This window comes from Kitasatospora sp. NPDC005748 (assembly GCF_040630735.1).
Classification (GTDB): domain Bacteria; phylum Actinomycetota; class Actinomycetes; order Streptomycetales; family Streptomycetaceae; genus Kitasatospora.
In genome coordinates this window covers 230,687-287,919 of the sequence record NZ_JBEXYD010000001.1, presented here as the reverse complement: position 1 = coordinate 287,919, position 57,233 = coordinate 230,687, and the positions used below count along the sequence as shown (strand labels likewise).

The 57,233-nt window shown below is 75.3% G+C and carries 43 protein-coding genes (1 of these 43 cut by a window edge); 20 read left to right on the top strand and 23 right to left on the bottom strand.

Annotation, left to right across the window (positions count from 1 at the left end; translation table 11 throughout):
- Positions 1 to 393 precede the first annotated feature (393 nt).
- From ABZ495_RS01090 to ABZ495_RS01080, 3 genes are all read left to right on the top strand, one after another.
- On the top strand, positions 394 to 1,608 hold the full coding sequence (locus ABZ495_RS01090) for a 3-deoxy-7-phosphoheptulonate synthase (RefSeq protein ID WP_359833823.1): 1,215 nt from the start codon (positions 394 to 396) through the stop codon (positions 1,606 to 1,608).
- 216 nt (positions 1,609 to 1,824) lie between these two features.
- Positions 1,825 to 2,499: an isochorismatase family protein gene (locus ABZ495_RS01085; protein WP_352288788.1), complete on the top strand. Its 675-nt coding sequence runs from the start codon at positions 1,825 to 1,827 to the stop codon at positions 2,497 to 2,499.
- A complete protein-coding gene (locus tag ABZ495_RS01080) occupies positions 2,496 to 4,475 on the top strand; it encodes an anthranilate synthase family protein (RefSeq protein WP_359833821.1) in 1,980 nt (659 codons plus the stop codon). Before ABZ495_RS01085 ends, ABZ495_RS01080 begins: the two co-directional genes overlap by 4 nt.
- A 15-nt stretch (positions 4,476 to 4,490) precedes the next feature.
- On the opposite strand, the gene ABZ495_RS01075 is transcribed toward ABZ495_RS01080, so the two are convergent.
- Positions 4,491 to 5,306 carry a uracil-DNA glycosylase gene (locus ABZ495_RS01075; protein ID WP_359833819.1) on the bottom strand — a complete coding sequence of 272 codons (816 nt, stop codon included), beginning with the start codon at positions 5,304 to 5,306 and terminating at the stop codon, positions 4,491 to 4,493.
- 159 nt (positions 5,307 to 5,465) lie between these two features.
- Here ABZ495_RS01075 and ABZ495_RS01070 point away from each other — a divergent pair, with 159 nt between their 5' ends.
- Positions 5,466 to 6,464: a slipin family protein gene (locus ABZ495_RS01070; RefSeq protein WP_359833817.1), complete on the top strand. Its 999-nt coding sequence runs from the start codon at positions 5,466 to 5,468 to the stop codon at positions 6,462 to 6,464.
- A complete protein-coding gene (locus ABZ495_RS01065; protein ID WP_329486479.1) occupies positions 6,461 to 6,925 on the top strand; it encodes a CBS domain-containing protein in 465 nt (154 codons plus the stop codon). Before ABZ495_RS01070 ends, ABZ495_RS01065 begins: the two co-directional genes overlap by 4 nt.
- A gap of 26 nt (positions 6,926 to 6,951) precedes the next feature.
- Here the strand turns inward: ABZ495_RS01065 and ABZ495_RS01060 are convergent, their stop codons facing one another.
- The 5 genes from ABZ495_RS01060 to ABZ495_RS01040 form a co-directional block, all read right to left on the bottom strand.
- A complete protein-coding gene (locus ABZ495_RS01060) occupies positions 6,952 to 9,846 on the bottom strand; it encodes an FAD-binding and (Fe-S)-binding domain-containing protein (protein ID WP_359833815.1) in 2,895 nt (964 codons plus the stop codon).
- 165 nt (positions 9,847 to 10,011) lie between these two features.
- Positions 10,012 to 11,046, bottom strand: a complete 1,035-nt coding sequence (locus tag ABZ495_RS01055; protein WP_359833814.1) for a glycosyltransferase — start codon at positions 11,044 to 11,046, stop codon at positions 10,012 to 10,014.
- 282 nt (positions 11,047 to 11,328) lie between these two features.
- Entirely contained in the window at positions 11,329 to 12,024 is a 696-nt protein-coding gene (locus ABZ495_RS01050) for a lytic transglycosylase domain-containing protein (RefSeq protein WP_359833812.1), read from the bottom strand.
- 570 nt (positions 12,025 to 12,594) lie between these two features.
- Positions 12,595 to 13,536 carry an EI24 domain-containing protein gene (locus tag ABZ495_RS01045; protein ID WP_359833810.1) on the bottom strand — a complete coding sequence of 314 codons (942 nt, stop codon included), beginning with the start codon at positions 13,534 to 13,536 and terminating at the stop codon, positions 12,595 to 12,597.
- A gap of 207 nt (positions 13,537 to 13,743) precedes the next feature.
- Complete coding sequence (locus ABZ495_RS01040; protein ID WP_359833808.1) at positions 13,744 to 15,201, bottom strand: amino acid permease; 1,458 nt, start codon at positions 15,199 to 15,201, stop codon at positions 13,744 to 13,746.
- Positions 15,202 to 15,474: 273 nt separating this feature from the next.
- Between ABZ495_RS01040 and ABZ495_RS01035 the strand changes: the two genes are divergently transcribed.
- On the top strand, positions 15,475 to 16,734 hold the full coding sequence (locus ABZ495_RS01035) for a metallophosphoesterase (protein ID WP_359833890.1): 1,260 nt from the start codon (positions 15,475 to 15,477) through the stop codon (positions 16,732 to 16,734).
- Positions 16,735 to 16,777: 43 nt separating this feature from the next.
- On the opposite strand, the gene ABZ495_RS01030 is transcribed toward ABZ495_RS01035, so the two are convergent.
- Together ABZ495_RS01030 and ABZ495_RS01025 are read right to left on the bottom strand one after the other, a co-directional pair.
- Positions 16,778 to 19,027, bottom strand: coding sequence for an MMPL family transporter (locus tag ABZ495_RS01030; RefSeq protein WP_359803875.1), 2,250 nt, complete (start codon positions 19,025 to 19,027; stop codon positions 16,778 to 16,780).
- A 180-nt stretch (positions 19,028 to 19,207) separates the two neighbouring features.
- Positions 19,208 to 19,417, bottom strand: coding sequence for a hypothetical protein (locus ABZ495_RS01025; RefSeq protein ID WP_359803876.1), 210 nt, complete (start codon positions 19,415 to 19,417; stop codon positions 19,208 to 19,210).
- Positions 19,418 to 19,572: 155 nt separating this feature from the next.
- Between ABZ495_RS01025 and ABZ495_RS01020 the strand changes: the two genes are divergently transcribed.
- Positions 19,573 to 20,658: a Ku protein gene (locus ABZ495_RS01020; protein ID WP_359833806.1), complete on the top strand. Its 1,086-nt coding sequence runs from the start codon at positions 19,573 to 19,575 to the stop codon at positions 20,656 to 20,658.
- A gap of 52 nt (positions 20,659 to 20,710) precedes the next feature.
- Positions 20,711 to 20,992 carry a hypothetical protein gene (locus tag ABZ495_RS01015; RefSeq protein ID WP_329486470.1) on the top strand — a complete coding sequence of 94 codons (282 nt, stop codon included), beginning with the start codon at positions 20,711 to 20,713 and terminating at the stop codon, positions 20,990 to 20,992.
- A 43-nt stretch (positions 20,993 to 21,035) separates the two neighbouring features.
- On the opposite strand, the gene ABZ495_RS01010 is transcribed toward ABZ495_RS01015, so the two are convergent.
- Both ABZ495_RS01010 and ABZ495_RS01005 read right to left on the bottom strand, forming a co-directional pair.
- Complete coding sequence (locus ABZ495_RS01010; RefSeq protein ID WP_359803878.1) at positions 21,036 to 22,424, bottom strand: NADP-dependent succinic semialdehyde dehydrogenase; 1,389 nt, start codon at positions 22,422 to 22,424, stop codon at positions 21,036 to 21,038.
- Between the two features lie 124 nt (positions 22,425 to 22,548).
- Entirely contained in the window at positions 22,549 to 22,833 is a 285-nt protein-coding gene (locus tag ABZ495_RS01005) for a DUF6158 family protein (protein ID WP_352288819.1), read from the bottom strand.
- A 241-nt stretch (positions 22,834 to 23,074) separates the two neighbouring features.
- Between ABZ495_RS01005 and ABZ495_RS01000 the strand changes: the two genes are divergently transcribed.
- Positions 23,075 to 24,073, top strand: a complete 999-nt coding sequence (locus tag ABZ495_RS01000; protein WP_359803879.1) for an adenosine deaminase — start codon at positions 23,075 to 23,077, stop codon at positions 24,071 to 24,073.
- A gap of 73 nt (positions 24,074 to 24,146) precedes the next feature.
- On the opposite strand, the gene ABZ495_RS00995 is transcribed toward ABZ495_RS01000, so the two are convergent.
- The 4 genes from ABZ495_RS00995 to ABZ495_RS00980 form a co-directional block, all read right to left on the bottom strand.
- The gene (locus ABZ495_RS00995) at positions 24,147 to 24,773 is read right to left on the bottom strand and encodes a vitamin K epoxide reductase family protein (RefSeq protein ID WP_359833805.1); all 627 of its coding nucleotides are present in this window, start codon (positions 24,771 to 24,773) and stop codon (positions 24,147 to 24,149) included.
- Complete coding sequence (locus ABZ495_RS00990) at positions 24,770 to 25,600, bottom strand: thioredoxin domain-containing protein (protein WP_359803881.1); 831 nt, start codon at positions 25,598 to 25,600, stop codon at positions 24,770 to 24,772. Before ABZ495_RS00990 ends, ABZ495_RS00995 begins: the two co-directional genes overlap by 4 nt.
- Positions 25,601 to 25,695: 95 nt before the next feature.
- Positions 25,696 to 26,355 (bottom strand): hypothetical protein, encoded by a 660-nt coding sequence (locus ABZ495_RS00985; RefSeq protein ID WP_359833804.1) that lies wholly within the window; start codon positions 26,353 to 26,355, stop codon positions 25,696 to 25,698.
- Positions 26,356 to 26,453: 98 nt separating this feature from the next.
- The gene (locus tag ABZ495_RS00980; RefSeq protein WP_359833802.1) at positions 26,454 to 26,924 is read right to left on the bottom strand and encodes an SRPBCC family protein; all 471 of its coding nucleotides are present in this window, start codon (positions 26,922 to 26,924) and stop codon (positions 26,454 to 26,456) included.
- A 201-nt stretch (positions 26,925 to 27,125) separates the two neighbouring features.
- Here ABZ495_RS00980 and ABZ495_RS00975 point away from each other — a divergent pair, with 201 nt between their 5' ends.
- Positions 27,126 to 27,995 (top strand): DNA-formamidopyrimidine glycosylase family protein, encoded by an 870-nt coding sequence (locus tag ABZ495_RS00975; protein WP_329486455.1) that lies wholly within the window; start codon positions 27,126 to 27,128, stop codon positions 27,993 to 27,995.
- A gap of 47 nt (positions 27,996 to 28,042) precedes the next feature.
- On the opposite strand, the gene ABZ495_RS00970 is transcribed toward ABZ495_RS00975, so the two are convergent.
- On the bottom strand, positions 28,043 to 28,897 hold the full coding sequence (locus ABZ495_RS00970; protein ID WP_359803885.1) for an SAM-dependent methyltransferase: 855 nt from the start codon (positions 28,895 to 28,897) through the stop codon (positions 28,043 to 28,045).
- 174 nt (positions 28,898 to 29,071) lie between these two features.
- Here ABZ495_RS00970 and ABZ495_RS00965 point away from each other — a divergent pair, with 174 nt between their 5' ends.
- The 5 genes from ABZ495_RS00965 (at position 29,072) to ABZ495_RS00945 (ending at position 34,442) form a co-directional block, all read left to right on the top strand.
- Complete coding sequence (locus ABZ495_RS00965; RefSeq protein ID WP_359803886.1) at positions 29,072 to 30,010, top strand: polysaccharide deacetylase family protein; 939 nt, start codon at positions 29,072 to 29,074, stop codon at positions 30,008 to 30,010.
- A gap of 162 nt (positions 30,011 to 30,172) precedes the next feature.
- A complete protein-coding gene (locus tag ABZ495_RS00960) occupies positions 30,173 to 30,499 on the top strand; it encodes a hypothetical protein (protein ID WP_359833800.1) in 327 nt (108 codons plus the stop codon).
- Positions 30,500 to 30,714: 215 nt separating this feature from the next.
- The gene (locus ABZ495_RS00955; RefSeq protein WP_359833798.1) at positions 30,715 to 31,794 is read left to right on the top strand and encodes a class I SAM-dependent methyltransferase; all 1,080 of its coding nucleotides are present in this window, start codon (positions 30,715 to 30,717) and stop codon (positions 31,792 to 31,794) included.
- Positions 31,795 to 31,870: 76 nt separating this feature from the next.
- Positions 31,871 to 32,743, top strand: coding sequence for a sulfurtransferase (locus ABZ495_RS00950; RefSeq protein ID WP_359803889.1), 873 nt, complete (start codon positions 31,871 to 31,873; stop codon positions 32,741 to 32,743).
- Between the two features lie 163 nt (positions 32,744 to 32,906).
- Positions 32,907 to 34,442 carry a M1 family metallopeptidase gene (locus tag ABZ495_RS00945; protein WP_359833796.1) on the top strand — a complete coding sequence of 512 codons (1,536 nt, stop codon included), beginning with the start codon at positions 32,907 to 32,909 and terminating at the stop codon, positions 34,440 to 34,442.
- 66 nt (positions 34,443 to 34,508) lie between these two features.
- Here the strand turns inward: ABZ495_RS00945 and ABZ495_RS00940 are convergent, their stop codons facing one another.
- On the bottom strand, positions 34,509 to 35,912 hold the full coding sequence (locus tag ABZ495_RS00940; RefSeq protein ID WP_359833795.1) for a condensation domain-containing protein: 1,404 nt from the start codon (positions 35,910 to 35,912) through the stop codon (positions 34,509 to 34,511).
- Between the two features lie 176 nt (positions 35,913 to 36,088).
- Positions 36,089 to 36,898 carry a class I SAM-dependent methyltransferase gene (locus tag ABZ495_RS00935; RefSeq protein ID WP_359833793.1) on the bottom strand — a complete coding sequence of 270 codons (810 nt, stop codon included), beginning with the start codon at positions 36,896 to 36,898 and terminating at the stop codon, positions 36,089 to 36,091.
- A gap of 255 nt (positions 36,899 to 37,153) precedes the next feature.
- Between ABZ495_RS00935 and ABZ495_RS00930 the strand changes: the two genes are divergently transcribed.
- Positions 37,154 to 37,687, top strand: a complete 534-nt coding sequence (locus ABZ495_RS00930) for a DinB family protein (protein WP_359833792.1) — start codon at positions 37,154 to 37,156, stop codon at positions 37,685 to 37,687.
- A gap of 228 nt (positions 37,688 to 37,915) precedes the next feature.
- Positions 37,916 to 38,314, top strand: a complete 399-nt coding sequence (locus ABZ495_RS00925; RefSeq protein WP_359803893.1) for a hypothetical protein — start codon at positions 37,916 to 37,918, stop codon at positions 38,312 to 38,314.
- Here the strand turns inward: ABZ495_RS00925 and ABZ495_RS00920 are convergent.
- Positions 38,311 to 41,325 carry a BTAD domain-containing putative transcriptional regulator gene (locus ABZ495_RS00920; protein ID WP_359833790.1) on the bottom strand — a complete coding sequence of 1,005 codons (3,015 nt, stop codon included), beginning with the start codon at positions 41,323 to 41,325 and terminating at the stop codon, positions 38,311 to 38,313. The two genes, ABZ495_RS00925 and ABZ495_RS00920, sit on opposite strands and share 4 nt — an antisense overlap.
- Positions 41,326 to 42,123: 798 nt before the next feature.
- Entirely contained in the window at positions 42,124 to 43,251 is a 1,128-nt protein-coding gene (locus ABZ495_RS00915) for a MinD/ParA family protein (protein WP_359833788.1), read from the bottom strand.
- 217 nt (positions 43,252 to 43,468) lie between these two features.
- On the opposite strand from ABZ495_RS00915, the gene ABZ495_RS00910 reads away from it, so the two are divergent.
- Together ABZ495_RS00910 and ABZ495_RS00905 are read left to right on the top strand one after the other, a co-directional pair.
- Complete coding sequence (locus ABZ495_RS00910; protein WP_359833786.1) at positions 43,469 to 44,257, top strand: hypothetical protein; 789 nt, start codon at positions 43,469 to 43,471, stop codon at positions 44,255 to 44,257.
- Between the two features lie 214 nt (positions 44,258 to 44,471).
- Positions 44,472 to 45,869 carry a hypothetical protein gene (locus ABZ495_RS00905; RefSeq protein ID WP_359833784.1) on the top strand — a complete coding sequence of 466 codons (1,398 nt, stop codon included), beginning with the start codon at positions 44,472 to 44,474 and terminating at the stop codon, positions 45,867 to 45,869.
- A 114-nt stretch (positions 45,870 to 45,983) separates the two neighbouring features.
- Here ABZ495_RS00905 and ABZ495_RS00900 read toward each other — a convergent pair whose 3' ends face one another.
- The 3 genes from ABZ495_RS00900 to ABZ495_RS00890 form a co-directional block, all read right to left on the bottom strand.
- A complete protein-coding gene (locus tag ABZ495_RS00900) occupies positions 45,984 to 47,960 on the bottom strand; it encodes an acyl-CoA dehydrogenase (RefSeq protein ID WP_359833782.1) in 1,977 nt (658 codons plus the stop codon).
- A gap of 111 nt (positions 47,961 to 48,071) precedes the next feature.
- Positions 48,072 to 49,049 (bottom strand): chitosanase, encoded by a 978-nt coding sequence (locus ABZ495_RS00895; protein ID WP_359833781.1) that lies wholly within the window; start codon positions 49,047 to 49,049, stop codon positions 48,072 to 48,074.
- 89 nt (positions 49,050 to 49,138) lie between these two features.
- Positions 49,139 to 52,186, bottom strand: a complete 3,048-nt coding sequence (locus ABZ495_RS00890) for a hypothetical protein (RefSeq protein WP_359833779.1) — start codon at positions 52,184 to 52,186, stop codon at positions 49,139 to 49,141.
- 781 nt (positions 52,187 to 52,967) lie between these two features.
- Between ABZ495_RS00890 and ABZ495_RS00885 the strand changes: the two genes are divergently transcribed.
- A complete protein-coding gene (locus ABZ495_RS00885) occupies positions 52,968 to 54,431 on the top strand; it encodes a hypothetical protein (RefSeq protein ID WP_359803901.1) in 1,464 nt (487 codons plus the stop codon).
- A gap of 85 nt (positions 54,432 to 54,516) precedes the next feature.
- Here the strand turns inward: ABZ495_RS00885 and ABZ495_RS00880 are convergent, their stop codons facing one another.
- On the bottom strand, positions 54,517 to 57,233 hold the 3' portion of the coding sequence (locus tag ABZ495_RS00880) for a BTAD domain-containing putative transcriptional regulator (RefSeq protein ID WP_359833777.1). Its footprint extends 202 nt past the window's final position; 2,717 of the gene's 2,919 nt are visible here — the last part of the coding sequence; its start codon lies beyond the right edge, outside the window; it ends in the stop codon at positions 54,517 to 54,519.

The window sequence follows — 57,233 nt, the reverse complement described above, 5'->3', positions numbered from 1 at the left end:
ACGTGCCCGTAGCGACCTGATGGACTATTCGGCACCTGACGGAGTGCCGGTCACCTGACGAAGTGTCGGTCACCTGACGAAGTGGGACGACGAACATTGGCCGGCACTCCGTTCTGTTCCATGATTTGGGCGGTGGCGGAGGCCGCCGACGGTTCGGCCCCCACCGTCGCGGTGCGGCGGTCCGGCCCGACCTCTGCGCCCACAGCCCTCGTGTTCCATCGACGTTCACCCAGGACGAACGAGAAGTTCTCCGGTCCCGCCGACGGTGCGGTGACCGCGCCCCCGGGCCTGTGTGGATTCGAATTCCGGCTCCGTTGACAGCCGCGCACGACGCTCGCCTGCTCGGCCGTGGGGCGACCGCGCCCATCGCCCGTTCGCGATTTGGAGAAATCGGTGGAAAGTACTCTGCTCGATATCCGACTGGAAAGCGCGTTGCAGCAACCACCGTGGGAGGACACCGCGCTGGTCCGCCAGGTGCGGAAGGAACTGGCGACCCGCCCCGCACTGGTCGAGGCGGAGGACGTCCGTACCCTGCGTGCGCTGCTGGCCCGGGTCGCCGCGGGCGAAGCCCACGTGGTGCAGGCGGGCGACTGCGCGGAGGACCCGGCCGAGTGCACCCCCGGCTACGTGGCCCGCAAGGTCGGCGTGCTCGACCTGCTCGCGGGCGCGCTCCAACTGGACACCTGCAAGCCGGTGATCCGCGCCGGCCGGATCGCCGGACAGTTCGCCAAGCCCCGCTCCCACCCCACCGAGCGGGTCGGGAACGTCGAACTGCCGGTCTACCGGGGGCACATGGTCAACAGTCCGGAGCCCGACCCGGAGCTGCGGCGCCCCGACCCCTTGAGACTGCTGACGGGCTACCAGACCGCCTACGACGTCATGGGACACCTGGGCTGGCGCAGCCGCGGCGGGCCCCTCTCCATCGGGACGCCCGTCTGGACGAGCCACGAGGCACTGCTGCTCGACTACGAAGTCCCCATGCTGCGCCGGGACGACGAGGGGCGGCTGCTGCTCGCCTCCACCCACTGGCCGTGGATCGGCGAGCGGACCAGGCAGGTCGACGGCGCCCACGTCACCCTGCTCGCCGAGGTGATGAACCCGGTGGCCTGCAAGGTCGGTCCCACCATGGCGGTCGACGACCTGCTGGCCCTGTGCGAGCGGCTCGACCCCCGGCGCGAGCCGGGCCGGCTCACCCTGATCGCCCGGCTGGGGGCCGAGGCGGTGGCCGGGCGGCTGCCCGTCCTCGTCGAGGCGGTGAAGGCCGCGGGCCACCCGGTGATCTGGCTCACCGACCCGATGCACGGCAACACCGTCAGCACGCCGGACGGCCTCAAGACCCGGTTCGTGCGGGAGATCTCCCGCGAGGTGCGGGAGTTCCAGCACGCCGTCCGCAACGCCGGCGGCACGGCGGGCGGGCTCCACCTGGAGACCACTCCCGACGACGTGACCGAATGCGTCCAGAGCGAAGCCCGGATCGACGAGGTCGGGGCCAAGTACACGAGCTTCTGCGACCCCCGGCTCAACCCGGGCCAGGCCCTCTCCGTGGTCTCGGCCTGGTGGCTGACCGGCCGGTCGACCCCGGTGGGCGCCGCCGCGGCCCAGGGCTGAGCCCACCCGCCGCCCCGGCGCCGCGTACCCGCGGCGCCACCGTGCCCCGGTCCGGCACCGCGGACGCCACCGCCCCCGGCGGCCGCGGCGCCGGACCGGCCCACCGGCGCGGCCGCCCGCACCACCCGCCCGGCGGCCCGTCCGGTCCCGCTCGACACCGCTCGGTCCCACCAGCCCCACCAGCGATTCGACCCAGGAACCCAGGAGAGGAAGGCCATGGCGGGCATACCCCCCATCGCGCCGTACCCGATGCCGACCGCGGCCGACCTGCCCGGCAACACCGCCCGGTGGACCGTGGATCCGGACCGGGCGGTGCTGCTCGTGCACGACATGCAGCGCTACTTCCTGCGGCCGTTCCCGGCGGCCGTCCGCGACCACCTGGTCGGCAACGCCGCCCGGTTGCGCGAGCGCAGCGCCGCCCTGGGGGTCCCGGTCGCCTACACCGCCCAGCCCGGCGGCATGACCGAGGAGGAGCGCGGCCTGCTGAAGGACTTCTGGGGGCCGGGCATGCGGGTCGACCCGGTCGACCGGCAGGTCGTCGAGCCGCTCGAACCGGCCCCGGCCGACTGGGTGTTCACCAAGTGGCGGTACAGCGCCTTCTTCCGCTCCGGCCTGCTGGACCGGATGCGCGAGCAGGGCCGCGACCAGCTCGTCCTCTGCGGCGTCTACGCGCACGTCGGGGTGCTGATGTCCGCGGTCGAGGCGTTCACCAACGACATCCAGCCGTTCCTGGTGGCGGACGCCGTCGCGGACTTCTCCGAGGAGTACCACCGGCTGGCCCTGGACTACGCGGCGCAGCGCTGCGCCGTGGTCGTCACCACCGACGACGTCCTCGCCGGGCTCCGGCCGGCCGCCGTCGCGGCCGGTGGCCCGGGGGAGGCCGGCGCATGACCGGGGCCGGGGCGGCGCCGTACCCCGTGGACCTGCTGGACCGCGTCCTGGGGCTGCGGCCGCCGCCCTTCGCCCTCATCCACCGCCCGGAGTCGACCGGGCCGGACGCGCTGGACGTGCTGGTCGGCACGGTGTCGACGCCGGGGACGCTCGCCGAGCTCCCCGTCCCGGCCGGGGCCGTCCCCGCCGGGGCCGTCCCCGCCGGGGCCGCGGCCGCCGGGGACGCCCGTCACGAGGTGCTGGCGATCGTCCCCTACCGGCAGATCGCCGAGCGCGGCTACGCCTGCGCCGACGACGGCGAGCCGCTGATCGCGATGACCGTCACCGACCAGGGCGTGCTGCCGCTGGCCGAGGTGCTGCGACGGCTCCCGGACGTGCCGATCGAGCTGGCCGGCGGCCACTTCGACATGGACGACGAGACCTACGCCGGGACGGTGCGCAGGGTCGTCGCCGACGAGATCGGCCGGGGCGAGGGCGCGAACTTCGTCATCAAGCGCTCGTTCCTCGCCGACATCACCGGCTACACCACGCACAGCGCGCTGTCGTTCTTCCGGCGGCTGGTGCGGGGCGAGTCGGGCGCCTACTGGACCTTCATCGTGCACACCGGCGCCCGTACGTTCGTCGGCGCCACCCCGGAGCGGCACCTCAGCCTCGCCGGCGGCAAGGCCGTGATGAACCCGATCAGCGGCACCTACCGGTACCCGCCGTCCGGCCCGACCCTGCCCGGGGTGATGGACTTCCTGGCCGACCGCAAGGAGGCCGACGAGCTGTACATGGTGGTGGACGAGGAACTCAAGATGATGGCCCGGATCTGCGCGGAGGGCGGCCGGGTGGTGGGCCCGTACCTCAAGGAGATGGCGCGGTTGGCGCACACCGAGTACTTCATCGAGGGGCGCACCGACCGCGATCCGCGGGAGATCCTGCGCGAGACGCTGTTCGCCCCGACCGTCACCGGCAGCCCGCTGGAGAGCGCCTGCCGGGTCATCCGCCGGTACGAGCCGCAGGGCCGCGGCTACTACAGCGGGGTGGTCGCGCTGATCGGGCGCGACGAGCACGGTGGATCCGCGCTGGACTCGTCGATCCTGATCCGCACGGCCGACATCGACGACGCGGGCCGGGTCCGGATCGGGGTGGGTGCCACCCTGGTGCGCCACTCCGACCCCGAGCAGGAGGTGGCCGAGACCCGGGCGAAGGCGGCGGGCCTGCTCGCGGCCCTTCAGGCGGACGGCCCGGCGGCGCCGGCCCCGACCCTGACCCCGACCCCGACCCCGGCCCCGACCCCGGCCGTCTACGGCGCGCACCCGGACGTCCGGGCCGCGCTGGAGCGGCGCAACGCCGGCATCGCCGACTTCTGGCTGGCACCGGTGTCCGCGCGCTCCCGGCCGAGGCCCGCCCTGACCGGTCGCCGGGTGCTCGTGGTGGACGCGGAGGACACCTTCACCGCGATGATCGACCACCAGCTCCGCTCGCTCGGCCTCGCGGTGACGGTCCGCCGGTTCGACGAGCCGTACGCGCCGGACGGGTACGACCTCGTCGTGATGGGCCCCGGTCCGGGAGATCCACGCGGCGCGGGCCACCCCAAGATCGCGCGGCTGCGGTCGACGATCGACACGCTGCTCCGGGAGCGGCGGCCGTTCTTCGCGGTCTGCCTCAGCCACCAGGTGCTCGGCCTGCGGCTCGGCCTCCCGCTGGTCCGCCGGGAGGCGCCGAACCAGGGCGTGCAGCGGGAGATCGACCTCTTCGGCGTCCGGGAGCGGGTGGGCTTCTACAACACCTTCGCGGCCCGCAGCGTCGAGGCCAAGGTCGAGTGCGAGGGCGTCGGCCTGGTCGAGGTGAGCCGCGACGCGGACACCGGCGAGGTGCACGCGCTGCGCGGCCCGCACTTCGCCTCGCTGCAGTTCCACGCCGAGTCGATCCTCACCGAGGACGGCGTCCGGCTGGTCGGCGGGCTGCTGACCGAGGTACTGGCGGGCTGAGGGGCCGCCGGACGGCTACGGCTCCCCACCGGCGCCCGGGCGCTCCGGGAGGGGGTCCAGACCGGCCGAACGGGCGGCCTCGCGGAGCAGCTCGCGCAGCATGACGGTGCTCAGCCGGCCGGTGTTCGTGTTGCGCGGGCTGACGTGGTAGCACCCGTACAGCTCCAGTGGCGGTCCGCCGTCAGCGGCCGGCAGGGTGACCCGGGCGCCGTGGCCGAAGACCGGCCGGGGCCGGGGCACCTGCCAGCCGGCGGCGGCGACCGCCGGGAGCAGCGCCTGCCAGGCGAAGCCGCCGAGTGCCACGACGGTCCGCACGGTCGGCCGCAGCAGCTCCAGCTCGCGGGTGATCCACGGGCGGCAGGTGTCCCGTTCGGCGGTGGTCGGCTTGTTGTCGGGCGGCGCGCAGCGCACCGGGTCGGTGATCCGGACGCCGTGCAGGCGCAGGCCGTCCCCGTGCCGGACCGACTCGGCGCGGTTCGCCAGCCCGAGCGCGTGGAGCGTGGCGTAGAGCAGGTCGCCGGACGGGTCGCCGGTGAAGATCCGGCCGGTGCGGTTGCCGCCGTGCGCGGCGGGGGCGAGGCCGACCAGGACCAGCGGCGCGTCGGGCGGGCCGAAGCCGGGGATCGGGCGGCCCCAGTAGTCCCAGTCCAGGTAGGCGCGGCGCTTGGTGCGGGCCGTCGCCTCGCGCCACTCGACCAGGCGGGGACAGGCGCGGCAGCCGGTGACGACGGCGTCCAGCGCGGGGACCGTGGCCGTGCGGGCGGCGGCCGCGACGGGGTGGCCCGGATCCTCGGGGTCGGTGGCCGGGCCGTCGGCTGCGGGCTGGGACATGGGGACGATCTTAGGCGCGGCGGCCGGCGGTCGGCGGCCGACGGGCAGCGCGTTCCGGCGGCGCCTCCGCAGGCGTAGCGTGGAATCGGCTGCTCCGGCGGCCCCCGGCCGGGCCGGGGCGGCGACCGCCGGGGCGGTGGTGCGCGCGAGGAGACCGCGATGCTGATATTCGATGCGGTGCTGGCGGCCGTCGTACTGGTGGCCGTGTGGGCCGGGCTGAGCGTCCGGGTCGTGCAGCAGTTCCAGCGGGGCGTGGTGTTCCGCTTCGGCCGGGTGCGCGAGCAGGTGCAGGGCCCCGGGCTGGTGCGGCTGATGCCGGTGGCGGACCGGCTGCGCAAGGTGAACGTCCAGATCGTGACGATGCCGATCCCCGCCCAGGAGGGCATCACCCGCGACAACGTGACCGTCCGGGTGGACGCGGTCGTCTACTTCCGGGTGGAGGACCCGGTGAAGGCGACCGTCAACGTGCAGGACTACAACTTCGCCATCTCGCAGGTCGCCCAGACCTCGCTGCGCTCGATCATCGGCAAGAGCGAGCTGGACGACCTGCTGGCCAACCGGGAGCCGATCAACCAGGGACTGGAGCTGATGATCGACAGCCCGGCGCTGGGCTGGGGCATCGAGATCGACCGGGTCGAGATCAAGGACGTCGCCCTGCCGGAGTCGATGAAGCGCTCGATGTCCCGGCAGGCGGAGGCCGAGCGGGAGCGCCGGGCGAGGATCATCACGGCGGACGGCGAGTACCAGGCCTCGGCGCGGCTGTCGGAGGCCGCGGCGGTGATGAGTGCGACTCCGGCGGCGCTCCAACTGCGGCTGCTGCAGACCGTGGTGGAGGTGGCGGCGGAGAAGAACTCGACGCTGGTGCTGCCGTTCCCGGTCGAGCTGCTGCGGTTCCTGGACAGCGCGGCGGAGGTGAACCGCAGGACGGCGGCCGACGGCGGCGAGCAGGCGGGCGCGGAGCCGCCACCGGCCGAACCGCCGCGGCTGCCGGAGGTGGAGCAGCTTGAACTGCCGCCGCTGGAGGAGGTGCTGGAGCAGTCGCCGGTGGGCCGGCTGAACGGCCCCGACCACCCCGCGCCGGGCCCGGTGGCGGCGCCCCCGGGCCCGGACCACGATGGAGGGACGGGAGTGGCAGGCACGTCAGGAGGCCGATCATGACCAGAGCCAGCGACATCATGCACCCGGGCGCGGCGTGCGTGGGTGAGCACGAGACCCTCGCCTCCGCCGCCCGGATCATGCGGGAACGCGACGTCGGGGCGTTGCCCATCTGCGGTGAGCGGCAGAAGCTGCTCGGCATCGTGACCGACCGCGACATCGTGCTGAAGTGCGTCGCCGAGGGCCGCGACCCCGAACAGGTGACGGCGGGCGAGATCGCCCAGGGCCGGCCGATGACGGTGGAGGCGGACGAGGACGCCGAGCAGGTGCTGCGGATGATGGAGCAGTACCGGGTGCGCCGGCTCCCGGTGATCAACCACCCGGAGCACGAGGTGGTCGGGATGATCAGCGAGGCGGACATCGCGCGCGGCTTGCCGCAGGCCCGGCTGGCGGAGTTCGTCTCGGCGGTCTGCGCGGAGGAGCCGCCGCGGTCGACGGAGGTGCAGGAGCCGCAGGCGGTCTAGGGTCGCGCGCCGCTCCCACCGGGCGGTCAGCGCTGCTCCCGGAGGCCCCGTTGCAGCAGTTCGGCGAGGTGGAGGGCCTGGCGGCCCTCGGCCAGGTGGGCGATCTGGGTGCGGCAGCTGAAGCCGTCGGCCAGCACGACGGTGTCCGGGGCCGCCGCGCGCAGCTCGGGCAGCAGCACGCGTTCGGCGATCGTCACGGACACCTCGAAGTGGCCCCGCTCGAAGCCGAAGCTGCCGGCCAGCCCGCAGCAGCCGGAGTCGAGGACGCGGTTGCGCAGACCGGTGCGGGCCTCCACCCGGCGGTCGGCGGCGGTGCCGAGGACGGCGTGCTGGTGGCAGTGGGTCTGGGTGACGGCGTCCAGCGGGAGCCGGGGGAGCGGGGCGTCCGGCGCGTACTGGTCGATGAACTCGGCGAAGGTGCGCGTCCGTTCGGCGAGCGGGCGGCCGTCGGCGCCGAGCAGGCGGGGCAGGTCCTCGCGCAGGGTGGCGGTGCAGCTCGGGTCCATGCCGACCACCGGGGTGTCGGCGGGCAGCCCGGTGGCGGCGAGCGCACGCAGGCTGCGCCGCATCACCCGCCGGGCGGTGCCCAGCTGGCCGCTGGAGTACCAGGTGAGCCCGCAGCAGACGGGGCCGTCCGGCAGCCGGACGTCGAAGCCCAGGTGGGAGAGCACCTCGACGGCGGCGCGCAGCACGTTCGGCTGGAGGTGGTCGGAGAAGGTGTCCGGCCAGAGCAGGACGGGGCGGGCGCCGGCCGGGGCCGGGTGCGTGGCGCGGTGACGGCGGTACCAGCGGGTGAAGGTCTCGGGCGGGAACACCGGGACCGGTCGGCGCCGGTCCACCCCGCCGAGCCGCTTCAGCGGGCCGGCGGCGGCGGACCGGGCCATCAGGTTGGCCGCGCCGGGGGCGAGTGCGACGGCCCGCAGCCAGAGCGGCAGCCACCCCATCGAGTAGTGCGACAGGGGCCTGGGGCGGTGCCGGTAGTGCTGGTACAGGAACTCGGTCCGGTAGGTGGCCATGTCGACGTGGACCGGGCAGTCGCCGGCGCAGCCCTTGCAGCCGAGGCAGAGGTCCAGCGCCTCCCTGACCTCCGGTGAGCGCCAGCCGTCCGGGATCGCGCCCTCCGCGCCGCGCAGCATCTCGGCGAGCAGCCGGGCGCGGCCCCGGGTGGAGTGGCGCTCCTCGCCGGTGGCCATGTAGCTCGGGCACATCACCCCGGTCTCGGGGTCCACGCACTTGGCCACCCCGACGCAGCGGTGCACGGCCTTGGCGAGGCTGCCGTCGTCCTGCGCGTACGGGAGGGCGAGCGGGAGCGCGCGTACCGGCCCGGCCAGCCGCAGGTCGGCGTCGGGCGGGCGCGGGTCCACCAGGGCGCCCGGGTTGAGCAGGTTGTCGGGGTCCCAGATCCGCTTGAACTCGCCGAAGAGCGCGATGATCCCGGGCGGGTACATCCGGGGCAGCAGCTCGGCGCGGGCCTGCCCGTCGCCGTGCTCACCGGAGAGCGAACCGCCGTACGAGACCGCGAGGTCGGCGGCCTGCTCCAGGAACTCCCGGAACACCGCCGGCCCGTGCGGCGCGGTGAGCGGGAAGTCGATCCGCAGGTGGACGCAGCCCTCGCCGAAGTGCCCGTACGGGACGCCGCGCAGGTGGTGGCGGCGCAGCAGCGCCCGCAGGTCGCGCAGGTAGTCGCCGAGCCGCTCCGGCGGGACGGCCGAGTCCTCCCAGCCGGGCCAGGCCTCGCCGCCGTCGGGCAGCCGGGTGACGATCCCCGCGCCGGCCTCGCGCACGCCCCAGAGCTGGCGCTGCTCGCCGGGGTCGGTGATGACGGAGGTGGTGGCGGAGCGCTCCCGGCGGACGGCGTCGGCGAGCCGCCGGGCCGCGTCGAGGGCCTCGGCGGGGGTCGCGCCGGCGGTCTCCAGGAAGAGCCAGCAGGCGCCCTCGGGCAGCCGGTCCAGTGCGGGCGGGCGCGGTCCGGCGGCGAGCAGCGCGGCGATCAGGTCGGCGGCCATGCCCTCGACGGTCAGCGGGCGCAGCGGCAGCAGGGCGGGGACGGCGTCGGCGGCGGCCGTCTCGTCCGGGTAGCCGGCCACCACCAGGGCACGGGCGGGCGGCTCCTCGACCAGCCGGACGGTGGCGCCGAGCAGCAGCGCGCAGGTGCCCTCGGTGCCGGTGAGGGCCCGGGCGAGGTGGTGGCCGCGTTCGGGGAGCAGGGCGTCCAGCGGGTAGCCCGAGGTGCGGCGAGGCAGGTCCGGCATGCCCTGGCGGATCACGGCGAGGTTGCGGTCGGTGAAGTCCTGGAGGTCGCGGTGGAGTCGGCCCGCGCGCCCGGGCAGGGCGCGCAGCGCCGTGCGTTCGGCGGGCCCGAGCGGGCCGCCGACGGTGAGTTCGGTGCCGTCGGCGAGCAGCAGGTCGAGGGACTCGACGTTGTCGGAGGTGCGCCCCCAGACGACGGAGTGGGCGCCGCAGGAGTCGTTGCCGATCATGCCGCCGAGGGTGCACCGGCTGTGCGTGGACGGGTCCGGCCCGAAGCGCAGGCCGTGCGGGCGGGCGGCCCGCTGGAGGTGGTCCAGCACGGCGCCCGGCTCGACCCGGGCGGTGCGGCGTTCCGGGTCCACGCCGAGCACCGCGCCCAGGTGGCGCCGGAAGTCCAGGACGACCGCGCCCGGGCCGATCGCCTGCCCGCCGATGCTGGTGCCGGCCCCGCGCGGCACCACCGGTACGCCGTACTGCCGGCAGAGCGCGACGGCCGTCCGGACGTCGTCGAGGTCGGCCGGCTTGACCACGCCGAGCGGCAGGTGGCGGTAGTTGGACGCGTCGTGGCTGTAGACGGTGCGCTCGGCGGCGCCGAAGCGGACGTCGCCGCGCAGGGTCGCGGCGAGCTCCCGCGCGAGGTCGGCGCCGGGGGCGGCGGACGGTCGGCTCACGTGGGTCCTCCCGGGGGTGGGCTCGGCGTACCGCCGCCGATCATCCCAGCCGGACGGCGCGCCCGGTACGGGCCACCCCGGCGTGCGGCCGACGGAGTGTCGGCCGCACACCGGCTCCGGCTCCGCCGGACGGACGTCCGGTCTCCCGGCCCGGGGCCGTCCGGCTCAGGCCGAGGCCCGGCGGCGGGCCGAGCCGGTGAGGGTGCCCTTGGCGATGTGCGAGAGCTTGGCCATCTCGAAGGCCGGGTAGGCGCCGCCGGCCAGCAGCGAGAACTTCACGCCCTCGCGCCCGCCGGGCCGCCGGTGCCCGGCCGGCTGGAAGCGGCGGTGGTGCTCGGCGGCGCGGTGGAAGAACTGGGGCCGCTCGGCCCGCGCCACGCACCCGGCCAGGTCGAACACGAACAGGTAGTGCCGGACCATCCGGGTGAACAGGGCGTCGCGGACGGCCTCCAGCTCCGGCTGTCGGGCTGCCACCTCGTCCAGCAGGGCGAAGCTGCGCTCGTACTGGTCGAAGATGTCGAACTGGCTGCTGCCGGGCGAGCCGGCCGGGTGGACGGTCTCCCGCCGCCGCAGCTGGACGCAGGCGCGCGGCAGCACGGCGATCCGCCCGGCGGTCAGCATGGCCCGGTGCACGGCCGGGATCTCCTCGTAGCGGCCGTCCGGGAAGGCGAGCGCGCGGCCCTGCCAGAAGTCGCGCCGCAGCAGCCGGTCCCAGATCAGCGCGGGCGCGCCGAGCAGCTCGGGACGGGCGGCCGGCCCGGTGACCTCGGGCCCGGCCTCGGCCAGCACCGCCTCCGCGCCGCCCGGCCAGTCGCGCCCGCCGTGCCGCCGGGTGTGCCCGAACAGCAGCACGTCCACCGGGCCGGTCTGCTCCAGCCGGTCGGCGAGCGAGCGCAGGCCGTCCCGGGGGAGCAGGTGGTCGGCGTCGAGGAAGAGCAGGTACTCGCCGGTCGCCCGGGCGGCGCCCGCGTCCCGGCTGACGCCCACGCCGACGGCGGCGTTGAGGCGCAGCGCCGAGACCTGCGGGTGCCGCGCCGCGTACGCGTCGGCGAGATCGGCCGGGGTCTCGGGGGAACGGTCCGCGACCAGGATGACCTCGAAGTCGCGGAAGGACTGCGCGAGGAGCGAGTCGAGGCATTCCGCCAGCTGTTTCTGCTGGTCGTAGGCGGGGAGCACGACGCTGATCAGGGGAGAGGGCATGAGGCCGGAGCGTAGGAGCGCGGCCGGAAGGTGGCAAAGCCCTGACGGTCGGTAATTCTGATCAATCCGCGTCAAATCGTACGAGCGTGCGCCATATCTTCACCCGTCATGCCGGGCGTGTCCACGTCGAGCGGCGCCGCCGGCCGGATCCGACGACGGCGCCGGTGCCCGCGCGGACGGGCCGGTCGCGGCGCGGTCCCGGACCTCGCGGTGCGGAAAGGCCGAGGACCCCGCGCGGGTCTGCCGCGCGGGGTCCTCGGGGCTGCTACCGGCCGGGTCGGCTCAGTACCAGTGGTGGCTCTGCCAGAAGGACCAGGCGCCGCAGGGGCTGCCGTACCGGGAGTTCATGTAGTCCAGGCCCCACTTGATCTGGGTGGCGGGGTTGGTGCGCCAGTCGGCGCCGGCCGAGGCCATCTTGGAGCCGGGGAGCGCCTGGACCAGGCCGTAGGCGCCGGAGGAGGCGTTGACGGCGAGGTGGTTCCAGCTGCTCTCGTGGGACACGATGTTGCTGAAGCACTGCAGCTGGCCGGCCGGGACGATCTGGGCGGCGATCTCACGGGCGCTGCCGGAGTAGGTGGGCTTGGCGTTGAGCGCGGCGCGCTCCTGCGAGCGGGAGGCGGCGGCCTCCGCGTCGGCCTTGGCCTTGGCGTCCGCCTGCGCCTTCGCCTCGGCCTGGGCCTTCGCCTCGGCCTGGGCCTGCGCGGCGGCCTGGGCCTGCGCGGCGGCGGCCGCCTCGGCCTGTGCCTGGGCCTGCGCCTGTGCCTGGGCAGCGGCCGCAGCAGCGGCGTCGGCCGCGGCCGGGTCGGCCTGGGCGGCCACCGGCTGCCCGTCCACGGAGACACCGGCCACCGGGGCGGCCGCCTCGGCGACGCTGCCGCCGCTCTGCGGGACGGCGAGGGCGGCGGTGGCCGCACCCGCCACCACGAGGGTGGTGATACCGGTGATCAGCGAGTTGCGGCGGGCATGGCTGAGCTGCATGGAGCGGACGATCCTTTTCCGTCGGGGGCCGTACCGGGGAGCACGGGGGCTCCGGCACGAGGACACGGGCGGACAGGGCCCGCGATGCCGTCCGGGACGGCCATGGCACCCCGGCCGTGACGGCGGGGCGGGCGGGACGCGCGGCGGACGGACCGGTTCGCGCTGCCTGGCGACTGGCCATTCTTCGCAGAGCCCGGCGGGAGCGGCAAAGGCAGCGGCTACTACGGCGGGTAGTGGGTGGGGCGGCCCGAACGGCGAAGCGCCCGGCCGCGGCCGGGCGCTTCGAGGTGGGGGGTCCGATCCCGTCGACCGACGGCCGGTCGAGCGCCGGTCCGACGGAGCCGGGGGTGAATCGGCGCGGTGGCCTGCGTTCTTCGCCGTCCGCTCCGGGGTCGGCCACTGGGCCGGCACGGCCGGGCGGCGCCGCTCCGCGGCTGCGTGGGCGGACCGCGGCCCGGCGACAACTATCGAGGGCAGTAGCAGCGCGGAGCCGTGTGGGCGGCTTCACAGCGCGGCGGCCCCGGTGCGACGCGCGGTGACCGGACGGTCACCGCTCCGCGCCCCCGGCCCTCAGCGGGAGGAGTACGGGTCCGGCCCCCCGTACGGCCGGACCGGCTCCGGGCCCGTCGCGTACGGGTTCCCCGGCACCGGTCGCTGCTCGCCGTACCCGGGCCCGTACCCGGGCACCCCGGGTGCCCCGCCCGCGTCGTCCGCCTGGTCCTGCTGCTCCTGCTGGTCCTGCCGGTCCTGCTCGTTCGGCTCGTCCTCGGCGTCCTCCACCGGCACCAGGTCGCGCGCCAGCAGGGTGGCACCGGCCACCGCGCCGGGCATCGCGAGGACGGTCACCAACGGGACGAGGAAGCCCAGGATCAGCGGCACGCCGAAGCCGAACGCCAGCCCGAGCCGGGAGCGCAGCAGCCGGATCCGCTCGCGCTGCGGCACGCCGCGCCGCTGCAGGGCCACCGCCGTCAGCTCGACGGTGAGGAAGAAGCCGGACACCAGGAACCCGGCCACCGGCACCAGCGTCTGCCCGACCACCGGGATGAACCCGCAGGCGAACAGCAGGACGCCGAACCCGGCCACCCGGACCAGCACGTAGAGGCTGTCCCGCGCCGAGACGGCCAGCTCGCGCCAGAGCGGCACGTCCGGCGGGGTGGGCGCGCCGCCCTCGGTCTCGTCGACCTTCTCGCAGAGCGACTCGTAGAACGGCTGGCCGACCAGCAGCGTGACGGCGGTGAAGGTGATGACGGAGATCAGCAGCCCGCCGCCGAAGACGATCGCGGCGAGGGCGGTGCGCAGCAGGCCCTGCCAGGGCGAGCCCCAGCCGTCGGCGAACGGGGTGGCCCACTCGGCGAGCTCCTCCGACCAGCCGCCGAGGAACACCAGCGCCACCACGTACCCGACCAGGGTGATCAGCGCGGGCAGCATCCCGAAACCCCACCAGCGGCCGTGCCGGCCCACCCACTTCTGGCCCTTGGCCAGGTACCCCAACCCCGCTGCAAGATCTCGCATAGGGGGAAGGGTAGGGGCTGGGCGTCGGCGGGTCATCTCCGTCCCGTCCTGATCCGGTACCGGGGGCGGGCCCGCCGGGCACCGGGCCGGACATCGCACCACGCGCCGGAGACGGGCCCGGCCCCCGGGCGCCGGGCCGGGAAACGCCACCGGGCCCGGGAGCCTCCGCAACGGCTCCCGGGCCCGGCGTGCGGGCGGCGCGACGGCTCAGGCAGCCGGCGTCACTGCCGCAGCCCGTCGCCTGCGGCCCACCACGGCCGATGCCGTCAGCACGATGGCTGCGGCGACCAGCGACAGGTACATCTGCTTCCGCCCGTCGGCGTCGGTGAACATGTACGCCATCACAAAGCCGATCATGCCGATCGCGGTCCAGGTGAGGTAGGGGTACAGCCACATCCGGACGGTCAGGCGCTCGGGCGTCTCGCGCTCGATGATCTTGCGCATCCTCAACTGGGAGAAGCAGATCACGAGCCAGACGAAGAGCGCCACCGCGCCGGAGGAGTTGAGCAGGAAGGAGAAGACGGTGTCGGGGGAGGTGTAGTTGAAGAACACCGCCACGAAGCCGAAGACCACCGAGACGAGGATCGCGATCCGCGGCACGCCGCGGCTGGTCACCGAGGCGAAGGCCTTGGGGGCGTCGCCGCGCTGGCCCAGCGAGAAGGCCATCCGGGAGGCGGTGTACATCCCCGAGTTGAGGCAGGAGAGCACGGCGGTCAGCACGATCACGTCCATCACCTGGCCGGCGCCCGGGATGCCGACGTGCTCCAGCACGGCGACGTAGGGGCTGCCCTTGACGGCCGCCGAGTCCCACGGGAGCAGGGTCACGACCAGCAGGATCGAACCCAGGTAGAAGATGCCGATGCGCCAGATCACACTGTTGGTGGCCTTGCTGACCGCCTTCTCCGGGTCCTCCGACTCGCCGGCGGCCAGGGTGACGATCTCGCTGCCCATGAAGGCGAAGACCACGGTGAGCATGCCGGTGAAGACCGCGCCCACACCGTGCGGGAGGAAGCCGCCGTGGCCGGTCAGGTTCTCCGTGCCGACCGCGTGGGTGCCGGGCAGCAGCCCGAACGCGGCGAGCGTGCCGATCACCAGGAAGGCGGCGATCGCCACCACCTTGATGCCGGCGAACCAGAACTCGAACTCGCCGTAGGAGGCCACCGAGAAGAGGTTGGTGGCGGTCAGCACCGCCATCACGATCAGTGCGAACGCCCACTGCGGCACGCCGGGCACCCAGTTGTTGAGGATCTTCGCCCCGGCGGTGGCCTCGACGGCCAGCACCACGACCCAGAAGAACCAGTACAGCCAGCCGATCGAGAAGCCGGCCCAGCGGCCGAGCGCCCGGTCGGCGTAGGCCGAGAACGATCCGCTCTGCGGGTCGGCCGCCGCCATCTCACCGAGCATCCGCATGACCAGGACGACCAGCACGCCGGCGAGAGCGTAGGAGAGCAGGATGCCGGGGCCGGTGGCCGCGATGCCCGCGCCGGAGCCGACGAACAGGCCGGCCCCGATCACGCCGCCGATCGCGATCATCGACAGGTGGCGGTTCTTGAGCCCGGCCTTCAGGTGCCCGTCGGCGCCCTGACCGTGCTGGAGCTGCTTCTGCTGCTGCGGAGCGGCATCGGCCGGCGGCGAGCCGGCCGAGGTGGTGGTTTCCGCACTCATCGAGGGTGCCCTGTGCCTTTCCCGCGCGGCTGCCCCTCGGCTCGAACGCCGGAGGGTGGGGGACGGACCCGCGCATTGCGGTGCAACTTAACTTCTACCTACGAGTATCGGAACAAGGCCTTCGGAACTGTTCGCTCAGCGGACACAAAGCACCAGGTCAGAGCGGGTGGACCGGGGTGGTGGAAAGCTCAAATCTGACACAGCGCCAGCCGTCCGGCGGCCTCGGGGGCCGTCGTCGGCGCCGGCCGGGCGGGCGTTCATACTGGCGGCGTGATGATCGTCCTCGTGGTGATCGGCGTCCTCGCCGTCCTGGCCGTGCTGGCCCTCGCGCACTGGTACCTCTGGCGGCGCCTGGTGCGCGACGTCTCCGCTCCCGGCGGTCGGTGGCGCCGGGCGGGCACCGTGCTGGCCGTCGTGCTGCCGCTGCTCTCGCTGGGCGCGCTGGTCGGCGGGCGGGGGTTGCCGATGTCCGTCGAACGCTGGCTGGCCTGGCCGGGCTACCTCTGGCTGGCGGTGCTGCTCTACCTGCTGATGGCGGTGGCGGTCGGCGAGGCCCTCCGCCCGCTGCTGCTCCGGCTGCCGCGGCCGCGGGCGGAGGCCCCGCTGGAGCCGGTGGCCGCCCCCGCATCCGCGTCCGCCCCCGCGGCGGCGGACGGCGACGCAGCCGAGCCGGCCGCCGCCGCGCCGGTGCCGACCACCGCGCCCTCGCCCGGGCGCCGGCTCTTCGTCGCCCGGACGCTCGCGATCGGCGCCTCCGGCGCGGCGGCCGCCGTGGTCGGCACCGGCACCTACGGGGTGCTGCGCGGGCCGCGTCTGAAGCAGGTCACCGTGCCGCTGGCGAAGCTGCCCGCGCGGGCGCACGGCTACCGGATCGCCGTGGTCAGCGACATCCACCTGGGCCCGATCCTCGGGCGCGAGCACACCCGGCGGATCGTCGACACGATCAACGGCGCGCAGCCCGACCTGATCGCGATCGTCGGTGACCTGGTGGACGGCTCGGTCGCCGAACTCGGGCGTGCCGCGGAGCCGCTGGCGCAGCTGCGGGCGCGGGACGGCGCGTACTTCGTCACCGGCAACCACGAGTACTTCTCCGGCGCGGCCCCGTGGGTGGACTTCGTCCGCGAGCTGGGCGTCCACCCGCTGCAGAACGCCCGGGTGGAGCTCGCCGGGTTCGACCTGGCCGGGGTCAACGACATCGCCGGGCGCACCGAGGGCGACGGCCCGGACTTCGACAAGGCGCTCGGCGACCGCGACCGGGCGCGCACCTCGGTGCTGCTCTCGCACCAGCCGGTCACCATCCACGACGCCGTCCGGCACGGCGTCGACCTCCAGCTCTCCGGCCACACCCACGGCGGCCAGCTCTGGCCGGGCAACTACCTGGCCGAACTGGCCAACCCCACCGTCGCCGGCCTGGAACGGTACGGCGACACCCAGCTGTACGTGACCCGCGGGGCCGGGGCATGGGGCCCGCCGGTCCGGGTCGGCGCGCCGTCCGACATCACCATCGTCACGCTGGCCTCGCTCCAGGCCTGATCCGGGCGGCCCGGCCCGGCCCGCCCGGCCCACCCCGCCACCCTCAGGCCCGCTCGCCCTCGCCCTCGGTGTCGAGGTGCGGGAGCACTCGGTCCAGGAAGCGGGGCGTCCACCAGGCCGCGGGGCCCAGCAGGGTCATCACGGCCGGGACCAGGAGCAGCCGGACCACGGTGGCGTCGATCAGCACGCTGACGGCCAGCCCGAGGCCCATCATCTTGATCACGATGTTGTCGCTCACGATGAAGGCGGCGAACACACTGACCATGATCAGCGCCGCGCAGGTGATCACCCGGGCGGTGATCTCCAGGGCGTGGGCCACGCTGCCCCGGCTGTCCCCGGTGCTCAGCCAGGCCTCGTGCACCCGGGAGAGCAGGAAGATCTCGTAGTCCATGCTGAGGCCGAAGACGATGGCGAACATCATCATCGGGACGTAGCTCTCGATCGGGACCGTTCCGGCGACCCCCAGTGCGGGCCCGCCCCAGCCCCACTGGAAGACCGCCACCAGGACGCCGTAGGAGGCGGCGATGGAGATCAGGTTGAGCACGGCCGCCTTCACCGCGATCAGCAGGCCCCGGAAGACGGCCAGGATGATCAGGAAGGCCAGGCCGACCACCACCGCGATGATCGGCAGCAGCCGGGCGGCCACGATGTCGGCGAACTCCACCTGGGCGGCCGTCGTGCCGGTCACATAGGTCTTGGCGCCGCTCCCCGCCACGGCCTGCGGCAGGACGGTGCCGGAGAGGTGCCCGACCAGCTGGGTGGTCTGCTCGTCCTGCGGCCGCTGGGCGGGGGTGACGGTGTCGAACAGCACGTCGCCGTCGGAGCTGGTCTGGAGCGGGGTGACGCCGGAGGTGTCGGGCGTGCCGGCCAGCGCCTGCTGCACGGAGCTCAGCAGCGCCGGCCGGGCGTCGGCCGCGACGGCGCTCTGGTCGACGACCACGGTGATCGGGCCGTTGGAGCCGGGGCCGAAGGCGTCGGACATCAGGTCGAAGGCGCGCCGGTCGGTGAAGGTGGTCGGGTCGGCCCCGTCGTCGATGTGGCCGAGCTGGATGGAGAAGAGCGGGATGGCGAGGACGCCGACGACGACCACCCCGGCGGCCAGGAACCACCACGGGCGGCGCTCCACCCGCTGGGCGTAGCGGTGCCACGTCCCGGTGATCTCCTCGCCGGGCGCGACGCCGGTCTCGGCGACCGGCGAATGCACCGTCCAGCGGTCCATCCGGCGGCCGATCAGGCCCATCAGGGCCGGGAGCAGGGTGAGTGCGGCGAGGACGGCGGAGATCACCGTCACCCCCGCGGCGGCGCCGAGCTTGGCGATGAAGTTGACCCGGGAGACGACCAGACCGGCCAGCGCGATCACCACGGTGCAGCCGGAGACCAGCACCGCCCGGCCGCTGGTCGCCACGGCGTGCCCGGCGGAGGCCACCGGGTCCTTGCCGTCCATCAGGCCCTGTCGGTGCCGGGTGAGCAGGAAGAGCGCGTAGTCGATGCCGACGCCGATGCCGATCATGGTCGCCAGGGTGGGGGCGACCGTGGCGAAGGTGGTGGCGGCGGCCAGCAGGCCGAGCACCCCGAGGCCGACGACGGCCCCGATCAGGGCGGTGACCAGCGGCAGGCCGGCCGCGATCACGCTGCCGAAGCCGATCAGCAGAACGACGATCGCGACCCCGAAGCCGATCAGCTCGCTGACCCGGTCGTCGGCCACCGGGCGCGCCAGTTCGCCCAGCGGCCCGCCGTACTCGACCTCCACCCCGGCCGCCCGCAACGGGGCGACGGCGGTGTCGACGCCGTCGAGGTAGTCGTCGCCGAGGGTCGTGGGGTTCACGTCGAAGCGGACGGTGAGGTAGCCGGTGAGGCCGTCCGCGGCGAGCGGTCCGCCGGGCGGGGAGGGCTGGCCGGCGGGCGGCAGCGGACTCTGCGCGGACTGCACGTGCGGCAGCGCGCTCAGCGAGCCGACCACCTGGTCGATCTGGCTCTGGAACCCGGTCAGTGACTGGCTGTCGTGGAGCACCACCTGGGAGCTGGTGCCGCCGGCCGCCGGTTCGTGCGCCTGGAGGACGTTGCGGCCCTCCTGCGCCTGGGTGTCCGAGAGCGAGAAGTCGTCCGAGAACGTCCCGCCGACCGCCCGGTCGATCACCTGGACGCCGGCCAGGGCGACCAGCCAGAGCACGATCACCAGGACCGAGTGGCGCGCGCACCACTCGCCCAGTCGCCGCAGGGCGCCGCGCCGGGGCGGTTGCGGGGGGCGGGCCGGGCCGGGGACGCGGGCGGGGCCGCCCGAGGACGAGGGCATGAACGCTCCTGGGGCCGGGGGTGACGTTCCGTCACGCCTGGTCGGGCGGGACCACGGAGTCCCGATGCTAGGGAGCGGTGCCGGGCGATCCGGGGCGATCACCCGCTGACACGCCCCGGTGCCTCCGTTCGGCGGGTCCAGCCCGGGCCCGTCGGCCCGCCCCCGCGCCCGGCCGGAACCTCAGGCCGGGCGCAGCTCCAGCAGGACGATCCGCGCGCCCTCCGGCCGCCCGGTGAGGCGGGCGGCGAGGATCCGCGGGATGTCGCTCTCCTGCGAGTACCCGGGCACCACCGTGACCTCCGCCCGCCGGACCCCGGGCTCCCCGGCCACGGCGTACGACACGACGTACGTGGTCCGCTCCGGCGGCGGGGGCGGGCGCGTCCCCGGCATGGCGCCACCTCCTCGGCTCCCGCCCATTGTCCGCCGGTCCGGCCCGGTCCGGCCCGCCGCGTCGGCCCGGACCGGGACCGTGTGGCCGATCGGGGTGAATCCGGGCACAGTGGAAATCTCCGGGAGGGGGACCGTCCGGGAAGGGGCGACACCCCATGCAGACCACCTGGAAGGGGACGATCAGCTTCGGGCTGGTCAGCATCCCCGTCCACCTGTACTCCGCGACCCAGGAGCACGACGTCCCGCTGCACCAGGTGCACGCGAAGGACGGCGGCCGGGTGCGGATGAAGCGGTACTGCGAGCAGGAGGGGAAGGAAGTCCCCTACGCGGAGATCGCCAAGGGCTACGAGTCACCCGACGGGCGGACCGTCACCCTCACCGACGAGGACCTCGCCGAGCTGCCGCTGCCCAGCAAGAAGGTCATCGACGTGCTGGCGTTCGTGGACGCGGCCGAGATCGACCCGCTGATGTTCTCCAAGGCCTACTACGTCGGTGTCGCCGACAAGGCCGCCGCCAAGCCGTACGCGCTGCTGCGCGACGCGCTCACCGAGTCCGGCCGGATCGCGGTCACCAAGATCGCGCTGCGGACCAGGGAGTCGCCGGCCGTGCTGCGGGTGCACGACGGGACGCTGGTGCTGCAGACCTGCATCTGGCCCGACGAGGTCCGCCCGGCGGCCGGGATCGCGCCCGACGAGCAGGTGACCGTGCGGCCGCAGGAGCTGAAGATGGCCCGCTCGCTGATGGACACGCTCTCCGAGGACTTCGACCTCTCCCAGCTCCACGACGACTACCAGCAGGCGCTGCAGCAGGTCATCGAGGCCCGGATCCAGGGCGTCGAGGTGCCGCACGAGGAGGAGCCCGGCGAGGCTCCGGACAACGTCATCGATCTGATGGCGGCGCTGCGCAGCAGTCTCAAGGAGGCCAAGGGCGCCCATCGCGGCCGCCGGGCCGGGCCGGGCGCCGAGCCGGAGGCCGGCCCGGCGGTGGAGGAGCTGCCCCCGGTGGAGGCCCCGGCACCCCGCAAGCGCGCGCCCGCCGGGAAGGCTGCGGCCGGGAAGGCGCCCGCCGGGAAGGCGGCGGCCAAGAAGGCGACGGCTCCCGGGACGGCCACCGGCCGGGCCACCGCGGACCGGGCCGCCACCAGGGCCACCACCAGGGCCGCGGCCGGCACCGCGAAGCCGGCCGCGGCCGCGAAGAAGACCACCAGCAGGAAGTCCGCAGCTCCCCGCAAGGTCTCGTGAGGCCTTGGTGAGCTGATCACCGGCAGTCCCCGACGTCCGGAGGCGATCCCAGATGGACCTACTGACCTACAAGGCGCTCGACACCGGCCCCGACGCGCCGCGGCACCCGAGCCTGGCGCACCGGGCCTGGCACGGCCTGCTCAGTCTCGGTCCGACGGCCGTGGTGCTGATGCTCGCGCTCTCGCTCGGCCTCGGCGCCGTCGGGTCCCAGGTGACCTCGCTGCCCTGGCTGATCGTCTTCAGCATCGTGTGGGGCGTCACGCTGATCGCGCTGTGCGGCATGGTCGCCCGGTGGATGACGCCCGGCCAGGGCAGGCACCGGATGGCCGCCTGACCCGGGCCGGGGCGGGGCCCGGACGGCCCCGCCCCGGCCGCCGTCAGGCCACCCAGACGGTGGTGATGTTGCAGAACTCCCGGATCCCGTGGCCGCTCAGCTCGCGCCCGAAGCCCGAGCGCTTGACGCCGCCGAACGGCAGGGCCGGGTGCGAGGCCGTCATGCCGTTGAAGAACACCCCGCCGGCCTGGATGTCCCGGACGAAGCGCTCCTGCTCGGCCGGGTCGGTGGTCCAGACGTTGGAGCTGAGCCCGAAGGGCGTGTCGTTGGCCAGCGCCACCGCCTCGTCCAGGTCGGCGGCCTCGTAGACGGTGGCGACCGGGCCGAAGGTCTCCTCCAGGTGGATCCGCATCGCCGGGGTGATGCCGGTCAGTACCGTCGGCTCGTAGAACCAGCCGGCCTCCCGGCCCGCGGGGCGGCGGCCGCCGCACTCCACGCCGGCCCCGTGCGCCCGGGCGTCCTCGACCAGCTCCTCCAGGTCGTCCCGCCCCTGGCTGCTGGCCATCGGGCCGACCTCGGTCGCCTCCTCCATCGGATCGCCGACGGTCAGCGCCCGCATGGCCGCGGTGAACGCCTCGGTGAACGGCCGGTACACGGCGGTGTGCACGATGAAGCGCTTGGCGGCGATGCAGGACTGCCCGTTGTTCTGCACCCGGGCCCGGACGGCGGTGGCCACGGCGGCGTCCAGGTCGGCGCTCGGCAGGACCACGAACGGGTCGCTGCCGCCCAGCTCCAGCACGGCCTTCTTCACCTCGTCCGCGGCCGTCGCCGCCACCGCCCGCCCGGCGGGCTCGCTGCCGGTCAGTGTCACCGCCGCCACCCGGCGGTCGCGGATCACGCCCTCCACCGCGCCCGAGCCGATCAGCAGGGTCTGGAAGCAGCCCTCCGGGAATCCGGCCCGGCGGAACAGCTCCTCCAGGGCCACCGCCGTCCGGGGGACGTTGGACGCGTGCTTCAGCAGGCCGACGTTGCCCGCCATCAGGGCCGGCGCGGCGAACCGGATCACCTGCCAGAACGGGAAGTTCCACGGCATCACGGCCAGCACCGCCCCGATCGGGCGGTAGCGGACGTAGGCCCGGGCGGCGCCGGAGTCGGCGACGTCGGCCGGGGCGGGGTGCTCGTCGGCGAGCAGCCCCTCGGCGTTCTCGGCGTACCAGCGCATCGCCTTCGCGCACTTGGCGGCCTCGGCGCGGGCGGCCGCCAGCGGCTTGCCCATCTCCTCGGTCATCGTGCGGGCGACGGACTCCAGGTCCGCGTCCAGCAGGTCGGCGGCGCGGCGCAGCAGCTCGGCGCGGTACGCGAAGGAGGTGGTGCGGTAGGACTGGAACGCCGCCTCGGCGCGGGCCAGCCGCTGCTCGATGCCGGCGGCGTCCAGCGCTTCGAAGGTCTCCAGGGTCTCGCCGGTCGCGGGGTTGACGCTTGCGATGGCCATGCGGTGGGCTCCCAGGTGTCCGTGGGGGATTGCTCCGGAGTCGTTGCTCCACCCTGGCCGACACCCCGCCCCGAGCGCACCACCGCCGCCCGGCGTGTCCCGCCGGACGCCGGCCGCCGCGGCCTCACTCCGGCAGCGACTCCACCCGCGCCGCGGCCTCCCGGGCGCGGGCGCCCGCCCTGGTCCGGCCGGCCGTGACCAGCCGGTTCGGGAACCGGTGCAGGTACTCCGCCTCCAGCTGCCCGGTCCGCAGGGTGTGCCGCTTCAGGGCCTCCTCCGACCCGTACAGGAAGGTCTCGTGCCTGGTCCGGTGCAGCTGCTCCAGCTCGTGCAGCAGGGTGTCGTTGCCCAGGGCGTGCGGGGAGATCCCCGCGGGCCTGGTGTGCGGAGCGTCGTCCGGGTGCCGCATGGTCCACTACCTCCTCGGCGCGAATCCCCCCGTACCCGGGTGCCCCCGACCGCGGCCGGTACACCGGCGTGCCGAGGGGACTCCCGTACCGGCAGTGTCGTCGCCCCCGGGGGCTTTCGCGAGGCGTGCGGCCCGGCCGCCGCCCACGGGGGCCCGGCGAGGTGGTGATCGGGTGACCGGATCGTACGATGACTATCCCGACGTCCCTTTCTTTCCCTCCCAGAACTCGGAACGATCACCCATGCCGCTGCCCAAGGCCGAACTCCACCTGCACATCGAAGGCACCCTGGAGCCGGAACTCGCCTTCGCGCTCGCCGCGCGCAACGGCGTCACGCTCCCGTACGCCGACACCGAGGAGCTCCGCCGGGCCTACTCCTTCAGCGACCTGCAGTCCTTCCTGGACCTCTACTACGCGCTGATGACGGTGCTGCGCACCGAGGCGGACTTCGCCGACCTCGCCGACGCGTACCTGGCCCGGGCCGCCGGGCAGGGGGTGCGGCACGCCGAGATCTTCTTCGACCCGCAGGCGCACACCGCCCGCGGGGTGCCGCTGGACGTGGTGGTGGAGGGCCTCGGGCGGGCCCTGGACCGCAGCGAGGAGCGGTACGGCGTCAGCACCCGGCTGATCATGTGCTTCCTGCGGGACGAGTCCGCCGAGTCCGCGCTGGAGACCTTCGAGGCCGCCCGGCCGCACTTCGGCCGGATCACCGGGATCGGACTCGACTCGGCGGAGGTCGGGAACCCGCCGGCCAAGTTCCGCGAGGTCTACCGGCGCGCCGCCGAGGCCGGGCTGCACCGGGTCGCCCACGCGGGGGAGGAGGGCCCGGCCTCGTACGTCACCGAGGCCCTGGACATCCTCGGGGTCGAGCGGATCGACCACGGTCTGCGCTGCCTGGAGGACCCGGCGCTGGTCGACCGCCTGGTCCGCGAGCAGATCCCGCTCACCCTCTGCCCGCTCTCCAACGTGCGCCTGCGCTGCGTCGACACGCTGGCCGACCACCCGCTGCCCGCCATGCTCGCGGCCGGCCTGCTGGTGACCGTCAACTCCGACGACCCGGCGTACTTCGGCGGCTACGTCGACGACAACTTCCGTGCGGTGGCCGGGGCCCTCGCGCTCGCGCCCGAGACGCTGCGCCTGCTCGCCGCCAACTCCTTCCGCGCCTCGTTCCTGGACGAGGACCGCCGGGCGGCGCTGCTGGCCGAGGTGGCGGCCTACGCGTTCGAGCCGGCCGGCGTCTGAGCCCCGACCCCGGGGGCATCGAATCCGGAGGCACCGGCTCCGGGCCGCGACGGGCCCGGAGCCGGTGGAAGGCTCAGACCAGCGTGCGCCAGTAGTACCAGAACCGGTCGAGGATCAGCAGCACGATCACCGCGTACCAGAGCGCCGGCACCGCCCAGTGGTAGCGGGCGGCCTCCCGCACCACCGGGCGCAGGGCGCGCGGGGTCGGGATCACGCCGGTGCGCAGATTGTGCAGGGTGGTGTACCAGAACAGCGGGATCATGGTGGCCCAGACCACCATGCAGTACGGGCAGAGCGCGCCGATCCGGTACAGCGCCTGGTACATCAGCCAGGTCACGAAACCGATCCCGAACACCGTCCCGGCCTGGAGGCCGAGCCAGAACCAGCGCCGGTACGTCGCCCCGGCCAGCAGGCCGGCGCCGATCGCGATCACCACGGCGAAGCCGACCAGGCCCAGCAGCGAGTTGGGGAAGCCGAAGGCCTCGGCCTGGTCGCTGCGCATGATCGAGCCGCAGCTGATGATCGGGTTGATGTTGCAGTTGGGGACGTACGACGGGTCCTCCAGCAGCCGGATCTTGTCCAGTGTGAGGACGGCCGAGGCGAAGATCCCGATCGCGCCGCCGATCACCAGCAGGAGCGCGAACGGCCGGCTCGCGCCGTGGCCGCGCACGGGTGCGGCGACCGTACCGGCGGCCGTCACCCGGTCACCTGCTTGACCATCGCGGTGAAGCGCTCGGGAGTGACGGGCGCGCCGTTCGTGAAGACGTCGAGCTTGGTACCGTCCAGCTTCACCGTGGGGGTGCCGGTGACCCCGCTCTTGTCGAAGGCCTTGTTCACCTGGTTGGCCCACGGGGCGTAGGTGCCGTCCTGGACGGCCTTCACGAAGGCGTCCGTCTTCAGCCCCGGGACCTGTTCGGCGAGCTCCAGCAGCCGGTTCGCGTCGGCGAAGCCGTCGTTGCGCTCGTCGGGCTGGTTGGCGTACAGCACGTCGTGGAACTGCTTGAACTTGTCGACGCCCTCGTTGAGGGCCGCCCCGGCGGCGGCCAGCGCGGTGCGAGAGCCCTTGCCGCCCAGGCCCTGGTCCAGGAACGTCGCCAGGTGGTACTCGATCTTGTAGGTGCCGTCGTCGGCGAGCTGCTGGACGGTCTTGCCGTTGGTGGTCTCCAGCTGCTCGCAGTACGGGCAGCGGAAGTCCTCGTAGATCTCCAGGGTGTGCGGGGCGTCGGCCCTGCCGTAGGTGATCACGGTGCCGTCGGCGCCGCCCGCGTTGGCGGGGACGACCAGCGGCCCGGCCGCGGCGGTGTCGGCCGGGCCGGAGGAGCCGCCGACGGCGAAGGCCACACCGGCAGCCAGCGCCAGCACGGCGGCGGAGGCGGCGCCGACGATCGTGCGGCGGCGGATCCTCGCCGACCGCTCGGTGCGCTCGCGCTCCTCGCGCATCCGCTCGGTGGCGGCGCGCCGGGCCTCGCTCCTGGCGGCCCGGGTGTTCGTCGTCCTGGCGTTGATCGGCTGGGGCTTCTTGCTCATGGCGGGTGTCGTCCTGTGCTCTCGGTCGGTGACGGGCGGGCGCGCACGGGCGCGCGGCGAGAACGACCGGCCGGGAAACGCTCGGGAGAGTGCTCTCAGCAGGCCGGGACGGGCACCGGAGGCCCACGCCGGACGGCGGGGCTGAGCAGGACGTCCTCGACGGGGACGCGCACGCGGCTGGCGCGCGGGAACGGCATCCGCACCAGCGGCCGGGCCGGGACGGGCGCCGCGAGCAGCAGCAGCCAGTGGCCGGCGGCGGCCGGGAAGCGCCGGGCGAAGTCGCCCAGCACCCGGGCGGAGGCGGCGAACGCGCTCAGCGCGGCGTCCGCGCGGCGCAGCCAGAAGGCGGCGGCCAGGGCGATCGCGCCGTGCAGTGCCAGCAGCACCAGCAGGCCGGCGGACCGGGAGACACCGTGGCCCAGCAGGATCCCGCCGAGCGAGCCGCCGCCGCACAGCAGCGGCTCGAAGCCGCGCGCGGAGCCGGGCGGGAGCGAGGGACAGGTGCTCTGGGCGAAGTCGAACAGCGCGCTCAGGCCCAGCTCCAGCGGCAGGAAGACCGCCGCGATCGCCGGGAAGCCGTGCTCGGATCCGGCCAGGGCGAACGCCACCGCGAAGACGGCGCCGCCGGCCACGGCCAGCGTGCCGAGCGGCAGCGGGCGTCCGGTGACCAGCACCTGGCCGAGCCCGGCGAGCAGCACGACCAGCGCGGCGAAGATCGCCGCGCGAAGCGTCCTGGTGGCCGGGCCGGTACTCATGGCATCCGAGTCTGCCACAGGTTGAACGGTGGACGACCTGGCCGACGGACTCCTGTGAAGATCCTCACCACCGGCTCTGAGCTGGGCTTATTCGATCCTTATCGAGGGCTCTCGGCAGCCGGCCCGGGGCGGGCGGCGGCCGTCCGGGCCTCGACGATCTCCCGGAACAGCTCGAGGTCGGCACGGACCACCCGCTCGATCGCACCGGCCTGGGCGAAGCCGCGCGGCCCGCCGAACACCTGCTGCACCGCCTCCGGGTCGTACTCGACGCGGATCTGCAGCCGGGTGTGGCTCCGGTCGAGCGGGAGCAGCGCGAACGCGCCGTGCAGCCGCGGGCCGTTCAGCGTCCGCCAGGCCATCACCCGGCCCCGGCCCCGGTCGGTGATCTCGGTCTCGACGTCGCGCTCGGTCCCGCCGATCTCCACCCCGAGGTGCGCGAGGCTGGTGCCGTGCGGGTAGGCGCTGCGCACCCCGCCCACGAACCGCGGGTAGTCGTGGACCCGGTGCAGCTGCTCCCAGGCCGCCAGCACCGGGGCATCGATGTCGATCTGCTCTTCGAGCGTGCTCATGAGGGGGCCGGACCTTCCCGGGCTCGGGCGCTGCGGTGGTGCGGGGCACCTCCAGCCTGCGCCCACCGGCCGCCGCGGGGCAACGAGAGCGGCGGTAACCGGACGACCGGGACGGCCGGGACGACCGGGACGGCCGGGAGGACCGGACGACCGGGAGGCGACCGGCGGGCGGGGGCCGGAGGTCTGCGCGACACTGGGCGCATGCCGGAGCTGCCCGAGGTCGAGGCCCTCAGCGCCTTCCTGTCCGAGCGGTTGACCGGGCGGGTGATCGCCCGGGTGCAGCCGGTGGCCATCAGCGCCCTGAAGACCTACGACCCGCCGGTGACGGCGCTGGAGGGGCGGACGGTCGGCCCCGTCACCCGGCACGGGAAGTTCCTCGACATCGAGGCCGGCGGCCTGCACCTGGTCGTCCACCTGGCCCGGGCCGGCTGGCTCCGGTGGAAGGACAGCCTGCCGGCCGAGCCCCCGCGCCCGGGCGGGAAGAACCCGCTCGCCCTGCGGGTGCGGCTGGAGGGGCCCGACGGGGACGGCTTCGACCTCACCGAGGCGGGCACCAAGAAGGGGCTCGCGGTGTACGTGGTGACGGACCCGGCCGCCGTCCCCGGTGTCGCCCGGCTCGGCCCGGACCCGCTGGACCCGGGCTTCACCCTGGCGGACTTCACCGCCCTGCTGAGCGGCGAGCGCCGCCGGCTGAAGGGCGTGCTGCGGGACCAGGGCGTGCTGGCCGGGGTCGGCAACGCCTACTCGGACGAGGTGCTGCACGCGGCCCGGATGTCGCCGTACAAGCTGGCGTCGAGCCTGACGGAGGACGAGAGGGCCCGGCTGTTCGAGGCGCTCGGCGCCACCCTGCGCGACGCGGTGGAGCGCTCCCGCGGGCTGGCAGCGGGGGACCTCAAGGCGGAGAAGAAGCTCGGCCTGCGGGTGCACGGCCGGACCGGGCAGCCGTGCCCGGTCTGCGGGGACACCGTGCGCGAGGTGTCGTTCGCCGATTCCTCGCTGCAGTACTGCCCCACCTGCCAGACCGGCGGCAAACCGCTCGCGGACCGGCGGCTGTCGAGGCTGCTGAAATAGCGGGGCCCCCGGGGCCGGCCCGCCCCGGGGGGTGCCGACGGGCGCGCCTACGGCTTCCGGGCGACGCCGCCCCAGTAGTAGGCGGCGGTCGGGTCGGCCGGCGGCTCGCCGTCCGGGCGCCAGCCCATCACCGGGGCGACCCCGGGCTCGATCAGCTCCCAGCCGTCGAAGAACGCGGCGACCTCGTCACGGGTGCGCGGGACGAGGGTCATCCCGCCGGCCCGGGCCGCCTCCGCGACCTTGGCGACGCTCGCCGGGTCGAAGTCCTGGGTGGGGTGGGTGAGCGCCAGACAGCTCCCGCTGGGCAGCGCGTCGCGCAGCGCGGCGACCTTGGCCCACGGGTCGTCCTCGTCGGCGACCAGCATCAGGACGGCGATCATCAGCAGGCCGACCGGCCGGTCGAGGTCCAGCGTGGAGGTGAGCGCCGGGTCGCCGAGCAGTTCGGCGGGCTTGCCCAGGTCGGCGTGGATGTAGGTGGTGCGGCTGGCGGGCGTGGAGACCATCAGTGCCCGGGCGTGGGCGAGCACGATCGGGTCGTTGTCGACGTAGACCACCCGGGTGCCGGGGCTGACCGCCTCGGCGATCTCGTGGGTGTTGGGCGAGGTGGGGATGCCGGTGCCGAGGTCGAGGAACTGCCGGATGCCCTGCTCCCGGGCCAGGTAGCGGACGGCGCGGCCCTGGAACGCCCGGTTCTCCTTGGCCATCGCCTTCACGCTGGGGACGGCCTGCTCGATGGCCTGTCCCATGGCGCGGTCCGGCGGAAAGTTGGTCTTCCCGCCCAGCCAGTAGTCGTACACGCGTGCGGAGTGCGGAGCGCTGGTGTCGACGCCGAAGCGCTGCCACTCGCTCAGCTCGACGGCGTCGTCCTGGGCCTGGTCGGAGAAGTCCTGACTTGTCGTCATGGCCACGTCCTCTGAAGACAGATCATCACACTGGGGAGGTCAGCGTAGCGGTCCGGTCGGGGCGGTGGTCGCCCGGTCCGCCGGGGTGCGGTGGGGCTGGGCCGTCGGAGTGATGCTGGGGGCCGTCGGAGTTGCCGGTGGGAGGCGTGACGGTTCGCGGGGGAAGCATCGATCATGCTGTCTGATCGTCAGATTACTTCGCGTAGATTGCTACTGGTCGCGGCCGGGATGTCGCTGCTCGGGGTCGCCGGTTGCCGGGGGTCGGAGGGGGTGGACGGCGCGGCCGCCGCCGCGCCGGGTGCCGAGGCCGCCGGTGCGGCCTCGGACGGGCCCGCCGCCGTGCCCGCCGCCGCCGCGACGGCTTCGGCCGCCTCGGCCCCGCCCTCCGCCGCTCCCTCGCCCGCCCCCTCCGCCTCTGCCTCCGCGGCCGGCCCCGCCTCGGCGCCCGCCGCCCCCGCCTCCTCCGCACCCGCCGCCTCGGTCGCGCCGGTCGCCGCGCCCCGGGTGCTGACGGCCGCCGAGAGCAAGCCGGTGTACGAACTCGACGCCGAACGCCGGGTGGTGGCCCTCACCATCGACGACGGCCCGGACCCGCGCCACACCCCGACCGTGCTGGCCCTGCTGGAGCAGTACCGGATCAGGGCCACCTTCTTCCTGATCGGCGAGAACGCCGTCGAGCACCCCGGGCTGGTCCGGGAGATCGCGGCGCGCGGCCACCACATCGCCAACCACACCTGGACCCACCCGGATCTGCGGAGCCTCTCGGAGGGCAAGGTGCGCGACGAACTGGAGCGCACCTCCGACCTGCTGAACCGGACCACCGGGAAGCCGCCGACCTGGTTCCGCGCGCCCGGCGGGGACTGGTCCACGGCCGCGCTCAAGGTCAGCGCCTCGCTCGGGATGCGGTCGATGGGGTGGTCGGTGGATCCGCGCGACTGGGCCAGGCCGGGCACCTCGGTGATCACCGAGCGGATCCTGAAGGACGTCCGGCCGGGCGCGATCGTGCTCAACCACGACGGCGGCGGCGACCGTTCGCAGACGGTGGCCGCGCTGAAGGCGTACCTGCCGGTGCTGATTGACTCCGGGTACTACTTCACCGCACCGCCGGGGTGAGGACGCATGTGCGGGGGAGTGGTGCCAGGTAGCGGCATTTCCGTCTAAACCACTCGAAAGAGTGGATTGGAAGAACCGTTTCTGCTCTTTTTGGGCTTCTAGGGTGTTCTCGCATCAGTTACCCCGGTACCCGTGGGTACCGCCCTGAAAGGCCCCTCCCCCATGCGTCTCCGTAACGCCACGCTCGCCGCCGCCAGCGCCATCGCCCTCGTCCTCGCGGTACCCGCCTCCGCCGGTGCGGCCACCGGTGACTTCCTCTACAAGGTCGGCCGCGGGGCGGAGACCGGTCTGGCCGACCCGGTGAGCGGCGAGTGCGTCGACCTCCCGGGTGCCACCACCGGCGTTCCGGCCTTCGCGCCCGAGAACCACACCCGCTCGACGGCCACGGCCTACCTCGACTTCGACTGCGCGGGCGACGTCTTCTTCGTGATGCTCCCGGGCAAGAAGTACGGCAACCGGCTCCACCTGCGGTCCGTCGTCTTCTCCTGAGCCGGCCGACCCCGGTGGGCGCGGGGCGGCCCGGTCGTCATCGCCCGGCCGCCCCGCGCCGGTCCGTGCGGCCGCCGCCGACCCACGCCGGTCCGTGCGGCCGCCGCCGACCCGCGCCGATCCGTGCGGCCGCCGCCGACCGGCCCCGGCCGGGCGGGCGGCGTAGCGTGGCCGGGGGAGGGGTTCGCGTCGGCTCCGACGGCGGAGGAGGAATGATGTCCGCTTCGGCACTCGATCCGGTCCGGCAAGAGGAGTTCGCGGGGCGCACCCTGCACCTGCTGAACGACGCCTGCCTGGGATTCATGGCCAGCATCGGCCATCAGACCGGGCTCTTCGACACCATGGCCGGGCTCGCCCCCTCGACCAGTGAGGAGATCGCCCGCGCCGGCGGGCTGAACGAGCGCTACGTCCGGGAGTGGCTGGGCGCCATGGTGGTCGGCGGGATCGTCGACTACGACCCGCAGCGGTCCACCTACGCGCTGCCGCCCGAGCACGCGGCCTCCCTGACCAGGGCGGCCGGCCCGGACAACATGGCCGGGCTGATGCAGTACCTGGCGCTGATGGGCGAGGTCGAGCAGCAGGTGGTGGAGGCCTTCCGGAAGGGCGGCGGGGTGCCCTACTCGGCGTACCCGCGGTTCCAGGCCCTGCAGGGCGAGGAGTCGCGGCGGGTGTACGACGTGGCCCTGGTGGAGGCCATCCTCCCGCTCGTGCCCGGGCTGACCGAGCGGCTGCGGGCCGGGATCGACACCCTCGACATCGGCACCGGGCAGGGGCACGCCGTCAACCTGATCGCCCGGGCCTTCCCCGAGAGCCGCTGCACCGGGGTCGACATCTCGGAGGCCGGCATCGAAGCGGCGCGGGCCGAGGCCGCCGAGCTGGGCCTGGCCAACGCCCGCTTCGAGGTCGCCGACTCCGCCGCGCTCTCCGGCTCCTACGACCTGGTCACCGCCTTCGACGTGATCCACGACCTGGCCCGCCCGGCCCGGACGCTGGCCGCCGTCGCCGGTGCGCTGCGGCCGGACGGCGTCTTCCTGATGGGCGACATCGCCGCCAGCAGCCGGCTGGAGGAGAACATCGACCACCCGCTCGCCCCGGCGCTGTACGCGCTGTCGACCTTCTACTGCATGACGGTCTCGCTCGGTGAGGGCGGTGCGGGGCTGGGCACGGTCTGGGGCGAGCAGACGGCCCGCCGGATGCTCGCCGAGGCCGGGTTCGGCGCGGTGGAGACGAAGCGGGTCGAGGGCGACGTGCTCAACCTGTACTACGTGGTGCGGCCGGCCGGGGCCGAGGGGTAGCGGACACGGCGGGCGGGGGTGGCCGGGCTCTGCGGTCGGACGTAGGTTCGAAGAGTCCGAGTGAAGGAGGGCAGCGATGACCGGCAACGGCTACGCACACCCCGAGGCGCTGGTCCCCACCGAGTGGCTCGCCCGGCACCTCGACGACGGCACCGTCCGCATCGTCGAGGTGGACGAGGACACCGCGGCGTACGGGCAGGGGCACATCCCCGGAGCGGTGGGCTGGAACTGGACCACCGACCTGCACAGCCGGGTGGGCCGCGACTACGCCGACCGCGAGGGCGTGCAGCAGCTGCTGCGCGCGGCCGACGTGGAGGACGACACCACCGTGGTGCTGTACGGCGGCAACGACAACTGGTTCGCCGCCTACGCCTACTGGCTGCTGCGGCTGCGCGGCTTCGGACCGGTGCGGCTGCTCGACGGCGGACGCAAGAAGTGGGAGCTGGAGGAGCGGGAGCTCAGCCAGGAGGTGATGGACTACCAGCACAGCGCCCTCCGGCTGAGCGGGCCCGAACACCCCGAGGTGCGGGCGCTGCGCGACGAGGTGCTGGCCACGGCCGAGGTGTTCGCCAAGCCCGGCACCGACGCCGTCCTGGTCGACGTCCGCTCGCCGGCCGAGTACCGGGGCGAGGCACTGGCCCCGCCGCACCTGCCGCGGGAGCAGGCTCAGGTGCCCGGACACATCCCCGGCGCGGTGAACATCCCCTGGTCGCAGGCGGCCAACGACGACGGCACCTTCCGGTCCGCCGAGGAGCTGCGCGCGCTGTACGGCGGGCAGGGGGTCTCCCGGGACCGCGAGGTGATCGCGTACTGCCGGATCGGGGAGCGCTCGGCGCACACCTGGTTCGCGCTCACCGAGCTGCTCGGGTACCCGGACGTCAAGAACTACGACGGCTCGTGGACGGAGTACGGCTCGCTGGTGCGGGCGCCGGTGGCGCTGGGGGCGTGAGGCCGGGTCGGTCCGGGTCGCGAGCGGTCGGGGGTGACGGGCGCGCGGCGGCGCCATGTCGGCTCATTTCTTCTCATGAACATTTCATCCCGGAGGAGTGGGCCGGGGCCCGCCGGGACAGGGATCGATCCGACCCACTGTCCCAGTGACCCCGGAGACCGCCTTGCGCAAGAGAATGCTCGTCCCCGCCGCCGCCGGCGCGCTCGCCCTGCTGCTGACCGTCCCCGCCTCCGCCGCCCAGGGCGGCCCGGGCGCCGCGGGCATCGGCGACACCTACTACCCCAACGCCGGCAACGGCGGGTACAACGTCTCGCACTACGACATCCGACTCAAATACCAGCCCGTGACCGACGAACTGGAAGGCACCACCACCATCCTCGCCACCACGACCCAGGACCTCACCCGGTTCAACCTGGACTTCGTGCTCGGCGTCAAGGAGATCCTGGTCAACGGCCGCCCGGCCGCGTTCGCCGCCACCGGCGAGTCGGAGCTGGAGATCACCCCGGCCCGGCCGCTCGCCAAGGGCAGCCCGGTGACCGTGGTGGTCCGCTACGCGGACAAGCCCGGCGAGGTGAAGCGCGACGGCTTCTCCGCCTGGCTGCGCACCCCCGACGGCGGCGTCGCGGCCAACGAGCCGGAGAGCGCGCCCTGGTGGTTCCCGAGCAACGACCACCCGACCGACAAGGCCACCTTCGACGTCTCCGTCCTGGTGCCCGACGGCACCCAGGCGATCAGCAACGGCCTGCTGACCGGCCAGAGCTCCAAGGCCGGCTGGACGCGCTACAACTGGCGCGAGGCCAAGCCGCAGGCGACCTATCTGGCCACCCTGGCGATCGGCAAGTTCGACATCAGGACCGACACCACGCCCGGGGGGCTGCCGGTCACCACCGCCTACAGCAAGGACCTCGGCGACAATGACGGCGCGGCGCGGGCCAGCGTCGAGCGGACCGGCGAGGTGGTGGACTGGCTGAGCGGCTACTTCGGCGCGTACCCGTTCGACTCGGTCGGCGGCTACGTCCCCAACGTGAGGACCGGCTACGCCCTGGAGACCCAGACCCAGGTGTTCTACAGCCCCGCCCAGTTCTCGCGCGGCGCCAACACCGCCGTCGTCGTGCACGAGCTGGCCCACCAGTGGTACGGCGACAGCGTCTCCGTCCAGCGCTGGAGCGACATCTGGCTCAACGAGGGCTTCGCCCGCTACGCGCAGTGGCTCTGGTCCGAGCACGAGAACGAGGGCACCGCACAGGAGCTCGCCGACTACGTCTACTCCTTCTACCCGACCGGCGACGCCTTCTGGACGGTCAGGCCGGGCGACCCGGGGCCGGACCACCAGTTCGCCGGAGCCGTCTACGACCGGGGCGCGGTGGCCATCCAGGCGCTGCGCAACGCCGTCGGTGACGAGAAGTTCTTCAAGATCCTGAAGGGGTGGCCGACCGAGCGCCGCTACGGCAACGCCACCATCCCGCAGTTCCAGGCCTTCGCCGAGCGGATCTCCGGCAAGCCGCTCGGGGAGCTCTTCAACACCTGGCTGTTCACCGACTCGAAGCCGGCCCTCTCCTCGGCGGGCGTCCCGGCGGCGTCGGCGCCCGGCGCGGCCGGCGCGCCGGCCCTGGCGCCGACGGCCAAGGCGCAGCTGCCGGAGCCGAAGTCGTGGAAGAAGATCCAGGAGACCAACTCGGTCCACGAGCAGGGGCACTGACGCACCGGCCCGGCCGACCGGTGGAGTGGTCGGCCGGGCCCCCGTGCGGGGCGGCGGCGCGGGTGGTCAGGAGGCGGGCACGGCCAGGGCCGGGGCCAGCGCCCGGGCCTCGCTGAGGATCAGGGCCTCGACGCCGTAGAGGAACCGCTCCATCGCGGGGCGGGGGAGCACCGAGCTGTCCGCCGTCATCGCGAGCTGGAGCGCGTCCGGGGTCTGGAGCGCGTCCAGGGCGTAGGAGAGGCCGGGGCGCGGCGGGAACTCGACCGGCCAGGTGAGGGTGGTGCCGGCGTCGGCCGCCCCTGCTCCGGCTCCGGGGCCGGGATCGGACTCGGTGTCGGGCGCGGCGAGCATCGACGGGAGCAGGTCGCGGGTGTCGTTGAAGACGCAGGAGCGGTCGGCGAGCGGACCGTGCTCGGCGGTCAGCCGGGCGATCTCCTCGTCCAGCAGGCGCTTGTTGTAGTAGGCGTGCCGGTAGGTGGCGATCGAGGCGGCATGGGTGCGGCGGACGGCGTCACCGAACTCGCCGTCCGCGTCCGGCAGATGGAACAGGCCGTCGCCGGCCACCGGGCTCACCGCAGAGGCCAGCCCGGGCAGGAACCGGTTGTTGACGATCACCTGGAGCACCGCGTCCGGAGAGCCGGAGAGCCGCGCGGTCATCACCGCCACCGCGGCGAGCAGCACCGAGGAAGTGCTCGCCCGGTGGCCGGCCGCGACCGTGTCGACCGCCCGGAGCAGCGCCGGGGAACTGAGCACGGCGTTCGGGAAGGGCTCCGGCGCGTGGGTCGCGGCGGGCGGGAAGAGCCGCGGCGGCCCCAGCCGTAGCTTGCGCACCACATGGGCGCGGGCGTTCACATCGCGCCGCAGACCGCGCGCGGAGGTCTGGAACTCCGCCTCTTCGAGCGGTTGCTGGGCGCCGCGGAGGGTGCTGATGGCTTCCACCGAGGCACCCTGCGCCAGCTCGCTGAGGTCCAGCACCAGTAGGCCCATGCCCGCGCCGTCCAGGGCCGTGTGGGAGAGGACGAGCGCCATGTGCCGGACCAGCCCGGCCGTCTCGACCAGGCCGACGCGTATCGGCCACTGCGCGGTGCAGTCGAAGGGCAGCGCCGCCAACTCCTCGTGCAGGGCGGCGCCGACCGCGGCGAGGTCGGCCGCGTCGCCGTCGCACCGGCGGGTGTGCACGATCAGCCGGCCGGCCGGGTCGACGATCTGCCGCAGTCGCCCCCGGTCGTCCTCGACGAGCCGGGTGCGCAGCGAGTCGTGCAGCTGGAGCAGGCCCTCCAGGGCGCCCAGCACGACCGCCACCGGCAGGCCCGGGTCCAGCGGGGCGGAGGCCGTGATGTTGTAGCGCGGCGCGTCGGCCGGAGCCAGCCGGCCCACGGCGTCCCAGATGGCCTGCTGGCCCCAGGTGGCCGGTCCCGTGCCGGATCTGCCGGACGAGAAGTCGATCTCCAGTTGCTGACTCGTGGTCACCGTGTGCTCTCCGATGTGCGGTGGTGGAAGCGGCGCGGTGCGGCTGCGTCGCCTCCTCGGCATGGGGCGGTCGGTGCGGTGGGAGCGCGTGTGTTGCCAAGGGAAGAGTGTGGCGCACCGCCATGGTCACGTCGAGCCTCGGATGTCGGCCGGGGGCGCCGCCCGGTGCGGTGCGGTCAGACGCGGGTGGCGGTGACGAGGTGGTAGTCGAGCAGGCCGCTCTGCCAGGCGGCGAGGAAGTTGCGGGCCCAGTGGCCGGGCGGCACGGTGTCCTTCAGGTAGCGGTCCAGACCGGGCCAGACGGCGGTGCCGATCGACTCGGCGGTGACCTCGCTGAAGCCGGCGGCGGTGAGGTCGTCGGTGAAGGCGGCGAGCGGGTGGGCGACGTCCAGGCCCTCGGCGAAGCTGCCGAGCAGGATGCTGAGCCGCTCGGCGACCTCCGGGCCGGAGCTGAAGAAGGTCGTCACGGCCAGCCGGCCGCCGGGGCGCAGCACCCGGGCCGACTCGCGGGCGAAGCCGGTCAGTTCACGGAAGTGCTGGGCCGCCTCCACGGAGTAGAGGCCGTCCAGGGCGGCGTCCGGGAAGGGCAGGTCGTCCGCCGCGCCCAGGCTGTAGGCGAGGCGGTCCGGGAACGTCGCCAGCGCGCGGGCGTTGACCGCGCGGGCGCGCTCGACCTGGTCCGGGTGGATGTCGACGCCCGTCACCGCGGCGAAGCGGAACTCGCAGAGCGCGAGGGCCGCGCCGAGGCCCCGGCCGCAGCCCACCTCGGCCAGCCGCAGCCGCTCGGTGGGGGCCGGGAACGCGCGCAGCACCCGGCGGTACAGCTCCTCCTGGCTGCGGATGCGGTCCTCCGGGGTGGGCGCGTCGGTGTCGATGCCGCTCCAGTCGCCGAAGTTGATGAATCCGCCCGCGAAGCTGGGGGCCTGACTCAGGTCGTCGACGCCGTACGTCCGTCGGACGGTCGCGGGAATGCGGTTCTGGTCCATCGCTGCTCGGCTTCCTCGTGAGGCGGGCGCCCGGACCTCGGGCGCGCCGAGGTACGTACCCAAACCGGTCGGCGTCCGAACGCGGACCGTGACGAATGAGGCTTGGGAGGTACGGCGAGTGACGGCGTGTTGACGGGGCCGGGCCCGCGGTGCGGGGCGGACGGGAATATCGGGTGGACAGCCGGGCCGGGATGGGTCTGGGATGGGAGCGGTGCCCGGCCGGGGTGCCCGCACCCACCCGACCGGGAGACCGAGATGACCGAGACGACCACGACCACCGGGACGACCGACGCACGGGTCGCTCCGCCGCTGACCGGGGGCGAGCGCGAGATGCTGCGCGCGTTCCTGGACTACCACCGGGCGACCCTGGCGATGAAGTGCGAGGGGCTGACCGAGGAGCAGTTGAAGCAGCTGTCGAGCCCGCCGTCCACGCTGAGCCTGCTCGGGCTGGTGCGGCACATGGCCGAGGTGGAGCGGACGTGGTTCCGCCGGGTGATCGGCCGGGAGGACGTCCCGCTCGTCTGGTCCCCGGAGGGCGACTTCCAGGTGGCGTACGACGCGGCCGCCGCCGACCGCGGCGAGGCGTTCGCGGCCTGGACGGCGGAGGTCGAGCACGCCCGGCGGATCGAGCGGGAGGCGGAGTCGCTGGACGTCACGGGCTACATGCCGAAGTGGGGCGCGGACGTGTCGCTGCGGCTGGTGATGCTGCACCTGATCCACGAGTACGCCCGGCACAACGGGCACGCCGACTTCCTGCGCGAGGCGATCGACGGAACGGTCGGCGCGTAGTGGCGCTCCCGCCGGGGCGCGCGGAACGACCCGGGCGGGTGACGGGGTGTGTACGGAGCACTGCCGCCCGGGCCGGGTGGCCGACGGTCGGTCCGCCACGGCGCCGGGGGCGGGCGAGGTGGTCCCGGCGCAGGTCGCGGACGTAGTTGAACGCTGCACGGGGTGGCAGCCGTTCTCGTTCACATGACGGTGATGATGACCGAGCGAGGCGCTGGCATGCTTGCTGGCATGGTGGAGATGGCGGACGAGCCGGAGATCCGGGAGCTGATCGCCTCCTGGTTGGCCGCGGAGCCCCGGGAGGAGGCGCCGACGGGCGAAGCGGGGTGCGGCCACGGACTACCGGCGCCGCCGGCCGGCGGCGCGGAGGTCGCGGCGGCGGCCCGGCGGCTCGCCCTGCGCGGACTGGACGGCTCACGGCTGCTGCCGGTGCCGGACGGGCTGCGCCTGGTCGCCGAGGCGCTGGTGGTCGACGAGCACCCGTCCGCGCCCGGGTGGGCGCCGCTGGAGCGGGCCGAGGTGGTGGAGTGGGTGGCGATGCTGCTGCACCGGTTCGGCGAGGACGGCGTGCAGGAGCTGATCGCCGAGCTGGCCGGGGACGCCGGGCCGTCCTCGACCGGGCCGTCCTAGAGCCGGCCCGGCCGGGCGGCGGCCCGGTGGTGGTCGCCGGACCGGCAGGCCCGCCGGACCGTCACCGTGCTCCGGCGCACCCCGGTCTCCGGGTGGCGCGGGACCTCCCCGCACGGGCTGCCGCGGTCGGGTGGCCGGCTCCGGCAGGCGCCGGACGCGGCCGGTAACGCCCGCCGGGCGGACGGCGCCACGGTGACCGCGCCGGCCAGCGTGGCCAGCCGGCGCTCCAACTGCCGGGCGACGCCGGCGTCCCCGAGCCGCTCGTACAGGCAGTGCGCGGACCGCAGGTGCGAGGCGGCCTCCACCGGACGGTCGGCGTCCAGCAGGAAGTCGGCGTAGTGGCGCTCCGCCACCGCCTCCAGATGGACGGCGCCGGCGGCGCGACAGCGTTCCATGGTCTCCCGCCAGGCCCGCCCGGCCTCGGCCGGGCGGCGGAGCTGCTGGAGCGCGTGCGCCTCGTTGACCATGGCGGACAGGTGGTACGTCGCCTGCGGGTGCTCCGCGAGCAGCGCCCGGGCCTCCCGGGCCCGGCGCAGGGCCTGCCCGGCGTCCCCGGCGAAGCCGTGCAGGGCGGCGGTGTTGCTGAACGCGAAGGGCGCGTGCTCCGCGAGGCCGTGCGCGCCGGCCAGGGCGATCGCCCGCTCGCCCAGCCGGACGGCCTCGGCGTGCTCGCCGCGGGCCGCACTGGCCACCGCCAGCACGGTGAGGGCGTGCACATGGACGTCGCCCCCGGCGTCCGCGGTGCGGGTGACCGCTCGCAGGGCCAGCCGGTGGGCCTCCTCGGCCCGCCCGAGGCCGCTCAGCGCGCGGGCCGTCGAGGCCTCCATCGAGGCGACGGCGGCCGGATCGCAGGTCAGCACGGCCGACTCCAGCCCCGCGCGCAGGCAGGCCAGCCGGTCCGTCCGGCGGCCGGCGCCGTAGTAGAGGCAGTTGGCCAGGTAGGCCAGCCGCCAGGCGCGCCGGTGGTCGCCGAGGTCGGCCGCCAAGGTGACCAGGCCGCGGATGGTGGGTTCCTCGGCGCGGAACCAGTCCAGCGCGGCGCGCACGTCGGGCAGCCGCGGCCGGGCCGGACCGGGCAGCGGCGGCGGACCGAACGGGTCGAGGCCGGGCTGGAGCAGCCCCGCGCCGTGCGCGGCGGCCGCCAGGAAGTGGTCCACCAGTGCCAGGGTGGCGCCGGCGCGCTCCGACGCAGGCCGCTCGTCGAGGAGTTCGGCGCCGTAGAGGCGGATCAGGTCGTGCCGGCGGTAGCGGCCCGGGGTGTCCTCGGTGAGCAGGTGGTGGGCGGCCAGCGAGCCGAGTGCCCGCCGGGCCTCGGCGGTGTCCGTGGCAAGCAGGGCGGCGGCCGCGTGGGCGTCCGTCTCCGGGCCCGGGTGCGCGGCGAGCAGGGCGAGCAGGTGGACGGCGGTGGCCGAGAGCCGGCGGACCGTCAGGCCCAGCGCGCTGCGCACGCTGATCGCGCCCTGGGTGTCCAGGGTCTGCAGGCGGGTGCGCTCGTCGGCGAGTTCGGGCACGAGGTCGGCGATCGCCCAGCCCGGCTGGGCGGCCAGCCGGGCCGCGGCGATCCGCAGCGCGAGCGGCAGGCGGTCGCAGAGCTCGGCGACCTTGGCCGAGGCCTCCGGCTCGGCCCGGACCCGGGCCGGGGTCAGCAGGTGCTCCAGCAGGCCCAGCGCGTCCTCGGCCGGCAGCGCGCCGAGCCGCAGCAGGGCGGCCCCCTCGGTGACCACCACGTCCTCCAGGGAGCTGCGGCTGGTGATCACGGTGGCGCAGTCGGGCCCGGCCGGCAGCAGGTCCGCGAGGTCCTCGGCGTCACCGGCGTTGTCCAGGACGACCAGCAGCCGGCGCCGGCCGGTCAGCGCCCGGTAGAGCGCGGCCCGGGCGTAGCGGTCCTCCGGCAGCTCGCGCTCCTCGACGCCGAGAGCGCGGAGGAACCTGCCCAGCACCTCGACCGGGCCGGTGCGGTGGCCCGGGCCGAAGCCGTTCAGGTCGGCGAAGAGCAGGCCGTCGGGGAAGGCGCCGGCCGCGGCGTGCGCCCACTGGACCACGGTCGCGGTCTTGCCCGCGCCGGCCGGGCCGGTCACGACGGCGAGGCTGCCGCCGCCGTGCGGTCCGGCGCACTCGGCGTCCAGCCAGTGCTGTTCGGCCGCGCGACCGACGAACCGTGCTGCCGCGCGGGGGAGCTGGTTCACGGTCGGGCGGGGGGCCGGCGGGTCGACCGGGTCGACCGGTACGGGCGGCGAGGTGGGGGCAGCGGGTGCGGCAGGGGTCGGCTCCGGGTCGGCGGTGAGCATGTCGTCCACGGCCGACTGCAGGGCGCGGCCCGGCGCGAGGCCCAGCTCCTCGGCGAGCCGGCGCCGGGTGCGGTGGTAGGCGGTGAGCGCGTCGGCGAAGCGGCCCGCCTGGTGGAGGCAGCGGACCAGCAGGGCGGCCAGCGGCTCGTGGAGGCCGTCGGCCTCGGCGGCGCGGTCGAGGTCGGTGACGGCGTCGGCACCCCGGCCGAGCCGCAGCAGGCGCTCGGCCCAGCACTCCAGCGCACGGGTGCGGCGCCGGTCGAGCCGGTCGGCGACGGCGTGCCGCAGACCGGTCTCGGGCAGGTTGGCCAGGGCCGTGCCGCCGTGCCAGAGGTCCAGGGCCTCGCGCAGCAGCTTGACGGCGGCCTCGTCGCCCCCGGGGGCGCACTCCCCGGCGGCCAGCGCGGTGAGCCGCTCGAAGAGCAGCGCGTCCACCAGCTCGGCCGGGCCGTCGAGGCGGTAGCCGGGTGCGCGGGTCAGCAGGGTGAAGGGGGAGTCGGCGATCTGCTTGCGCAGCGCGGCGATGTGCCCCTGTACGGCGGCCCGGGCCCGGGCGGGCGGGGCCTCGCCCCAGAGCAGCTCGAAGAGCCGCTCGACCGGGACGGTGCGGCCGAGTTCGAGCGCCAGCAGGGCCAGGACGGCGCACCGCTTGGGGCCGGCCGGTTCGACGGCGCGACCGTCGGCGGCCCGCAGTTCCACCGGCCCCAGCAGTCGAATGAACACGGATCCCCCCAGGTAGAAGCGGATCGTCTCAGCTTTCCGTCCACATCTCGGCCGCAGTCTAGCCACGCCCGACGAGCGGTCCGGGCCGCCCGGCGGACGGCGGTACGTCGGCGAAGCATCCCGGCTCCGGCCGCCACCGGCGGCGCGAACGGCGCTCCGGCGCCCGGCGTACGACCGCCGTTCGTGAGGAGTTCACCGACGGGCGATCAGGTGGTTGCGGGCGCCGGCGGCCTCCGGGGAGGCCGGGTGGACAGGTTTACCTGACGCGCTCGTGCCATGTCCACGGCCGGTGGGGCGGGCCGTCGGGCGTCGGCGGGGTCCGCAGGCTCCGGGCGTCGCGGCTGGTCGGGGCCGGGTACGGCGGCCCGAGCGGGCGGTCAGGCCGCTGGTGGCGGGGTACCGCCCGGGCCGGCCGCCGGTCGGCAGGCGTCCGGCAGGGGCGTGGCCGGGCATACCAGGTATGCACGTCGGGGCACGGTCTTCTGCCCGATCGGGCGGGCCTTTCGGGCAGCTCCGGCGGGGGAGCGGGCGTTCGGGGGCAGGTGGGAGGGGCAGCCGGGGGCAGGTGGGGGGAGCGGGCGTTCGGGGGCAGGTGGGAGCGGCGGCCGGGGGCAGGTGGGGGGAGCGGGCGTTCGGGGGCAGGTGGGAGCGGCGGCCGGGGGCAGGTGGGGGGAGCGGGCGTTCGGGGGCAGGCGGGGGTGGCGGCCGCTGTCGGGTCGGCCGGTGAGCGACCGGAGGCGGCGTGGTGTGTCGGTCGGCGGGCCGGGGCGGCGAGGTGTGGATCGGCCGCCGGTGGGCTCACCAGCCCGTGGGTCGGCCCGCCCGCCACAGCTCGTCGCCGATCAGCGCGGCCAGCTCGCGGACCGCCCGGCGGGTACGGTGGCCGAGCCGACCCGGCTCGGACTCCGCGGCAGCGGCGAGGTGCTCGTCGAACGGCACCTCCACCACGCCCCGGCAGCGGGTGCCGAAGTACGCCCGCAGATCCGCCGGGTGGACCGGACGCCCGGCGCCGGGGACCGCCGAGATCGCGGTGACGGAGCGTTCGGCCAGCTCCCCGTACCCGTGGGCGTGCAGCAGGTCGAGGGTCGCGGTGGCACGGCCCGCGCCGTCCACGCTCGGCGTGGTGACGAGGACCAGCTGGTCGGCCAGGTCGAGCACGCCGCGCATCGGGCCGTCGAGCAGCCCCGCGCCCGCGTCGGTCAGCGTGAGCGGATACCGCTCGGCGAGCGCCGCCAGGACGGCGCGGTAGTCGCCCTCGTCGAGCGGTCGGCCCACCGCGGGGTACACCGGGCCGGCCAGGACGGCCAGCCCGCTCGGGGTCGGGGAGAGGTACGGCCGTGGGTCGACGGCCGCCGGGCCGCCGCCGCGCAGCGCCGCCGCGAGCTCGGTGATGCCCACCCGGGCCGGCGGACCGGCCGGCCGGACCGGCGAGTTCGGGTACGGCGCCCCCGCGTCGACCGCGGCCACCGGCTCGCCGCGTTCGGTGGCGAGCATCGCTCCCAGGGCGCGCACCAGCGAGGTCTTGCCGACGTTGCCGGTGGCGCTGATCACGGCGATCCGGCAACTGCCGTGCAGCGGCGAGCGGATGAGCCGCAGCTGCTCGCGGCCACGGCGCTCCCCGGTGCGCAGCACGGCCAGCACGCTGCGGCGCTGCTCCGGAAGGGGGCGCGGGGCGGGCGGGGGCAGGCTGGGCTGCGGGGGAGCGAACCGCGGCACGGGCGGGGGCACCGTGGGTCGCGGGGGAGCGAACCGCGCTGCGGGCGGCGGGAGCGTGGGCCGCGGCGCGGGGTGTGCGACGGGCAGCGGGGCCGGCGACGCGGTGGCGGGGCAGGGGGCGGGGGCGAGCCGCGGCAGCAGGACGGTGCCGAAGGCGTCGAGCGCCGCCGCCGGTGCGGGGCGGTACGCGGTGTCGGGGCCGGCGGTCATTGTTCTCCTCCTGGCGCGGGCTGCGGTCACACGGTCCACTCCGCTCTACGGATCGCCGACGCGCCGCAGTTCAGCGGCCTGTCCGGGCTTCCCGGCGGCTCCCGGATCCACCTCAGGGCGGTGAACCGGAGCCCGCCGTGCCGCCGTAGACGACAGGGGGGCCGTGCGGCCGCCGGCCCAGGGCGACAGGTCCTGCGGGACCCGAAGGAGAGCAGTGATGAAGCACGTTCGAGCGGCCCTGGTGACCGGAAGCGCCGTCGCGGCCCTCGCCGCCGCGGGTTCGGGGACGGCGATGGCCTGGCAGCCGGCCGACGCCTCGCTGAGCGTCGGTTGCCGCACCGACGCGGCCCACGTCGAGCTGGTCCTGGGCAACAACTACCGTGCCGCCGGCGAGTACACGCTGACCCGGGTCGGCAGCGACGAGAAGTACCACGGCACGGTGGCCGCCCACGGGTCGGTGAAGGTCACCGTCGGCTACACCGGTCAGGGGGAAACCTGGCGCTACCGCCTGGCCGACACCCAGGTGGAGAAGCGGATCGCGGACGTGCCGCTCTGCGTCACGCCGACGCCGACCACCACGCCCACGCCCACGCCGACGGCCACGCCCACCACCCCCGCGCCGACCACCCCGGCTCCCAGTACGACCCCGAGCCGCACGGCCACGCCCACGCCGACGGGCTCGGTGACGCCGACCCCGAGCCGGACGCCCAGCGGGTCGGCGAGCCCGACGCCCAGCGGGACGCCGAGCCGGCCGGTCACGCCGCCGCCCAGTACCAAGCCGTCCGACCGTCCGACGCCCACGGCGTCCCAGTCGTCCTCGCCCGCCGCCTCCCCGAGCCCCTCGGCCTCGCCGTCCGTCACGGCGGTGCCCGTCGGTACGGACCTCGCGCACACCGGTGGCGGTGGCGGTTCGGCGCTGATCGCGGGCGTCGGCGGCGGCGCCCTGCTGCTCGGCGGCGGCGTCCTGGTCGCGGCCCGGCTCCAGCACCGCCGGCGCACCGCCTGAGGGCCGGTCGGCCGCGGCGGCCCTGAACCCCCGGGCGTCGCGGTCGCGCCCCGGTGAAGCCGCGGACGCCCGGCGCTGTCCGGTGGGCCCCGGGCGTCGTCCGGTGGACGTGCGGGGGCCCGGCCTCGTGCGGTGAACCACCGGCGTCCGGCGAGCCGTCGAGCGAGGTGCGGGGTCGGCCGGTCCCGCACCCACCGACCTGGGGAGGACACCCGTGCTGCGGATGGACGGAGCATGGCGGATCACGGTGATCGGCAAGGACGCCGCCTTCGACCAGCGGGCGGTGGTGCGCACCCCGTACGGCGCGGTGGTGCTGCCGGGCCGGGTGGGGGCGTCGCTGGAGGTCCCGGCGCAGGAGTGGGAGCTGCACCTGGAGCACTACGCCCCCGGCCTCGGGTGGCGGCCCAACGTCCGGGTGCTGCCCGGGCCGTTGCAGGCGTCGGACGGCGGCCGGCGGTCCCGGGTGGTGCGGAGCAAGGACGTGGACTGGGTCGACGGCGACCCGACCGAGCGCAACTTCACGCTGCGGCTGGTCTGCCTGGACGCGGCGGCGCCGCAGGAGGAGCCGGCTTCGGCGCCGATCCCGGCGGCGACCCCGGTGGTCCGCACCTCCGCGGACCCCTATCCGGGCACGCCCACGCTCGCGGGGACCGACCGGGTGGGGTACCGGACCGCGAGTGAGGACGGGCGCGGCAGCGGGCAGGGCAGCGAGCGGGGTGGCGGGCACGGGGTCGAGCAGGGCCGTGGGCACGGCGCCGGGCACGGCGCCGGGCAGGAGGGCGTCGGCACGGCGTCGGCCGGGTGGGGGCGAGGTCCGGCGGCTCCTTCCGGGCGGGTCGCGGCTCAGGCGGCTGCCGGCGGGGAGCCCGCCGTGGCGTACGACCCGTGGCAGTCGCTCCCGCCCGTGCCGGAAGGCTGGGAGCGCGTCCCGGTTCCGCTGTCCGAGCTCGGTCCCGGGGAGGTCCCCGCGATCCGCCGGAAGAGCGGTCAGGGGCAGGTGCTGGGACAGGCGGCGACCCGGGCCGTGCCGGCCCGTTGGCGGGCGGACGAGAAGGCGTCGGTCGAACCGGTCGCCCTCCAGGAGGTGTTGGCGGGGCGCGAGCCCGTCAGCGGGGCGACCGGTCCGCAGAAGGCGATGCGCAACCTGAGGCCGGGGCAGCCTGCCGAGCGGGCGGTTCCGGTGGAGCGGGCGGTGCCGGCTGAGCGCGCGGTGCCTGCCGAGCGGGCGGTTCCGGTGGAGCGGGCGGTGCCGGCGGTGTGGGAGTCGTCGGCGGAGTGGGAGGCGCCCGCGGTGTGGGACGCCGAGGTGGCGGAACCGGTTCGGCCGGGGATGCCCGCCGGGTACGAGGCCGCCCGGGGAGCGGTGTGGCGCGGTGACACGGGCCGGCCGGCGGCCCAGCAGGCCTCCCCGGCGGTGCCGCTCGGGCACGAGGCCGTGCGGGGCGTACCGACCGGGAGCCGGGGCGGGGCGGCCACCACCCCCCGGTGGACGACGCAGGCCGGCCCGGCCGACCACGGCGTGCACGCCGAGCGGGCTGCCGAGGTCTCCGGGCAGGAGGCGGTCGCCGGTGAGGCCGGCACGGGGCGGCCGCGGCCGCCCCGGCCGTGGTGAACTCCGCACGCGGCTGAGTACGACCCGGAGTGACCGTGGACGGTCCCGCCGGTCCGCCGTGGGGGCGGACCGGCGGGACCCGGTGCGGGGGAACCCCGGAGGCCGGTCGGCCGGTCAGATCGGTCGAACAGCAGGCTCGGTGGCGTTCCAATGTGCCTCAGGGTGGTCGAAGGCGCGCTGGTAGTCGGGGCCGGCGATCGGGAGGCCGGCGAGGAACTCCTCCGGCAGGTCGAAGGCGTCAACCAACTGTCGGCCCCGGTCCACCAGTCGGCCGATGACCTGTTCGATCAGGTTGGGGAGCAACCGCACGTGATGATCCGTCAGAAGTCCCTCGCTCAGCAGAGGTCCGCTCTCCGTGCTGACCCGGCGCAGCGCGAAGAGCCGGTACAGGTCGAGCAGCAGGCTGCGGGCCCGCGGCTCGGCGGCCTGCTCGGCGAGGGCCAGCAGGGCGGCGCCGGCGGAGCGTTCGGCGTGGGCGGTGACGGCGGCCAGCGCGGCGGGTGAGGCGGTGTTCCAGCGGCGCAGGCCGTCCCCGGACGGCGCCTGCCGCAGCAGGACGCGGGCCCGGCTCAGGTGCAGGTGCTCCGCCGCGTGCAGCAGGGACTGGAGCACGGCCGGGTCGTCGGGGCCGCCTTCGGGGACGGCCCCGGGCGGCGCGGACTCGGCCAGCAGGAGCTCGGCGCCGGCCTTGGCCCAGAGCGCGAGATTGTCGCCCTCGGCGGTGATGGTGCCCTCGATGTCCATGGCGAGCGGGGAGATCCCGTTGACCGGGAGCAGTCCCTGGGCGCCACAGCGTTCGCGGCACTCGATGATCAGGTTGCGGGCCTGCCAGGTGGTCCAGCCCTTGGTGACGGCGGCCAGCCGCTCGGCAGCGGCGACCTCGCCCGGGTCGGTGTCGTCCCGGCCGGTCCAGCGCTCGACCGCGGACCGGTGCAGGGCGGTCATCGCGTAGGTGGTGGCGGCCGCCTCCAGCAGCGGGCCGTGGTGGCTGCGGTGGGCCCAGACCGGGATGCGGCGGTCCGCGCGGGCCCCGGTCACCTCGCGGTGGTGGGCGTAGCGGACGGCCACGGTCAGCACCGCGCGGGCACAGCCGACCGCCGCCGCGCTCATGCAGAGCTTGCCGGCGGTGACCCGGCCGATGCTGGTGAGGAACCGTTTCCGCCTGCTGCCGAGGGAGCTGGTGAACCCGGCGTCGGGCCCGAGTCGGCCGTGTTCGCCGGTCAGCAGCGCCTCGTGGGGCAGGACGACCTCGTCGAAGGAGGTCAGGCAGTGGTCGACCGGGTTGCCGGGGCGCTGGGGCAGCGGGCGGACGGTGACGCCGGGCAGCGGGCCGACCTCGTCGGTGAGCGGGGTGAGGAAGAGGAAGATCCCGTGGTCCCGGCCGTCGACCAGGAGGCGGGCGGCGACCACGGCGGACTTCGGCCCGCCGGCCGGGCCGGTGTTCGGCATGAACTTCTGCGCGCCCGCGTCGGGCGTGTGCAGGGTGAAGGTGCGGTCGGTGCGGTCGTAGACGGCGGTGGTCCGCAGCGCGGTGGCGTCGTTGCCGTGGCCGAGCTCGGTGCAGAGGAAGGTGCCGATCCGTTCCATCGCGAGGTACGGGTCCAACGGCCGCTTCTCGTGCGGGTCGTGGTCGAGCAGGCTGCCGAGGAAGAGGTTGTAGTGGATGCCGGCGACGACGACCAGCGCGCCGTCCAGCGGGCCCAGCCATTCGTGCAGGGCGGCCAGCGCGCGCGGGTCGGTGGCCAGTGCGGTGGCATCGGTCATCCGGTTGACCTGCCGTAACCGTCGGTAGCTGGCGGCGATCCGGTCCCCGGTGGCGGCGCCGGGGTCGGTCCGCATCCGGGGGTCGGCGAGCAACCGCCGCCACGGGCCGTGGACCCGCTCGTGGTCGGGGCCGTAGAGCAGCCGGGTGAGCTCGGCGGTGGTGGCAGTGGCAGTGGCAGTGGTGGCGGTGGCGGTGGTAACGGTGACGCTGGTGGTAACGGCGACGGCGGTGGAAGCGGCGACGGCGGCCGGTGCAGGGGAGTCCGGTGCCCGGGTGGCGCTTCGGTCGTCCGTGGTGACGGTGCGACTGCCGGGAATGGTTGTCATGCGGTGATGAATGGGCGAACAGGGTCCGGGGAAACGGCTTTGTGATCAGGATCACCGAAAGCGGCGGGCCGCCTCCGCGGGCGGCCCGCCGCTCTTCCGTCGCCCGGTGGGCTACTTGTCGATGTGGAAGGACTCGCCGTAGACCTTCCAGCTCAGCGGGGTGTGCAGGTCGAGGTTCCCGGCCTGGAGGAAGAGGCGCTGGGCGGTGTCGACGCGGGAGGTGTCGGAGTGGGCCGCCTCGGTGCGCATGGCGGCGGCGCGGGCGTCCAGGAACGCGGAGAGGTAGGCCTTCTCGTCGCCGCCCTGCGCCGGGGGCTTGGCCTTCTTGAGAGCCGCCGCGCGGATCCCGCCGAAGCTGTCCGCGCTGTTGCCCGGGCCGTGCATCACGATGGCGTCGTAGTAGGCGAGTTGGCCGAGCGCGTGCAGTCCGTCGGACTTGGCCTGGGTGACGGCCGGGGTGAAGTAGACGCGGTCGCGCTCGTCCTCCTGGGCCTTGCGGAAGACCGGGTCCTGGGCCGCCTTCTTCCAGTCCGAGGCGAAGTCGGGGTCGAGGCCGCTGTGCGAGGCGGAGCCGTCCAGCTTCTCCAGCGCGGGGAGGTACTTGGCCAGGACGTTGTCCGCCTTCAACTCGCGGTAGTGGCGCACCAGTTCGGCCATGTCGCCGGTGCCGGAGCAGAAGCCGACGATGCCCGCGGTGTAGCCGCGGCCGTCCTTGATGTCCTCGATGTAGGCGAACTGCGCCTTCCAGTCGAGGGAGGAGTTCTCGGCGCTGGAGACGAACTGCTGGGCGATGTCCTTGAGATGCGGGTCGGTGAGGTCGCCGGCCCCGGTCGTGGTGGGCTTGCCGGACGGCGAGCCGGAGGCGGAGCCGGATGGCGAACCACTCGGCGTGGTCGGTGACTTGGCTGTGGGCAGGGTGGTGCGGTGGGGGCGGCCGTGGTTCGCCGGGGCGGGGTCGGCGACCGCCGTGGTGGGCGAGCCGCTCGGGGTGGGGCTCGGGGACGCCGCGGCGGCCGGGAGTACGGGGAGGGCGCCGGCCAACAGGAGGGCGGTCAGGGCGAGGGGCAGCGGGGTGGGCCGGATCGGCATGGAGGCTCCGGGGTCGGGCGGCCGGATCGGCCGCGGGAACGGCGGGCGAGCGGGTTCGCTTGGTGAACGGCCGCCGTCCGACGGCGGGTTCACGCACCTTCGGGACCAGGCAGAAGCTCGACGCCTGGGGTGAGGTGGAAGCGCTCGGGGTCCTCGATCCGCCGGCGCTCGGCCGGGCCCAGCCGGTCCCTGCGGTCCAGCCACGACTGGAGGCGGGTCAGGGCGCTGCGGTCCCGTTCGTCCGGGTCGGTGCCGGCGGCTCCGGTGTACTCGCGCAGCAGGACGCGGGCGGGGCGGCGGCCGGACGGTTCGGCGGCGTACCCGGGGTCCTCGGCGTGCTCGTTGTCCTCCGCGTTCTCGGTGTCATCGGAGGGCAGGACGGCCACCACGGTGAAGGACGTGCCCGGGGCGAAGGTCACCCGCAGCTCCTCGGTGCCCGAGCCGAAGGCCGAGGTGCGCCGCCCGGTGGCCGACCAGATGACGAACTCGACCGCCGCGCCGGGGATTTCGACGGCGCTGGCGGTCAGGCCGGTGACCGGGGCGGGCTCCGTCACCACCTGCCCGACCGCGTAGTGGGCGAGCAGAGCCGCCGGATCCGGGCCGGGCGGGGCACAGAGCAGCACGGCGCCGTGGTGGCTCGGGAAGCGGCGCAGCCCGGATCCGAGGCAGCGGAGGAAGGGCGCGAGGATCGGGTCGCGGGAGCGGGCGGCCGCGATCAACTCCGCCCGTTCCGCCGGGATTCCGGTGTCGCCGTGGTGCAGCAGGACGGCGGCGAGATCGGGCTTGATGTCGTCCTTGGAGGTCGACCGCAGCCTCGGCAACCGGGTGGTGACCTGGTCGATCCGGCCGGAGCAGCGGTGGTAGTGCTCGCCGAGCAGCGTCCGGACGGCGTCCCGGTCGTCGGTGCCGCTGACCGCAACGGGGACGGGGAAGTCCTCCGGGCGGAGGTGACGGGCGCGCGGCGGGGCCGATGCCCGTGCCGGGCCGCCGTCCGGTTCCAGTCCGGTGAGCTCGTCGGTGAGCTCTCGGGGGTCTTCGACCGGCTCCGGGTCGAGTGACTCCGGACCGACCGGCTCCAAAGGGCGCCTGTCCGGCGGTTCGTCCGGCTCGCCGTGCGGGTCCGCGGTGGTGGGCTCGCCCTGCGGGTCGACGTCGGCCGCGTTCAGCCGGGCGAAGTCCGTTCGCTCGTACGGGGGTTCGGAGACGGTGTCCACCCGGTGGGCGTACGAGGCGGTGACGGGGTCGGTGGCCGGGGCGGTCAGGGGAGCGCTCTCCGCAGGGTTCCGCTCCTCGGTCGGCGCCGCCGCCGAAGGCCCGCCGGCGGTGGCCCGGGCGGTGCCGAGGGGGTCGGTCCCGCGCGGCGCCGCGGCCACCGGCGGGGGGAGGCCGGGGCCACCACTGGTGGTGGTCGGTACGGCGAACGCCGAGGGCCCGGCCGGCGGACCGGACAGCGCCGCGGCCCGGGGCGGCGCCACGGCGGCCGGGACGGGCTGTGGCGCGGCCTCCGCGGCGGCAGGTACGGGGCGTGGTGAGGCCGCCACGGCGGCCGGCGCGGACTGTGGCGCGGCCTCCACGGCGGCCGGGCGGGCCGCAGGGAGGCCGCCGATCCCGTACGACACCGCCGCCACGCCCGGCACGGAACCGGCGGGCTGCTCCGGTCCGAGCCAGTCCAGGTCGTGCATCCGGGCGATGAACCGGGCGATCCGTTCGGTGGACGGCTCCAGCAGCCCGTGCACCAGCAGCCCGAACCCGTCCGAGCCGGAGGACGGCAGGCGGTCGAGCAGGCTGCCCAGCTCCTCGAAGACGTCGGCCTCGACGGGCCGGTCACGCTCGCCGACGATCAGCAGCGGGCGGGCCGCCTCGGGCCGGCGGAAGCGCGGGGTGAGGACGTGCGGAGGCTCCGGCCGGAGCCAGAGGCCGGCCGGGACGGCCTCCAACGCCCAGTAGGGGAACGCCTCGAAGACACCAGGCCCGTCGGTCCGCCAGGAGGCGCCCCCGTTGCGCCAGGCGGCGGGGGCGGTGCCCTGGCCGGGCGCGGCGGCGAGCCGCAGCAGGTACGGCTCCCAGCGGGCCCGGCCGTGGGCGTCGAGGATGCGCGAGGTGGGGCCGCCCGGGCCGAGCACCGGGAGGCCGATCGCGGCGCTGACGGGGCGGGCCAGCCGGGCCGACAGCGCCCCGGTCAGGGCGGCGAGTTCGTCCGGGGCCGCCCAGGGCGCGCTGACCAGCAGCCGCGAGGTGTCCACCGGCAGGCCGACCACGGCCTCCGCGAAGTCCTCGGGCAGCAGGACGGGCCGTGCCGGGGTGCCGACGACCAGCACCACGGTGCCGGGCGGCGCGGCGGCCAGCCCGAGGCCGGGCATCGGGCCGGGGGGCGGAGCGGACGGGTGGGTGAGCCAGAAACCGGCGGGCAGCCGCAGCACGTGCACGGCCGGGGGGCGGCGGGCGGCGGTGGCGCTCTCGACCGGCAGGTGCCCGGCCGGGCCGGCGGGAACGACCGCGACGGCGGTGGAGGGCGGCTCGACCGGCGCGGTGGCGCCGATCGTCTCCCGGACCCGGCGCGGAGCGCTGCCGGGTGCGCAGTGCCACCAGGAGGCGGCCTCGCCGGCGCCGTCGGGCGCGGTGACCTTGAGGTTGCCGGCCGGGGTGATTTCCACCAGGCCGTCCGGCGCGATCACCGGCAGGCCGGCCCGGTCGGCGACCACCTCGGCCGGGCGGCGGCCGTTGGGGGCGAGCGCGGCGAGGCCGGAGGCGGCCAGTACCAGCGTGGCGGCGCCGCGCGAGCGGGCGATCACGCCGAGGTCGGCCATCCGGTCCCGCAGGACGGCGGCCGAGTCGGGTGCGGCGGCGACCACGACGATGCTGTCGGGCACCGGGCGCAGGGTGGCGACCGCCGCCGACAGTTCGTCGTCCCCGGCGGTGGAGGGGGCGATGACGAAGTGTGGGCCGACGGGGCGCAGCTCGGACCGGAGGGCGAGCGCGGCCCCGGCCGGAGCGGCGGCCACCGCCGGCACTGGGGAGGCGGTTACCGGGCCGCCCGGCCCGGCGGGCAGCGCGGCGGCCCCGCCACGCCGGCGGCCGAACCGGCGGCGGGGCGCGGCCGGGTCACCGGAGGGCAGGCCGAGGCGGGAGAGACTCATCGTCGGGGAATACGGGCGCCGCCCGGCCACCGGTTCAGTGACCGGCCCGGACCGGGCGAGACCGTCGGCCCGTGGGACCTCGTGGGCACTGCCCAGGCGCGACAGGCCGTGGAGGGGGCGCAGCGAAAAGTCCCCGAGCGGCTGGAACGCGGCTGCGCACGCGCCCGGACGGCCGAACCCGCCATCCGGGCGCACCGCGCGATGCCCGGGGGCGAGCCGCTGGAACCGAAGCCGCACGGCGCGGACGGCAGCGTGGTCACGGCCTTGGCGAAGGTCGGGAAGACGACCCTGGTACGGCAGGACGGCACGACCGAGCCCGACCCGGTCGACGGGACGAGCCGGTTCGCCGCCGAGCTCCGACTGCGCGCGTACCTACGCCGCCCACAGGCGGGTAGGTGCCAACGGTGAAGGAGTCGCCGGGAGGCGAGGACGTCGTCACCGGCGGCACCCGGCAGTGGGACCGCCTTCGCCTGGCGGTGCCGCGCGGGAGCACGCCCACCGCACCACCGAGGGGGCAACCGGGGCCTGGTCCGGTCAGGCCCGGACGCGGTGCGGACCTGTCGGACACCATCGCTGACGACAGCCGCACGGCGCTCAACGGCCCGGCCGGGCCGTGCGTTCCACCGACGACCGGTGAACCGCACGGCCCGGCCGGGCCGTAGGTACCGAGTGGAAGCGTCGGTGGCCCTGTCGGCCGGGCGGTTCCGCCGACAGGGACGGCATGCGGAGCCGAGGAGCTGTGGTGGGCACGAGCACGAGTGGAAACGGGGCTCAGAGCGGGGTGGCGAGCATTCAGCTGCCCTCGGTGGCCTGGGAGATGGACGAGGAGGCCGGTGGAGCGGGGGCACCCGACCCGGCAGCCGCGGCCGTACCGCCGGCCGCCGTGCTGCCCGTGGCTCCGCCGCCGGTCGTGCCCGAGTACGGGCAGGTCGCCGCCGTGTCGACCGGCCCGGTCGCGGCCGCGGAGCCCCCGCTGCCGCCGACCCCCGTCGTGCCCGGACCGGTGCTCGCGCCGGTGCCCGACCCTGAGCCGGGGCCGACCGCCCTCGCGCCGGCCGCGCGCCCGGACCGCTTCGGCCGGGCCCGGCTGAAGCGGCCGGTGATGGTCGCCGCCGCCACCGCCGGTGTGGTGCTGATGGGCCTGCCGTTCCTGATCACCGACGGGAGTCGGAGCGGGAGGGACGGGACGGCCGACAACGTCGGCCTGAGCCAGGCGGACCTGCCCCTTCCCGAGGGGCCGGAGTTCGGCGATCCCGCACCGATCGACGCACCCACCGATCCGAACGCCTCCGGCGCCCCGGCCGCGCCCACCGATCCGACCCTCCCCCCGGACCCGGCCGCGGGCGCCCCGACCACGCCCGGGGCGGACGGCGCCCCCGGGGGCGTGCCCGGCACCACTCCGGGCAACGGGGCCGCGCCGAACACCGCGCCGCCCCCCGGCACCAACCTGCTCTCCCGGCCCGCCACCGGGCCCGCCCCCGGTGCCAAGCCGCCGACGACGGGCGGCAGCGGCGGTACCGGTGGCAGCGGCGCCACCGGCAGCACGGGCAGCGGCGGTACCGGTGGTACGGGCGGCAGCACCGGTGGCAGCGGGGGCACCGGCGGGAGCACCGGCGGCACCGGGGGTACCGGTGGGAGCGGCGGTACCGCACCGCAGCCGCCGGTGCCCCAGCAGCCCAAGCCGCAGCCGCCGGTGCCCCAGCCGCCCGTCCCGCCGAAGCCCGCCGCGCCCACCTTCACCGCCGTCGCCGGCACCGGCTGCGGCAACTCCGGCACCGGCTACGCCCAGTACGGTCAGTGGACGAACGGCAGCACCGGCTGGACGGTCAACTCGGCCGGGGGGTACTCCGGGTCGGGTTGCAACGGCAAGTACGACTCGGTGCCGATGAGCGGCGACGGCAAGGACAAGGGCAACTCGGTGGTGTGGACCTTCACCACCGCCCCGGTCACCACCGGCAGTTGCAAGATCTCCGTCTACGTCCCGAACAGCAGCGACCGCAAGATGGTGGGTGGCAAGCCCACCGTCTACACCGTGCAGAACAGCTCGACGCCCGGCAGCGGCACCGTCGGCGAGTTCAAGGTCGACCAGACCGCGGCCCGGGGCACGTGGGCCAGCGCCGGTACCTTCCCGCTGACCGGCGGCCGGATCGCGGTGATGCTCCACGACCGGGGCATCGACTGGGGCGGCGATGCCGACAAGGCCCACCACGCGGCCGGCGCCGTCCGTGCCGACTGCACCGGCTGACGGGCGTTCGGATCATCACCGCACGTCCCGGTACCGGACCGGCCGGCCTCGGCGCCGGCGCCGTTCGGGGCGGCCCGAGGGAGCCTCAGAGCCGGCCGACGGGCGCCGCCCCGGCCGGCGGGGGCCGCAGCGAGCGTTCGATCGCGGCGGGCACGCCGCTCGGGGAGCCGGCCTGATGTCGGTGCAGCCGGTACAGTCCGACGGCCGCCTTCAGGTGCTCGGTCGCCTCCTCCTCGCGGCCCTGGGTCCGCAGGAAGGCGGCGTAGCACTCCTCCGAGACGGCCTGCAGGTGCAGGAAACCGGCCTGCTCGCAGGTGACCAGGAGCCGGGCCCAGGCCAGTTCGGAGGCCTCGGCGAGGCCGAGGGCCTGCAGGGCGTGCGCCTCGGTCAGCATCGACCAGGCGTGGATCGTCGCGGCCGGGTGGTCGGGCAGCAGGGCCCTGGTCTCGCGGGCCCGGCGCAGCGCGCCGTCGTGGTCGCCCGCCATCAGGGCGGCCGACGCGGCGTAGCCGAGGGCGTAGGAGGTCCGGTGCGCGGAGCCGGACTCCTCGGCGAGGGCCACCGCGGCCGCCGCCAGTGCGGTGGCCCGGACCGGGTCCCCGAGCAGGGCGGTGCCGAGCGACGCGGTGGCCAGGGCGCGGATGTGCGCGAAGCCGTCCGCGGGCGTGGTGTCGGCGACGGCCCGCCGGGCCGCCTCGGCCCCCTCCTCACGGCGTTCCAGCCCCAGCAGCGCGTTCGCCGAGGCGCCCCGCAGCAGCGCGGTGGCGACCCGGTCGCCGCACTGTTCGGCGGCGCGCTCGCCCGCCCGCAGGCAGCTCAGCCAGTCGGCCAGCCGGCTGGAGCCGTAGTACAGCGCGCTCGACGACATGGCCAGGCGCCAGGCCCGTTCGGGGTCGACCGCGCCGGCGGTGTCGACCAGCGCGCGGATCGTCGACTGCTCCGCGCGGAACCAGTCGAGCGCGGCGCGGGTGTCGCTCGCGGCGGGCAGCGCGGCGGGCGGGTGGGCGCGTTCGCCGTAGCCGTCCTGCCCGGGTTCGAGGTGTTCGCCGCAGTGCTGGACGGCCGTGACGTAGTAGTCCAGCAGCCGTTCGACGGCGATCCGGCGGAGCTCGGGGGGCTGTTCGGCGAGGAGTTCGACGCTGAACAGCCGGATCAGGTCGTGGCGGCTGTACCGGCCCGGCGCGCTCTCGCCGAGCAGGTGGTGGGCGGCCAGTTCGCCCAGCGCGTCGCGGGCGGTGGCCGGGTCGGTACCCAGCAGCGCGGCGGTGGCGGCGGTGTCCACCTCCCGGCCGGGGTGCGCGGCCAGCAGGGTGAGCAGGGTGGCGGCCCGGTCGGAGAGGTGGCGGTGGGTGAGCATCAGGGTGGTGCGGATGCTGACCGCGCCGTCGGTCTCCAGGGCGAGCAGCCGGGTGCGCTCGTCGGAGAGCTCGGCGACCAGATCGGTGATCGTCCAGTCCGGTCGGGCGGCCAGCCGGGAGCTCGCGATCCGCAGGGCGAGCGGCAGGTGGTCGCAGAGCTCGATCAGTCGCTCGGCGGCGGCGGCCTCGGCGAGGACCCGCTCGGGGGCCAGGCTCCGTTCGAGCAGCCGCAGCGCGTCGCCCTCGGGCAGCGCCTCCAGCCGCAGGATGGCGGCGCCCTCGGTGACCACCAGGTCCTCCAGGGAGGTGCGGCTGGTGACCACGGCGGCGCAGTCGGGCCCGGCCGGCAGCAGGTCGGCGACGTGGGCGGCGCTGTGCGCGTTGTCCAGCAGGACGAGCAGGCGGAGGTCGCCGGTCCGGGCGCGGTAGAGGCCGGCGCGGCTCGCCCGGTCCTCGGGGATGGCCGCCTCCGGGACGCCCAGGGCCAGCAGGAACTGGCCGAGCACCTCGGCCGGGTCGGCCGGTCCGGCCGGATCGAAGCCGCGCAGGTCGACGAAGAGCTGGCCGTCCGGGAAGCCGGCGGCCGTCCGGTGCGCCCAGCGGATGACGGTGGCGCTCTTCCCGACACCCGCCGGGCCGACCACCACGGCCAGTCCGTCACCGGTGCGGTCCGGACCGCACTCGCGGTCGAGCCAGTGCGACTCCGGGCCGCGCCCGACGAAGCCGATGGGCCGGCGGGGGAGCTGGCGGGGCTTCGAGGGCTCGACCGGGGAGGGTGCGGCCGCGGGGGCCGGACCGGCCACGGGTGGGGCGGGGACCACCGGCGGGTCGGCGGCCGCGGGCGGCTCAGGGGCCACCGGCGGTCGCGTGCTCGCAGGGGCGCGCGGCGCCGCCGGCCCGGGGCCGGGCACCGTCCCGGCGGCCGGCTCCTCGGCCAGCACCCGGGCCAGTGCGGCCTGCAGCTCCGCGCCGGGCACCATGCCCAGCTCGCGGGAGAGCAGCTCCCGGGCCTGGTGGTACACCGCCAGCGCGTCGGCGGGCCGCCCGGCCTGGTGGAGGCAGCGGACCAGCAGGGCCACCACCTCCTCGCGCAGCCCGTCGGCCCGCACCCGCTGTTCCAGGGCCTCCACGGCGGCGGCGCCGGAGCCCTGGCGCAGCCGCAGCCGGGCCCAGCCGATCAGCGCCCTCGTCCCGGCCTCCTCCAGCCGGCCGGCCAGGGCCTGTCGCAGTTCGGTGTCGGGCAGGTCGGCCAGGGCGGCGCCGGTCCACAGGCCCATGGCCCGTTCCAGCAGCCCGATCGCCTCGGCGTCCGCGCCGCGGTCGGCCCGGTCGGCGTGCTCCCCGGCGCGGGCGGACAGTGCTTCGAAGCGCAGCGCGTCGACCTGCTCGGCCGGGCCGGTGAGCAGATAGCCGGGCGCCCGGGTGGACAGCTCGAAGGGGGTGG

Bases quoted from the DNA above. Each gene is read 5' to 3' on its own strand.
- ABZ495_RS00965 (WP_359803886.1), top strand. From the start codon at position 29,072: ATGCTGTCTGATCGTCAGATTACTTCGCGTAGATTGCTACTGGTCGCG.
- ABZ495_RS00985 (WP_359833804.1), bottom strand. From the start codon at position 26,355: ATGAGTACCGGCCCGGCCACCAGGACGCTTCGCGCGGCGATCTTCGCC.
- ABZ495_RS00960 (WP_359833800.1), top strand. From the start codon at position 30,173: ATGCGTCTCCGTAACGCCACGCTCGCCGCCGCCAGCGCCATCGCCCTC.
- ABZ495_RS00990 (WP_359803881.1), bottom strand. From the start codon at position 25,600: ATGAGCAAGAAGCCCCAGCCGATCAACGCCAGGACGACGAACACCCGG.
- ABZ495_RS01030 (WP_359803875.1), bottom strand. From the start codon at position 19,027: ATGCCCTCGTCCTCGGGCGGCCCCGCCCGCGTCCCCGGCCCGGCCCGC.
- ABZ495_RS00980 (WP_359833802.1), bottom strand. From the start codon at position 26,924: ATGAGCACGCTCGAAGAGCAGATCGACATCGATGCCCCGGTGCTGGCG.
- ABZ495_RS01075 (WP_359833819.1), bottom strand. From the start codon at position 5,306: ATGTCCCAGCCCGCAGCCGACGGCCCGGCCACCGACCCCGAGGATCCG.
- ABZ495_RS01085 (WP_352288788.1), top strand. From the start codon at position 1,825: ATGGCGGGCATACCCCCCATCGCGCCGTACCCGATGCCGACCGCGGCC.
- ABZ495_RS00895 (WP_359833781.1), bottom strand. From the start codon at position 49,049: ATGCCGATCCGGCCCACCCCGCTGCCCCTCGCCCTGACCGCCCTCCTG.
- ABZ495_RS00910 (WP_359833786.1), top strand. From the start codon at position 43,469: ATGAAGCACGTTCGAGCGGCCCTGGTGACCGGAAGCGCCGTCGCGGCC.
- ABZ495_RS01065 (WP_329486479.1), top strand. From the start codon at position 6,461: ATGACCAGAGCCAGCGACATCATGCACCCGGGCGCGGCGTGCGTGGGT.
- ABZ495_RS00900 (WP_359833782.1), bottom strand. From the start codon at position 47,960: ATGACAACCATTCCCGGCAGTCGCACCGTCACCACGGACGACCGAAGC.
- ABZ495_RS01005 (WP_352288819.1), bottom strand. From the start codon at position 22,833: ATGCGGCACCCGGACGACGCTCCGCACACCAGGCCCGCGGGGATCTCC.
- ABZ495_RS01040 (WP_359833808.1), bottom strand. From the start codon at position 15,201: ATGAGTGCGGAAACCACCACCTCGGCCGGCTCGCCGCCGGCCGATGCC.
- ABZ495_RS01025 (WP_359803876.1), bottom strand. From the start codon at position 19,417: ATGCCGGGGACGCGCCCGCCCCCGCCGCCGGAGCGGACCACGTACGTC.
- ABZ495_RS00950 (WP_359803889.1), top strand. From the start codon at position 31,871: ATGACCGGCAACGGCTACGCACACCCCGAGGCGCTGGTCCCCACCGAG.
- ABZ495_RS01015 (WP_329486470.1), top strand. From the start codon at position 20,711: ATGGACCTACTGACCTACAAGGCGCTCGACACCGGCCCCGACGCGCCG.
- ABZ495_RS00890 (WP_359833779.1), bottom strand. From the start codon at position 52,186: ATGAGTCTCTCCCGCCTCGGCCTGCCCTCCGGTGACCCGGCCGCGCCC.
- ABZ495_RS01045 (WP_359833810.1), bottom strand. From the start codon at position 13,536: ATGCGAGATCTTGCAGCGGGGTTGGGGTACCTGGCCAAGGGCCAGAAG.
- ABZ495_RS00970 (WP_359803885.1), bottom strand. From the start codon at position 28,897: ATGACGACAAGTCAGGACTTCTCCGACCAGGCCCAGGACGACGCCGTC.
- ABZ495_RS00935 (WP_359833793.1), bottom strand. From the start codon at position 36,898: ATGGACCAGAACCGCATTCCCGCGACCGTCCGACGGACGTACGGCGTC.
- ABZ495_RS00925 (WP_359803893.1), top strand. From the start codon at position 37,916: ATGGTGGAGATGGCGGACGAGCCGGAGATCCGGGAGCTGATCGCCTCC.
- ABZ495_RS00915 (WP_359833788.1), bottom strand. From the start codon at position 43,251: ATGACCGCCGGCCCCGACACCGCGTACCGCCCCGCACCGGCGGCGGCG.
- ABZ495_RS01000 (WP_359803879.1), top strand. From the start codon at position 23,075: ATGCCGCTGCCCAAGGCCGAACTCCACCTGCACATCGAAGGCACCCTG.
- ABZ495_RS01035 (WP_359833890.1), top strand. From the start codon at position 15,475: ATGATCGTCCTCGTGGTGATCGGCGTCCTCGCCGTCCTGGCCGTGCTG.
- ABZ495_RS00955 (WP_359833798.1), top strand. From the start codon at position 30,715: ATGTCCGCTTCGGCACTCGATCCGGTCCGGCAAGAGGAGTTCGCGGGG.
- ABZ495_RS00930 (WP_359833792.1), top strand. From the start codon at position 37,154: ATGACCGAGACGACCACGACCACCGGGACGACCGACGCACGGGTCGCT.
- ABZ495_RS01050 (WP_359833812.1), bottom strand. From the start codon at position 12,024: ATGCAGCTCAGCCATGCCCGCCGCAACTCGCTGATCACCGGTATCACC.
- ABZ495_RS01010 (WP_359803878.1), bottom strand. From the start codon at position 22,424: ATGGCCATCGCAAGCGTCAACCCCGCGACCGGCGAGACCCTGGAGACC.
- ABZ495_RS01020 (WP_359833806.1), top strand. From the start codon at position 19,573: ATGCAGACCACCTGGAAGGGGACGATCAGCTTCGGGCTGGTCAGCATC.
- ABZ495_RS01070 (WP_359833817.1), top strand. From the start codon at position 5,466: ATGCTGATATTCGATGCGGTGCTGGCGGCCGTCGTACTGGTGGCCGTG.
- ABZ495_RS01055 (WP_359833814.1), bottom strand. From the start codon at position 11,046: ATGCCCTCTCCCCTGATCAGCGTCGTGCTCCCCGCCTACGACCAGCAG.
- ABZ495_RS01080 (WP_359833821.1), top strand. From the start codon at position 2,496: ATGACCGGGGCCGGGGCGGCGCCGTACCCCGTGGACCTGCTGGACCGC.
- ABZ495_RS00975 (WP_329486455.1), top strand. From the start codon at position 27,126: ATGCCGGAGCTGCCCGAGGTCGAGGCCCTCAGCGCCTTCCTGTCCGAG.